Genomic DNA, 54,537 nt, shown 5'->3' with positions numbered 1-54,537 from the left:
ACCCCGAACACCGCGCCAGCGACCCCCACCCACGCGACCACCAGGCCCACGGCCCTCGCGAGCCAGTCGAGGACGCCCGGAGCACCAGGGCTCACGGCGGCGGGCGGCGGGGACACGGCTGTCAGCGGGGAGTCGTGACGGCGAGGAGTATTCATGGAGTCTCACGGGCTGCGGGCGGGAGCCCCGCATCCTAGAGGCCGCCCCCGCGGCGGTGTCCCGGGAAAATCCGCCCCGCCGCGCCCGGCCACACTCCGGGCACGGCGAGGTTGTCACTCAGGGAAGGTCAGCCCTTCAGCCCTGAGGCTCCTGCGGGCACGTCGAGCACATGGGCGGGCAGTCCTGGGGGCACCACGTCGGCTCACCCGTGGAGCAGATGAAGTCACCGCACGGAGGCGTGTTGGGGCAGTCGATGGGGCAGGACCACCCATGCTCACCGTTGTTGCAGAGGCCGTCACCGCACGAGTTGCTGGGGCAGTCGCCGGGACACGTCGACGTCGTCTCCCCCCCGTTACAGATCCCATCCCCGCACGAGGTGCCAGGGCAGTCCGACGGGCACGACCAGGTCGTCTCCCCGTTGTTGCAGAGGCCGTCACCGCAAGTGGGCACCGAAGCGCAGTCCTCGGGACAGGTGGAGCTGCTCTCCCCGTGTGCGGTGTCACAGAAGTTGTCGCCGCAGATGTAGGCGCAGGGCTCGCACCACGGCCAACTGCCCCCGCATGGGCACTGCTCGAGCCCGGCCTCTACCTGTCCCGGCTCCATCACTCGGGAGTCGGGAGAAGACTCGCCACACGCGGAGAAGAGCCCCAGCGTCAGGCTTGCCACGACGACCAACAGACGAGACTTCATGGGCGACTCCTTGGAAAAGGGGGTGTCCAGGGTAACCCAGAATATCATCTCAATAACAAACACAGACGATGCGTGATTGCGCGGGACGTCATGGACGCGACTTCCCCCAGGGAGTCCGCGCCTGGCACCCGGACACATCGACAGGGTCTCCCCTCACCCGGCAGCGTCATTCGACGTTTCTTCTCTCGGACGGAGTGACAGGTCCACGTGCCGTGTGTTACCCCGAAAGACCACCTCGTTGGTGTTCAAACAGTACGTCTGGTTACTGACACCAACCCATCCAGGGCCGTTTCCGTGGAGCCATCGCGGAGGGTCCTGCCATGCCCAAAAGTGAGGAACCGCGTGAGCGCTACATCCAACGCGGTGCGGCCCCTGTCCCTGGGACAGCGATACCGTGCCTATACCCACAGGAACCTGGACGAGCTGACGGCGAGGGCACGCCTGTCGTCGGACGAGCGGCTCGCCGTGCAGGCGGTGGCCCAGGTGCTCCCCTTTCGCGTCAACACGTACGTGGTGGACGAGCTCATCGACTGGTCCGCCGCGCCGGACGACCCCATCTACCGGCTCGTGTTTCCGCGGGCGGACATGCTGCCCGCATCCGACGTCTCGCGCATCGTCGACCTGATGCGCTCGGGGGCGCCCGCGCTGGAGCTGGCGGGGGTGGTGCGAGACATCCGCGCGAGCCTCAATCCGCATCCCGCCGGGCAGATGCAGCTCAACGTGCCCAAGCTCGCCAACGAGGAGCCGCTGCCGGGGCTCCAGCACAAGTATCAGGAGACGGTGCTCTTCTTCCCGAAGCAGGGGCAGACGTGTCACGCCTACTGCACGTATTGCTTCCGCTGGGCGCAGTTCGTGGGGGACGCGGATTTGAAGTTCGCCTCGCGAGACATCGCCCCCATGGTCGACTACGTGCGCGAGCACCCGGAGGTCACCAACGTGTTGTTCACCGGGGGCGACCCCATGGTGATGAGCGAGGCGGTGCTGGCGCGCTACATCGAGCCGCTGCTGGACATCGAGCACCTGGAAGCCATCCGCATCGGCACCAAGGCGCTGGCGTACTGGCCGCAGCGCTTCGTCACGGACCCGGACGCGGACGACACGCTGCGCCTGTTCGAGAAGGTGGTCGCCTCCGGCAAGAGCCTGGCGTTCATGGCGCACTTCTCCCATCCCAACGAGATGGTGCCGGACATCGTGCAGGAGGCCGTGCGTCGCATCCGCTCCACGGGCGCGGTCATCCGCACCCAGGCGCCGCTGATTCGCACCATCAACGATGACGCGGCGACGTGGGAGCGCATGTGGCGCACGCACCTGCGCCACGGCATGGTGCCGTATTACATGTTCATCGAGCGGGACACGGGACCGCAGGACTACTTCGCCGTCCCGCTCGCCTCCGCCTACGACATCTTCCGGAGCGCCTACCGACAGGTGTCCGGCCTTGCGCGCACGGTGCGTGGCCCGTCGATGTCCGCCACGCCCGGCAAGGTGTGCGTGGATGGCGTGACGGAAATCGGGGGCGAGAAGGTCTTCATGCTGCACTTCATCCAGGCCCGGGAGGCGGAGTGGGTCGGCAAGCCCTTCTTCGCGAAGTACGACGAGAAGGCGACGTGGCTGTTTGATTTGAAGCCCGCCCTGGGTGCCACGCACTTCCCCTGGGAGCAACCCGCTATCCCCCCAGGATGAGGATGGCCATGCCGAGGATGAGCACGGCAATCATCCCGGACTTCAAGAGGACGTTGGCCTCGCGGAAGAAGAGGGCAGACAGGATGAAGCCCACGATGAGGCTCGTCCTGCGCAGCACGGACAGGTGCGTCACCATCGCCTGCGGCTCGGTGATGGCGACGAAGTAGATGAGCTCGGCCGCCACCCAGGAACACCCCACGAGCGGAATGCCCCAGCTCCAGGTGAGGCCCAGGCCCAGTCCGCCGTTGCGCAGCATGTACGGCACGAAGACGAGCGCGGAAAGGAGGCAGCGCTGGAACGCGGAGCTGGCTTGCAGCTCCAGCACGGGCAGGCCGAGCCGCGAGACGAGGAACTTGTCATACACGGTGGTCGCCGCCGACAGCGCGGTGGCGGACAACATCCACCACACGGAGCGGTTCTTCGCCAGCACCAGCCCCTCCTTCCGGCCGACGATGGAGAGCACGTAGTACGAGCAGACGGTGAGCATCAGCCCGAGGAACTGCACAGGCGTCAGCAGCTCGCGGAACATCAGGAAGCCGCCCGCCAGCGTCCACAGCGGGCCGGAGGCGCGCACCGCTCCGGCGATGGAGATGGGCAGCTCGCGGACCGCGTAGTACGCGAGAATCCACGACGCCGTCATCGCCACGCCCTTGGGCAACAGCCACGCCTGCTCCCGCCACGTCAATCCAAACGGCTCGACGTGGATGGGCAGCGCGCCCGGAATCAACACCGGCACCCAGCACAGCGCGCCAAAGAGAGAGGACCACATGACGACGGGGATGACGCTGTTGCCCGTCATCGCCTTCTTCGTCCAGACATCATAGAGGCCGAGCATCACGCCCGCGCCCAGGCCATACGCAATCCACATGGTTGAGGGTCTTCGAGGCAAAGAGGTGCCCGCTCGGGCCCACGGCTTCGCGAGGCCCGAGTCGGGAGCACGGCGGAGCGACACGCCCCGCCGGCGAGAAAGTCTTCCCGTCAGCCTTCGAGCGAGCGGAAGGCGTCCAACGTCTGACGCAGGTGCTCCGGAGACTTCGTGCCCGTCAGCACGTAGCCGGAGAAGCGCTGCCCGAGGATGTGAGTCAATGACTCGCGCATGGACAGCCGCGCGTCCCTCCCCTCCTCCTGGAGCAACTGGCCCATGGCGAAGGGGCGGTTGACCAGGACCTGGAGCCCGTGTCGGGCCGCCAGCTCGAACGCCGGCTCCAGCGTCCGGTGGAGCAGGTTGTAGGGGAACTGAAGGAAGGAATAGACGCCCGCGGCACAGGCGGCCTCGGCGCCGGCCCAATCACTCACACTGGCGCCCACGCGGGAGACCCCGAGCGTCCCCGCGTACTCGAGCACGCGCAACACCTCGGGCGAGCCCACGTTGCCGGCCGTCGCTTTGTGAACCTGGAGCAGGTCGATGTGCCCGAGCAGCCGCACGCTCTCGTCCAGGCTCCGGCGAAGCGCGTCCGGCGAGTGGTCCGTGAAGGACGTGTTCCGCACCGCGTCCCAATGCTCACCCAGCTTGGTGGCCACGAAGACGGAGCTCCGCGCGGAGCCGAGCCCCGACAGGAACGCGCCGAAGCGCTTCTCGCTCGAGCCATACGCGGGCGCGGTGTCGAAGCAGCGGACCCCCAGTTCGAGGGCGGTGTCGAGCAGCCGTCTGCCGTCGGCTTCCGACGGAGGCGGCTCGGCGCGGTAGCCCCACCTGCGCCCGAGCGAGAGCAATCCGAGCCCCAGCTCCACGGGCCGTGTCCCGCTCATGACTTCACCTTGGGGTGATAGAACGCCTGCGGCTTCACGTCCTCGGCGCGGAAGCCACCATTGCCCAGGATGACCTGTCCCACGCCCAGCACCAGGCCCCGCGCCGTGCCCGAGCCCTTCAACACGGCCGCGCGCACGTCCGGGTCCGGGTCGCTGAAGGCCGCGCCCGCCGCGAGCTGACAGCTGTCCACGGTGATGGCCCCGAGCACCTGCGTCCCGGAGCCGAGCACGCTCTCTCCGAACACGGACACACCGCCCAGATACCGTCCCCCGTCGCCCACGGTGATACGCGCACCGGAGCGATTGGCCTTCGCGGTGAAGCCGCCCTCGCCAAACTGGTTGCCGTCACCGACGAGGATGCTGCCCGTCTCGGCGGCCAGCAGTGTGCCCGTGTGGAGGATGTTCCGGCTGCCCAACTGGAACTCCGCCGAGGCCGCGCAGGTCAGCGTGACACACGGATGAATGACATTGCCCTCGCCGATGCGCAGGTGCCGCGAGATGAGCACGGAGAACGGGTCATAGATGACGTTCCCCGTGTCCGCGAGCGCGAGGACCTCCTCCACGGTGAGCAGGCCCGCCGAGCGCCGGGGCGCATCCAGGGCCGCGAGCAGGTCAAGCCGCATGGGTGGCCTCCCGCACGACGGACGCGAGGCTCGCGTGCAGCACGTCACACGGGCGCTTCGCGATGAGCCCATCCTCCAGTCGCTCGTAGAGCCGCGCCGTCAGCACGTCCGTGAGGAACGGCGCCTCCGTCATCTTCCCCGGCAGGATGCAGATGTGGCCGGGCACCGGCTCGTGGATGGCGATGTTGAGCGAGCGCGCGGAGCCCGCGTCGGGCGCGAAGTCCACCTTGGTGCAGGCCACGTCGCTGTGCGGCCCCGCGTTGCGCCAGCCCGGCACCAGCCGCTCCAGCGCGCGGTGGAGGTTGTCCGCCCGCTCGGGCACCACGTGGTAGTCGGGATTGGCGCACAGGAGCGCGTCTTCGTTGAGTCCCACGACGCTGTAGTCGCCGTGGTGCATCATCGCCGCCTCGTGCGGGTCCACGTAGAACAGCCCGTGCCCGCCCAGACGCGGCACCACCACCAGGTGGCTCTTCCAGTAGCGGATGGGCAGCTCCAGCCCGAAGAACTGGCGGAACAAATCTCGCGCCCCGAAGCCCGTCGAGTAGACGAACAGTCGCGACTCGATGTGCAGCGTCTCCCCCTCGGCGGTGATGACGGTGGCCTCCGAGCCGCTCACGCGCTCCAGCCGCGAGCCGGTGAGGACCTCCGCGCCGCCCTGCTGCGCGGAGGTGTACAGCTTGCGATACAGCATCCGCGTGTTGATGCTGACGTCAGCGACCTCGAACACCGCGGACGCGCGAGACAGGTCCGCCGACGAGAAGCGCGCCTGGGCCTGCGCATGCGTCAGCGGACGATGGCTGACGCCCGCCTCCTCCCAGCGCGAGACGAGCTCCTGGAGCCGGTCCGCGTCCCGCACCAGCACGAGCGGCGGCCGGTCCGCATCCTCCACGGCCTCCGGCGCGAAGGCTCGAATCTGCTCGTGCCCGTAGATGCACCGCCGCGCCACCTGGATGGCCGCCTGCCGGTCCTTCACCGAGCCGGCGTGATAGCTGCCCCGGTGCAACCAGCCCTCGTTCCGGGTGGACGGCCCACTGGCCAGCGTCGGTTGCTTCTCCAATAACAACAACCGCAGTCCGAGCCGCGCCAGCTTGTGGCTCGCCATCAGCCCCGTCACGCCTCCGCCCACCAGCACCACGTCATACCGACGGATGTTTCGCATCACGTAGCTCTCCCTATGTCCTGTCACACCGTCACGCGCCCTCCGTGACGAAGAATTTTCACAATCGTGACTTTCACGATTAGCTCGATTTGCTACTATTGACGCTTTGCGTCTGACTTAGGAAGGACGCGGCGGGTGTGGCGCCTGGGAGGCGTGAAGCACCATCCCGGGTGGGCTCGCGCGGAAGTCCCCGAGCGAAGGGCACCGAAGCAAACTCACGAGGGGCGTTCTCCTGGAAAATCATCAGGAGGCTGCAACCGTGCGACGGATGTTCAGGCTGCTGTGCTGTGTGGGCGTGCTGGCGGCGTGTGGTGGCTCGGAGACGGACGAGGACTTCGAGCAGGAGAGCGACCCGGGCACGCGGCTGGCGAGCGTGAAGCTGGCGGACGGCCAGGCGGTGACGTTCTACGAGGTGCCCGACTACGGCATCGTCACGGTGGTGAAGGGCCCGCGAGGCACGCCGATGCCGGACGCGGCGGCCTTCGACGGCATGCCCATCCCGGACATCTACCGCAAACTGTCGGGGGGCCAGGAGCCGCCCGCCGCACTGGTGGAGGCCGCCCGCCGCGTGCCGTCCGCCCTGGCGCAGACGCCCGTGCGCGAGGCGATGGCGCCCGAGGGCAAGGCGCAGACCTCCCTGGGGCCTTCAGGGGACAGCGTGAGTCAGCTGGCCGTGCCGGACACCGCCTGGTGGTCCGCCAATTTCTGCCAGGGCCTCAACACCGAGTACGACGAGCTCTGGTGCCCGCTGGGTGTCTACAGCTGGGCGCACACCGGCTGGGGGCCCGTGCAGAAGTACTACCAGGCCTGCGCCACGACGGGTGAGGCCACGGGCTCGCTGTGGATGGACAAGTGGGCGAGCGGCGCGTGGCAGCGCCTGCAGACCGCCACGCTGCCCAAGTGGTGGTGGACGTGCGTGTGGGGCGTGGGCGCGGCGCAGTACCGCTCCGGCCTGGATGCGACGGCCAACGCGCTCTTCGTGGCGCGCTACCGCTACGCCATCCCCAACATCATCGGCAGCGCAGGGGACCTCCCGGCCGACCGCAGCTACCCGAACTTCGCCGACAACATCCAGGGCATCACCCACAACTCCACGCACTGGTTCCTGACGCGCAACACCACCAACTTCTGGAAGGACGAGGCCACGAACGGAATCATCGCGAAGCAGGCGATGACGGCCATCAACGACGACCCGCCGGAGCGCTTCCACATGCCGACGCCCTGGTACAACGCGGGCTTCCGGCACTACGGCGACCTGGTGCACGTCAATGGCTACCTCTACATCGCCATGGATGGACCGAGCCAGGGCGGCGCCGTGGGCGTCTTCAACACGAGCATGCAGTACATCGGCTACGCGTCGCTGCCGAACTGGTCTGGTGGCGTGGCGTTCCTCGCGTACAACCCGCGTGACGGGCTGTTCTACGCGGCGACGAACGCCTTCGGGGCGACCTCGCTGCGCGGCTATTCCATTGGCCTGTCTGGCAACACCGTCACCGTCACCCACAAGCGCACGCTGACGCTGTCGAGCAGCATCCCCGTGGGCGCCTGGATTCAGGGCGGCAAGATTTCCGCGCGCGGCAACCTGTACATCAGCGTGGGCGGCGGCGGGCAGACGTCCGGCATCTACATGGTCGACGTGGTGAACGGCTTCGTGCAGACGTATTACTACGTGCCCTACGGCTCCTCGGACGAGTTCGAGGGCCTGGACCTGTGGGATTTGGACGCGGACCAGCGCCTGGGTGCTCGGGGACAAATCCACATGCAGAAGATCAACATCGACCTGCCGGGCTTCGCCGACGACTACTGGCTGTCTCACTACCGCGTCGACGACCCGAGCAAGCTGTAGCAAGGGGAATGGACGACCTCGAGCACGAAGGAGCCCGAGGTTTCAATCCACCCCGCACGGCGAGGGCCCGCGGCTCGACCCCTGAGCCAACGGCCCGCCCATAATGAAACACGGGCCCCGCGCGCCGTCGCCCCCCCTTTACACCTGGAAAAGGCTGGCAGAGGTAGGGACGATGTCCAGCCGCCTTGATCTACCGCGTGACGATGCTCCGCAGCCCCGTTCGTGTCTCGAACTCCTGGGCTAGTTGAGCCATCTCCGCCGAGTCATCGCAGCCCAGAACGAATGAGAAGGTGGGCTGAATGGGGTGGCGGTAGAGCAGCAGCGCGGCGTCTCCTCGCTCATACAGTGCGCAGTGCTCGACAGGAGGGATACGCTCGAAGCCCTTTTCCACGGCCAGTGCGCTCACCACGCCCGAACGGAAGGCGGCGGCGGCATCTGCATCGTCTGGTGATGAGAACTTCCTCCGGAAGGGCAACTGTGGCAGGCGAAGCTCCTTGAATGCCTCGCAATAGAGGAATTCTTCCAGTCCCCAATACATCGGGTGACTACCTCCTTGAGGATAGTTCTCCTCCAACAACCTATTGACAACCAAGCAATCATCGAGCCCGTGAGGGCTCGAGCGGTCAAAGAACCAGTCCCAGCTATTGAACCCCTTGTCTCTGGCGAAATAGACATAGCGGCCATTCTTCAACCAAGGGAGGCTGTAGGCACCGAGCACCCCCTCGATGGAGAAAGAAGCCTCGGCAAGCTCAAGGTCGCCCATGCTTGCCCCCATTATCTCCAGGAAACGACGATAGACGCCCGGAAGGGAGCCCGCGTGCTTCTCCAGAACTTCGATGTCGAACATATCCGCAGGGACAATCTCTTGGGAGAATCCGGGGCGATACTTTTCGACAAAATCAACAAACTCCCTCATGGCCCATCCTTGAATTAGGGGCACTGTTTTTCACAGTACATGGCAGGAAGTCGCTTCTGGCATTCCGCGCATGACGGTACGTTTTCTCCATTACTGAATGTCTGCTCGCGCTCTTCTGGTTCGGAAAGTCTCTTCGTCTCCAAGTCCTCTATCCGAACCGTGAACTTTACCGTAGGTCCTCTATCTGGCTTGAACCCTTCGACGAGCGGGTAGTACAGCCGCTCGATGAGTTGCCGAGGACCATGCCCACCATTCCTCTCCATGATCTGCTTGGCGGCACACATCCATTTCTCCTCCGGCACTCCAGAGTTGACGGGATGACCGGCGCACTCAAATCCCGCTGACTTCACGGCCTTTACGAATCCCGGAGGCGAGTGCCCCGAACAGGCAGCTATCTTCTTGCCCTTGCACTCGCAGACCATGACACCAATCATGTACCCCTTCATGAAGGTTCTTCCGTCTCCGCTAAATCTCAGCACGGCATTCGCCTTGAAGAATTCGTCAAGCGAATTGAGTTGCCCCTCTAGCGCTGAAATCTCTGCCGGCAGCGCAGCGAACTCTTCTCTCTGTCTGGGGTTTAGCCCCTTCCCCTTTCGCCTGTTCTCCTCAGTGTCCTTTGCCGCCAACTGGGCCTGATTCTTTTCTTTTTGATTCTTCTCCTTGGCGACCTTGCTCCGCTGGAGAATTTGCTGTTTCTGGGCATCGAGAGCCTGCTGCACTTCCTCAAACAGGGCGGCAATGGCGGTCTGCGTCTCCTCGCCCGCTTCCAGCGGATGAGTCTTCCCGCAGAGCGAGCACGGAATGTCGTCGCCGTAGATAACGGTCATGGTTCCAGAGGCCTGGATGATGCCCGTCATGGTGGCCGCATTCGCGGGGCTGCCAGAGGGGCCGCAGTTGTTGAGCATGGGGTCGCCCAGCAACTGCACATTCCTTCCTTCGATTTTGACGTTCATCGAGCCGGGGCCGATGAACTTCGTGGGACCGTGGGTATTGCTGGAGATGAGCCCACCTCCTGTCCCCTTGCTGGCCATGTCCCCCTTGCTGCCGAAGCTGGCGCCTGCGATGGCGACGGAGTGCCCATTGATGGTGACTGTCTTCGAGTACCCCTGAGGCGAGGCTCCGCTGTCGCCGATGTTGGGCAACGGGGTGGGCACGAAGGGAGCCGGCGGACCGGGCATCTTGCAGACGTTGGGCAGCGTGGCTGCCGCGACCCCCGAGCTTCCCTTGGTGACGGGCGTTCTCGGGGAGTTGACTGTTACCTTGGTCATGGTTTCGCACCTTCTCCACTTCCGGACAGAGGCCTCTCCAGCAGTGCGGCGGCGCGCAACCCGGCTTCCGAGCTCCCCCAGAGTAGTGCACGGGGGCCGCTCGCGTACCGCCGCTGCCAGGACTGCGCGCAAAGGACGAGGTTCAGCGCTCCAGTGGCAGCCCCCACCTCGCCGCAGTTGCTCACGGGTGTGCGAATAACGGAGGCGTCGCGGAAAACAGCCCCCAGTCGCAGGGCGACGAAACCCCACTCCTCGGAGCGGTAGCGCTCGCCGTTGAGGTCGCCGTGGACGCACGCCACCATCTCACCCGTGCCCTTCAGCGGCGCGAGCGCTTCATTCACGGCTGCGGTCAGCCCATCACCGAGGTTGAGGTCATTGGTGTGGATGAGCCGCGTCTCCCGGGCCGTGGCGACGGCGCGCACCGTGGCATGTGGCACCAGCCCCCACCGTCGTGCATCCGGTGCGGCCATCACCGCGACAAAGGCAGCTGCTTCGCCAGGCGCGAAGCCCGTGCGAGCCCCCGCCTCGAGCCACTGTTTGCGCTCGCGCAGCCAGGTCAGCGTCTGGACTTCATGGTAGCTGTCGATGCCCCCCACAATCACCAACGGGCAGCGCGCAGTGCGGCCCACCCGTGTCACCGCCTCACGCAACACCTCCAGCGCCGAGGCATGGCCCGTCAGCCGGGGCTCCACCCGCGGGCGCAGGTGCCCACCCCCGACAGCCGCGAGCGCGGCGACGACTCGCGAGGCATCCGCCGCCCTCCAGCCCGGGCGCTCCTCGGGGAGGCCCACCAGCACCGGCACTTCGACATTCACCGGCGGAAGCGCAGGCGCCAGCCTGGCGAGGACTTCTTCCAACGCCGCTGCCCCCATTACAGCCATGCGTGCGGCACTGCTCCATTCCTGTGAGTTCAAGAGTCCGTCTCTCGCGATGAACGAAGCGGGCTGGTGCCCCAACTCCGGCACCTGGAGGCGCCGCACGCGGCTGATGCCCGCACGCACAGCCGCCGCGACGCTCTCCGCGGTCGTCCCCACGGGCGCACGCGCTCCCGACGCCACGAGTACAGCCTCTGCCCCCATGTCAGTCCGCCCTCTCGATAATGGCCGTGAAGTCGAGGCGGTCGGTGTCCTGTGGGCCGACCCTCAACCCTGTCTGGAAAACCATGCGCACCTTCTTCAGCTCGGGCTCAACGACGACCAAGCCCAGGGCGGCCTCGTGAAAGCGGCGGAAGGCGCCGAAGTAAGTGGTGAAGCCGAAGTGCAGACGCGGCAGCGTGAAGTGGAGCGAGCCTCGCGGCGTAAGATGCACAAGGGCCACCTTCTCTCCGCCGACGAGGCGGCGCGAAGGCCGCTGGTCGACGGGGGCACAGAGAGCAGAGCGCTCGTCGAAGTCTCGCGGCAGCAGTGGATGTCGCGTCTTCCGCCAGGCTTCGTCGAAGGTGCCTGTCAGCTCAAGGCGCGGCGACCAGTGACTGGCAATGGGGCCGAATCCGGCCGGGCCCATTTCCGCCGGAGTTCCCCGCAAGTACTCGATGCGATGGGCGGGCTGATCCACCCGGTGAGACGCTCTGCTGGCCACCCCGCGGCCCACGGGGTTGCGTAGGTCGCTGACATGCTTGCGCGCGTCCGAGTCGCGTGTGTCGGTGCCTCCCCATGCCCACTCGTAGAGAATGGGCTGGCTGATGAACGGCTTGGGGGACGAGGGTTTCACGCCCGTCAGGCCTCGCGTGTAGAAGCGCTCCCCGTGGACCACCAGCATCTTGTCCACGTCGTGGATGCGGGCGGCCACCTCGACGCTGGGCGAAGGCCGCCCCCCTGGTGCGTGTGCACAAGCATTGATGAGGACGTCGGTGTGAGGCTTGGGCGGGACGAGCTCGGCCTCGTAGCGCAAGCTGGAGCGGCCAGGTTCTCCCCAATAGATGGGCTCCCGCAGAAGAGGCTCCTGTTCTTCCACAAGGAGCAAGCCGCCCGCGTCGTCGACATCAAAAGTCGCCTTGAGTGCGATGACCCAGAGGTGGTGGCCGTCCTTGTCGCGGACCCACGTCCGCTCGGCCGCGTACGGTGTCTTGTTCTGAAGTGCCCACATGGTTGATGACGAGGTGTGGCCAGGGAAGAGAAGCGGCGTGGAATCCGTCGTCAGCGCAGGCCGCTGTCGAAGGATTGCATGCGGATTCGGGAGCTGGCGGCCCTGGCCTTGGCCAGTTCCGCGCGCTGAACGTGCGTGAAGGCCCGTGTGTGCACCATCAACGTGCCCCGACTTCGCAGTGCAAGCTCGCGTGCCAGGACGTGGCGGCGCCGCATGGGACTGGTTTCGAGTGCATCCACGAGGACGGTGCCGCTAAAGGGCTGGCCGTGGAGGTACCGCGTGCCCTTTACGAATCGTCTCTTTTCATCTCTCCACCAGCCCTTGATAGCGGCCACGTCCGGCCAGGGCAGGTCGTCCTCGGGCCTGGGCTCCAGGTCCGCGTCCAGATCATCCTGGAACTCCGCCGGCGGTGCAGCCCCTTCGGGCCTCTCCCCAGCAGGGAGGGCGTAGGGGCCCTCCAGCCGCAAGCCCGTCATGGCCGAGAAGGACTCCCCCGCCAGTCGCGCCATGTCGGGCACTTCCATGTACGAAAGGCATACCTCCATGGCCGACACCCTGCCACTGAATCCCAGAGCCCAGAGGACGTGGGGACGGAGGTCCTCCGCGTCGAGCAGCGCCAGCAGCAAGGGAACATCCGACTCATTGCCTCCCATGGCGAAGAGCACCATGGCTTCGGGGCTGTGTTCGTCGTGAGCGCGCACGGCGGCGCGGCATGCCTCCCATGCCTGCCTCACGCCGATAGTCAGTCCTGCGCCCATCGCTGCCGCACGAATGCCAGGATGGGAGGAGTCCAGCAACATGGGAAGCAGCTTTCGCGCCGCATCTTCCGGTAAGGGCATTGCGGCACGCAGGGCAGCGACCCTCACCCGTTGCTCGTCATGTGCGAAATAATGCGCCAGCACCTCGGGTGGTGCCTCCCGGCGGAACGAAAGCATCTCCAACACCTCGGCCCGCGGGGCGGCGTCTTCCCGCGTCAGCAAGTCAAGCAGGCGCGCACCCAGCCCGGGGGCCTCGCTGAGTTCCAGTGCTCGTCGAATGGCGGTGCGCGCTTCGGGCTCGGCTCCACGCAGTCGCCGCAGGATCTCATCCACCTCGCCAAGGGCAAGCAGAGAGTAGGCCGCCGCGGAGACCCGGAAGGGGTCTTCTGCATCGAGGGCCGGGCGCAGCACGGAATCGGCAGAGGTGGCCGCGCCAATGACAAGCCCATCCAGATGCGCGAGGAGGAGTTCCTCCAACCTCGCAGTCTCAATCAAGGTGAAGTCCGGAGCGCCCAGCGACTTCTCCCATTGCAGCCATCTAAACTCAGCCTCGTCAAGATGCTCCTCCAGCACGTCTACCAACAACATGTGGTGCCCTCCCCTGGATTCCGCGAGCGTAGCCGCAAGGGCTGACCTGGACGTGCGAAGGATTCCATGCTGCTCTTGCGGCCGGCACATGAGAGTCATTCCTTCGAGTGCATTGGCGATTCTGACCACGGATTGGGAAACCCGTGGACGGAATAGCGAGTACGGAACCTCGCATGACCATTCGCCGTCAGCTTGTGAACAATGCCCGGCGGTGGCGTGGGGTGGTTGATGCAGTGTCCTTCAGCAGCATCACCCCTCGGAGAAGGTCTGCTTGGCAATCATTCACCGGCACAGGCTGGCTGCAGAACCTCACTGCGGCCGCCACCCTCGAGGATTTCGACTTCCCCTCGAAGTTTGCTCGCTCGGTCGCCCTTGGGTTCTCCGAGGAGAACCTTCAAATGAGGGGATAGCTCAGCCCCGCACGGCGAGGGCCCGCGGCTCGACCCCTGAGCCAACGGCCCGCCCATAATGAAACACGGGCCCCACGCGCCGTCGCCCCCCGGACACCCTTCGTTCGGGGGGCTGGTGATACAGCGACAGGGGCGACAAGGCTGCCGGCGCCGCATGGAGCGGGTTTGTCGCATCGGAGTGGCTGTCCATGAAGTGCGTCGGATTCAGAGTGTTCGTGAAGGGGCTGGCCCTGGGGTCTCTGCTGTGGATGACGGCATGCAACGTGCCCATCGAAGCGGAAGAAGAGACAGGGGAGTTCGTGTCTCAAGAAGAGTCATCCCTGGAGTCACCGCTGGTTCCCGGCGTTCCGTGTGCCGACGGAACCATGGAGCAGATTTTCTCGGGAGGCATGGCGGGGTGCGCGGGCAAGGTCACCTGGGGCAGCCGCGCCTCGCTCTGCGCGCCTGGCTTCCGCCCCGCGAGCGCGCGGGAATGGGACACGCTGTTCCTTGGACTCGCGCCCGCGCACAACTACTGGACCAATGATGACCTGCGCTACAGCGGCGTGTCGGGGACCTGTAGCGTCTCGTACGTGACGGGCACCGCCTGTCCCGCCGGTCAGCCCATGCGAGTGTGTACGGCCGCCGGCACCGACGCAGAAGGAAATACCTGCAACTGGACCGGGTGCGGCTTGCTGGCGAACACCCCCAACAGGTTCTTCGGAGGCTGCGCGGGCAACACCACGGCGGGCACGCTCTGCGTTCCTCGGGGATGCGCGGATGGTTCCGTCGAGCAGACGTTCTCCAACGGCATGGTGGGGTGTGCCGGGAGTACGAACTGGGCGGGTCGCGCCGCGCTGTGCGCTCCCGGGTACCGGGTGGCCACCGCCGCCGAGTGGGTCGGCCTCCATGGCACGAGCGTGCCCACGCACCACTACTGGACCAACGACGACCTCAAGTACACCGGCTCGGCGGCGGCGTGCTACGTGAGCGCGACGGTGGGGAGCGCGTGCCCCGCCGGACAGCCGATGCGCGTGTGCCGGTCCACGGGCACCGACGCCGAAGGCAACACGTGCAACTGGGTCAACTGCGGGTTCGGCGCGCTCCCTCCGCCCAACCAATACTTTGGCGGCTGCGCGGGCAACCCCACGGCGGGTGCGCTCTGCGTGCCGACGCGGGGCTGCGCGGATGGCTCCGTCGAGCAGGTCCTCACGAGCAACCTCGTGGGCTGTTCGGGCGTGGTGACGTGGCCCAATCGCAATCAACTGTGCGCCCCGGGCTGGACGGCGAGCACCGCGAGCACCTGGACCAGTCAGCATGGCCTCGCGGCCCCTCGGTACAACTACTGGACCAGCGACAACCTGCGCTATCTGGGCACGGGCTCGTCCGCTTGCGCGGTGTCGACCACGTCCGGCACGGCCTGCAACGCGAACCAGCCCATGCGCTTGTGTACGCCGGCTGGGACGGATGCCCTGGGCAACCAGTGCAACTGGACCCACTGCGGCTACCAGACCAACACCCCCGACCACTACTTCGGCGGCTGCAACGGCAACACGACGGCCGGAACGCTGTGCAGGCTGTGACCCACGACCCCGTGTAGCGGTTTGAAACGGACCGGCGCGGCGGCGCCCCTCCCGTCGCCGCCGCTGCGTCAGTCCCCCGGGCGCGAAGTCAACCTCGCGCCCGGGTCCTGAACGTCAGGGCTACTTCACACCGACGGCGGTCCAGCTCTCCTTCACCTTCGCCACCTCGGTGGAGTCCGCGCCGTAGAGGTCCGTGGCCGCCTGGATGGTGGCGGTGCGGGCCTGGGCGAACGTGGTGCTCGGCGTCATGTAGTGGGCCAGGGCGCGGTAGTAAATCTTCAGGCCCTTGTCCATGCCGACGCCGTCCTTCACCTCGAGCTTGGACGTGCGGTTCGTCCCGCCGTTGGCCAGCAGGTAGAAGGCGTTGTTGGCGATACCGCTGGAGCCGTGCACCTCCGTCTGCTTCGGGTAGTCCTTGTAGTTGTCGATGGAGTACCCGTCCTTCGTGGGGTCGTTCATGTAGCGCAGGCCGTCCGTCGCATCGCCGTTCGTCGGCGTCCAGGCCGTCTCGCCAATCGTCCAGTTGAACTTCACGTCGGAGTTCTTCGTGGACGCGTACCACTCCACGCCGGCGCCCATGATGTCGCTCATGGCCTCGTTCAGACCACCGGACTCTCCGCGGTAGACCAGACCGGCGGTGCGCTCGGTGAGGCCGTGGGCGATTTCATGGCCCGCGATATCCAGCGCGGTGAGCGGACCGGAGTCCACGCCGTCGCCGTCGCCGTAGGACATCTTCTCGCCATCCCAGTACGCGTTGACGTAGTTCTCGCTCACGTGCACGTAGTTGACGAGCTTCTCGCCCTTGCCGTCGATGGAGTCGCGGCCGAGCACGTCCTTGAGGAAGTCGTACGTCATCGCCGCGCCGTAGTGCGCGTCCACGGCGGCCTGGTTGCGCTTCGGGTCCGTCGCCTCGCCCCAGACGTTGTTGTCGTCCTTGAAGGGCGTGGTGCCGCTCGCCTCTTCCTGGTTCTTCGCGTCGTACGTGGAGATGCCCTTGCCGCGGGTGTTGTCCTCCAGGGTGAACGTGCCGTCCGCGCCCTGCTTCGTCTTCAGGTCCACCTTGCCGCTGTAGAGCGAGGTGTCATCCGCGGTGCCACCCGGCACGGGCGGCTTCGGGGGCTCGGTGGGAGGCTGGGTGGCCTTGGGCGAAATCGCCAGGCCCCAGCTGTTGAGCTTGCCGCTGTCGCCCTTGGCGTTGTCCTTCACCGTCAGCGTCCACTCGCCCTTGGCCTTCTCGCCCGCGAAGGCGCTCAGGTCGAAGTCGCCCTTCACGTTGTCCGTGCTGCCGCCGGTGCGGTTGTGCACCACCGCGCTCTTGCCGGAGGGACTGGTCAAGGTGACGGACAGGTCGCCCTTGTAGGTGTGGCTGATGTTCAGCGACAGCTTGAGCTTGTCGACAGTGACGTCGTCGGCCACCTTCACCTTGGAGGTGACGGTCGCGTTGTCCTTGATGGCCGCGTTCGGTGAGGTGGAGACCTTCACGTCCGGGGGCGTGGTGGCGGCGGCGCCCTTGGTGCCCTTGGTGGCCGCGGCGTCACCCGTGCCGTGCGTGGCGCAGGGGCAGTTCTTGAAGCCGTCGATGGTGTTGAACTTCTCGTAAATCTTGCCGGTGTTCGCGTCGACCAGGTAGTTCATCCGGCGCGGGTTGTCGGTGCCGTTCACATTGGCGACCTCGACGCGGTACGCGGAGCGGTACTCACCGGTCGGGTCCTTGTAGATGACGCGCTCGGAGTTCGGCTGGCGGTCCGGCTTGCCCGCGAAGTCCTTCAGCGCGATGTCCAGCACCTGCGCGTGGGACAGCTGGGGCTTCTGCGTGCCCAGGCCGGCGGGAATCGTGGACTGGTCACCGGTGACGCTGCTCACCTTGCCGTCCTTGCCGAGGTGAGACACCACCTGCTCGGCGTAGACCTTCACGCCCTCGTGCTGCCGGTCCAGGCGCACGTGCGTCATCCCCAGCTCGTCGCGCTCCACGTTCTTCGGGACGAAGGCCGGGTACTGGATGCCGCCCCGGAGCCCCTGCGTCGCGGGCTTGCTGGTGGCCGGGGTGAGGTGCTCCAGCGAGGTCTGGATGGCGGACTGCGCCTCCTTGCTCTCCAGCGACAGGCGGCCCACGGGCGCCGGCAGTGGCTTCAGCGTCTGCTCGGCGCGCGCCAGGTCGGTGGTCTTCGCAGCGGGACCGAAGCCGTCCTTGATGACGTTCGGAGCCGTCCGGGTCTTCGCGGTGTTCTTCGGCTGAGCCTCAGCGGAAATGGTGGGGAGGACCGTCGGCTTCGAACCATCAGTGCGGCGAATGCTCATGGGTCTCAGAACTCCGTACGAGGTGGCTAAAGAGTTATCGCTAGAATGTATCAGGAAGTTACCTGCTGATTTCCACCCCACCCCCTGAAGCCATGTGTCGGAATGTTTCAGTCCGCGAGCCAGCGCGCCGAGGAGACCTTGTCTCCAAATCCCCAAGAATTGAGATTCACTTCTCGCAGTGAACCGTCTCCGATGAGGTCCTGAGTCTTGCCGCTGTAGTTGGAGTCGGCGTGGAGTCGCACGCGGTGTCCGGGCGGAAGACACCAGCGCACGGCGGAGACCTTGTCGTTGAGCCCGTCGATGTCGTGGAAGCGGGCCCAGTTCTTCGAGCCCCGGTCCGCGAAGTCGAAGATGAACCCCCGGTCGGTGAAGTCGGAGTCGTCGTAGAAATCGACGAAGGCGCGCGAGACGTCGGCGCCGCAGCCGTCGTTCGCCCAGATGCTCCGGAACTCCACCATCTTCACGGCCCCCGAGGGGCCGTCGTCGGCGTGTTCGGTGGCGTAGAGGAGGAGCTTGCGGTCCGCGCCCACGAAGACTCCGCCGGCCGCGTCGAGGTTGCACTGCCGCGCGCCGTCGTTGCTGCAGTACAGGTGTTTCGCCGCGACGTGCTCCAGGCGCAGGTGGCCGTCCAGACTCACACGGTAGAGGTGGGCGTAGTCGTCGCTGACGGGGCCCCAGCGCAGGCCGCCGAGCAGCGTGCCCACCAGGTAGAGCTGACCGTTCTGACAGTCGGTGACGAAGTTGAGGTTCTGGAAGGGGCCCCAGGTGTCGGAGGCCAGCTCCTCGCGGGCCCACTGGTCCACGCGCGTCCACGCGTTCGTCGGCGAGCGGAGGTCCGTGGAGGTGGAGAGGAAGACCTCGAGCACCTTCGCGTCGTACTGGCCGAGCAGCAGCAGGTAGCGCCGGTCGGACAGGCGCGTCAGCGAGGCCGTCCCCGCGTTCGCGGAGGCGCCGGGGATGAAGGCGAAGGGCTCGGGAGACAGGCCCTGGTTGAAGTCATACAGCGCGACGCGGCCGGAGTCGGGGCCCTGCTCCATGGGGAGCGCGAGGATGTTGCCCACCGCCTGCATGCCTCCGCCGTGGGCGTAGCCATTGAGTACGGGGAGCGCCGTCACCGCGCGGTCATCGAGCGGTGGCGCGGTGTCCTCGGGTTGGGAGATGGAGGGGGACAGGCGGTTGGAGCGAAGGCGCAGTCCTTCACCGTTGCGCGAGGGCAGGTGGACGACGTGGCCCACGTTGCCGTTGGTGTTGCCGTCTCGCTTGGACACCACGAGGTAGCGCCCGGAGCCGAGTGACAGGCGTTGAATCCCCTGCCAGTGATTGTCACCGGGATAGGCCACGTTGAAGTTGAACGAGCCGGGGCGGAAGCCGAGCACCTCGCCATGGTCTCGGAGTTCATTGAAGCGCGCGGGCACGTCGGGGACGCAGAGATTGCAGTCCGGGCTTCCCCAGACACAGGAGGTGTCTCCCTGGAGGGGAACGAGCGAAGCGGACGTGGTGGTGACAGTGGACGCGGAGGTGGCGTGCTCCGGGCCGCAGCCGGCGAGGCTCGCGAGTGACAGGGTCGTGGCCAGTGCGCGGGCCCACGTCTGGGAAAAGGTGCGGGGATGAAGGGGCATGGTCTCCTCGTGAAAAATGACGCGGGCGGCTCGGAAGCAACGGAGCGTATGGACCTGGTACGTCCAGGAGCATGGCTTGACCCGAGGGTGTCGTGCCATGCGACGCTTCTTCTTCGCGCTCCCCCCGGCGCGACAGGCCCGTCCCCCACCTGGAGTTCCCCCTCATGGCCTCGAAGGCGTACGCCGCCATCATGAATGTGTCGCAGTTGCTGTTGGACAAGGGCTTCGAGCCCCAGAACGTCTCGGAGGCGCTTGGACAAGTGGGTGTCGCGCTCGACGTCGACCGTGTCTATATCTTCGAGAACAGCAAGGCCGCCGATGGGAAGCTCTTGTGCAGTCAGCGATACGAGTGGACCGCGGCCTCGACCTCCGCGCAGCTCGACAACCCCGAGCTCCAGAACGTGCCGTATGACGAGGTGCTTCCATCCTGGGTGCCGCCGCTGTCCTCGGGACAGGTGGTGAAGGGCCATCCCCGCGACTTCGCGTCCCCCGCGCGTGAGTTGCTGGAGAGCCAGGACATCCGCTCGCTGCTGGTGTGTCCCATCACGCTGGGCGGCGAGTGGTGGGGCTTCGTGGGCTTCGACGACTGCCGGACGGAGCGCGCGTGGCCCACGGCCGAGAGCGCGGTGCTTCAGGCCCTGTCCAATGCGCTGGCCGGCTCGCTGCGACATGCGCGGCTGCGCAGCGCGCTCAGCGGCGTGCAGACACAGCTTCGCGCCATCATCGAGCGCTGCGCGAGCACGACGTCCTGAGGTGGAGACGCCCGGGAAGCCGCGGGCTCACGCGTCTTCCCGGGCGATGGGAAGACGCGCCAGGCGCTGAGCCTCCTTCAGGTCTTCCTTCGACAGGGACATGTCTGGAGGGCCCACCTCGCAGCGGGCCTGCTCGAGTCAGGCCCGCTGAGCGCACTGCCTCTCTACCACTGCGCGGGGTCGGCGTCGGCGAAGGTGGTCCCCACGCCAATCTCGTCGAACCAGATGCTCCGTGTCCCCTGGCTGCCTTGCATGTACCCGTTGTCGTACCAGCCATTGGCATACAGCCCGACCCGGAACTGGAAGTAGCGGTCATCCGCTATCGTCGTGTTCAGGTTGTACTGCTCCAGGACCTTCGTCCCGTCGAACCACAGCTTGTAGAAGCCTGTCCCATCCGTGGCCCACTTCGCCTGAATCACAATCTTGTGCCACTCCCCCGCCGTCACCGTGGCCAGATTGCCGAACGTCACCGTCTTCTGATTGCAGATGGTGCCCTGCTTCACCCGCGTGAAGAGCTGGTTGCCCGAAATCCACACCATGCTCGACGGCATGTAGTCGTCGCAGCCCGTGTCGGAGAAGTCCGCGATGAACTGCGCGATGTTGTACGACTGCGGCTGGAACTGCCAATCCGCCTGCAGCCGGAACGCGAAGCCGTAGAAGCCCGTGTCCCCTCGGCGGTACACGTTGCTTCGCATCACCTCCGAGTGGTACCGGCCGCCGTAGGCCGCATCGTAGATCTGCGTCATCTTGAGGCCCGTCGGCCCCTCGTAGGTGACGTTCGTCACCTCGTTCACCGAACCTCGGTGCTCCCGGCTGATGGAGTTCCAGCCAGACAACGTGCCCGTGTTGCGGAAGAGGGACGCCGCCTCGGCGACCAGCCCAAACGCCAACAACGTGGCACCGGCAACAACACCCAGTCTCTTGGTTTTCATTGTGCTCGGGGGTGAGGGGTTCGGGGCCCGCCCACGGCCTGGCCCCGAAGTCCTCTTAACCAGGAAAACAAGTCAGTGCATGCCGAGGTGAAGGGGACGTTTCCTTTCGAGCGCTCGGGCGCAGGAGCGCGGCGCGGGCCCCACCGGGTGGCGGCATTTATCCAGGCCGACTGGTGGTTTCGTCGAGGGACGTGGGGGCCAGGTGGCGATGTGCCGAGCGAGGGGGCGAGTTGCCGCTCGGTGGTGGGATGCCGCGGGTTCGCGTCTTGGGAGGGGCGGAGCGGCGGGGCCCGCACTATGGTGAGGAGCGATGAGCGAATCGGGCAGTCAGGTGGCGGCGAAGCTGGCCATCGAGGTGAAGGACCTCCATAAGTCCTTCGGTGACAACGCGGCGCTGCGCGGGGCGAATCTCGTCGTGCCCGAGGGCACCACCTGCGTGCTGATGGGCGTGTCCGGCTCCGGCAAGTCCGTGCTGATGAAGCACCTGATGGGGCTGATGAAGCCGGACCGGGGCTCGGTGAAGGTCAACGGCGAGGAAGTGGCCGAGCTGGACGAGAAGGCGCTGAACCAACTGCGCCGCCAGCAGGGCGTCCTCTTCCAGGCCAATGCCCTGTTCGACTCGTTCAACGTCTACGACAACGTGGCCTTTCCGCTGCGTGAGCGCACGGAGATGTCCGAGGACGAGATTCGCCAGACGGTGGACAAGACGCTCGCCATGGTGGGGCTGTCCCACGCCACGACGCGCTTTCCGGGCGAGCTCTCCGGCGGCATGCAGAAGCGCGTGGGCTTCGCGCGCGCCGCCATCCTCCAGCCGAAAATCCTCCTCTACGACGACCCCACGGCCGGTCTGGACCCGCTCACCACGGCCTCCGTCAACGAAATCATCTTCACCGGCAAGCAGCAGCTCGGCGCCACCTCGCTGGTGATTACGCCGGACGTGGCCTCTGCCTTCGGCATGGCGGACCACCTGGCGCTGATGCACGAGGGCCGCGTCGTCGAGTACGGCCCGCCCGACTCCTTCCGCGAATCCCAACACCCCGCCGTGAAGGCGTTCCTCAACAACTACCTCCGACGCCGCTCCCAGCGCGTCCGCGCCGCCGAGGGCTGAAGCCCCCTCGGACGGCGCGCGTCGCGAATCAGGGCGTGCAGTAGCGCACGGCATCCAGCGAGCTGCCTTCCTGCGTGGACGTCATGTAGAGCGCGCCCATGCGACGGGGCCCCAGCTTCTCCATCAGGACCCACTGCGCATAGGCGTGCAGTGGCAACCGCTCGGGACCAGGACTCCTGTCCGCGGGCGCGTGTCCCTCGTCTTGCGTCCACAGCCGCCCCTGGGTTCCGAGCATGGAGCCATCCGAGGGCAACGAGGTGTCCTTGGACACGGCAAGCCAGGCCAGCCGCAATGCACCCTCGTCCACGAAGGCATTGAAATAGGCGATCTCCGGCGCGATAGCGGCCTCCGCGAGGAACTCTGGAACTCCGCCTCCGAACAGATTTCGCACGACCTGAATCTCGTGGCGCCAGTCCGGTGGATTGCGATTTCGCAGGACCAGCACGGGTGACTCCAGGGGGCCACCGCGTGTGGCGCCCAGGTCCACCAACCCGGGCATCGACCCGTTGTTGGTCGTGAAGGTGCGCTCGTCTCCGAGGAGCTCCAGGTTCGAATCGAAGCGCCGCAGTCGCACGGTATCGCCCATGGCCGGCGGCAACTGCTCTGTCGTGACCACCACCACGTCACCATTGCGCAGCCAGAGAATGCTCTCGGCATGTGAATTGGAATCCGCGGGGAGCGTGAAGAGTGCCTTGGGAGCCGTGAGCACCTGTCCGTGCACATCCGTCACTGTTCCCAGCAATTGAGCTGGCAGGTCGGGCCCAGGACTCGAGCGCCAGACCACCATCAGCCGCTCCCCGTCCTGCGACATGGCCATCCGGGCGCTCCCGGAATCGAGCGGCCTGTCCAAGACCAGGGAGTCCACCGCGCCGCCCTCGGGCTGCGATTGCGGCGCGCCCGAGCTGTCGAGCGGCACGAGGTATGCCCGAAGCGGTGGGCCTGAGGTCCTCGACCCCGTGGCGTAATACAGCGCGGGCCCATCCTTCGTGTCTACGAGTCGAAGGTTGTAGGAGGCTCCCGGCGGCTCGCCCGTGCGAGCCCATGGACTCGGGACCGTTGAGGACCCCTGAAGCACCAGCTTCGAATCCAACCGCAGGATACGAACCTCATCGAGCGACTCGGTCACCGCCACGAGGACTCCGCTGTCCGTTCGGAGGCTCGCGACAGTGGCCCCGTTCAGCGGCTGAGTGAGGCGTGTCACGCGAGACCAGCTCGGAGGGTCCGTCACTCCATCACAGTCATTGTCGAGCCCGTCGCAGCGCGTCTCCGCCGCTTCGTAGTCCGCACCGTACGAGCGCGCCGTACACTCCGGTTCGTAGGCCCCATCCACCCACGCCCGAGTCGCCCCCGCGCAGACGCCCTGTTGCTTCTCACAAGCGCTCGGCTCCGCTCCTCCATCCTCCACCGTCCCTGAGTCCGGCACCGGCTCGTCCTTCGCGCCCGAGGACTCGCACCCCGACGCCACCACCACCAGCAGGAGCCCCACTCCCGCCTGAAGCCACTTTGCTGTCATGACTCATACAGTGGCACGGAGCATCCCTCCGCGGCCAACAACAGTTGAGTCCCGACAAGCATCATCGAAAGGAGCGCGACAGACTCCTCACGAGGAACAATCTCACTGACGGTGCGGTGAACCCAGACAGGGTCCGGGCTCGTCCGCTTCACGGCGTGCAGTAGCGCACGGCATCCAGCGAGACACCGTCCGTGGTTGCCGTCATGTACAGGGCCCCCATGCGCCGGGGCTCGAGCTTCTCCATCAGGACCCACTGCGAATAGCCGTGCAGCGGCAGGGGTTCGGACTCCGCGAACCGCTCCACCTGGGCGTGCCCCTCGTCCAGCGTCCCCAGGCGCCCACTCCACCCGAGGTTGATGTTCCCCCCGGGCGACGGCGCACTGAAGTCCTTGAAATACGAGAGCCACGCCAGTCGCAGCACCCCTTCATCCGCGAACGCACCGAACCAGGCGACATGGGGCGTAGGAGTAGCAACCCAGTCCTCCGGGCTTCCTCCGTGGAAGAGGTTCTGGACCACCTGAATCCTGCGAATCCAATCGGGTGCGCCAGCCATGCGCATCACCAGGACGGGCGACTCCAGGGGTCCGCCCCGAGCGGCCCCCAGGTCCACCAGCAAGGGAGTCGCCGGGAAATGCGCAGACGTTTCAAACGACCGCTCCTCACCAATCGGGTCCAGGTTCGCGTCGAAGCGGCGCAGTCGCACGGCCTCCCCCAGATTCCCGTGCCGCACATCCACCATGGCGGCGAGCACCTCTCCATTGCGCAGCCAGATGACACTCCCGAGGCGTGGGCTGATGTTCACCACGTTCTTGAAGAGCACCTTGGGCGCGGTGAGCACCTGCCCTTCGATATCTGTCACCGTCCCCATCACCTCCATCGGCGGGGACTGCGCGGAACCCGAGCGCCAGAGAATCACCAGCCGGTCACCCGAGGGAGAAGTCGCCACACGCGTGGACTCCTGGTCGAGCGGCCTGTCGAGGAGCGGGTACTCCACCAGTCCACCCTCGGGCAGAGGTATCGGCGCACCCAGGTCATCGAGTGGAACGAGATAGGCACGGAGCGGTGCCCCCGCATCGCGCGCCACGGTGGAGTAGTACAGCGCGAGTCCATTCGCGGTGCGCACGAGTTGGGTGCGCTGGAGCGCCTCAGGGGTTCCTCCCGTCCGCACCCACGGCATCGGCACGCGGGTCGTGGCCTGGAGGACCAGCTTCGAATCCAGCCGCAGGATGCGGACATCATCGGGGCTGCCCACGGCCATGAAAACGCCATGCTCTGTCTGGAGGCTCGACGCGTACCCCGCGAACAACCCCGCCTCCAGGCTCGTGACGCGAGACCGGACCTCGGGGTCCGTCACGCCATCACAGTCATTGTCGAGCCCATCGCAGCGCGTCTCGGCGGCTTCGAAGTCGGTGCCGTACGAGCGCCCGGTACACTCCTGCTCATAGGCGCCGTCCACCCACGCGCGCCTGGCTCCCGCGCAGACGCCCTGTTGCTTCTCACAGGCCAGCGGGTCCACGCCTGCGTCCGAGCCAGCATCCTCACCACCCGGCCCCCCGTCCTCCACCGTCCCCGAGTCCGGCACCGGCGCGTCCTTTGCGCCCGAGGACTCACACCCCGACGCCACCACCAGCAGGAGTCCCACTCCCGCCGAAAGCCACTTTGCTGTCATGTCTCATACCGTGGCACGGAATCGCCGTCCACAGCCCCTAACAAATGTTTCTCACCAGAATCCCCGCGAGGAGCGAGCGAACCTGCCTCGCGGGGAATGAACTCACGGCCCCTTCAACAAACCCAGATAGAGCCCGTGAGGTTCACGGCGTGCAGTAGCGCACCGAGTCCAGGTAGCTGCCGTCCAGCGTGGTCGTCATGTACATGGCTCCCACGCGGCGGGGCGCGAGCTTCTCCATCAGGACCCACTGCGCATACCGATGCAGTGGCAGGTATTCGGAGCCCGGAGACCGGTCCACCGCGGCCTGCCCCTCGTCCAAGGTCCATAGCCGCCCATTCCACCCGAGATAGTCAACACCCTCCGGCGGCGGCGCCTGATGGTCCTTGAACGCAGCAATCCATCCCAGGCGGAGCACTCCTTCGTCCGCGAGGGCGCCGTACCAGAGCACCTCTGCCGGGGAATGGGCTTCCGCCCACGTCTCCGGTACCCCTCCACCGAAGAGGTTCTGGACCACCTGAATCACGCGCCCCGGCCCCACTCGCAGGACGAGCACGGGCGACGCCAGGGGCCCACCGCGCGTCGAGCCCAGGTCCACCAGCAAGGGCATCGCCTCATAGGAGGTCTCAAAGGAGCGCTCGTCGCCCACCGGGTCCAGGTTGGCATCGAAGCGACGCAGGCGCACCGTGTCGCCCGCGAGCCCCGACTTCTCATCACTCATGGCGACCAGAATCTCCCCATTGCGCAGCCACAGGACATTCGCCAGCTTCTGCGTGACGTCCCCCACGCTCGTGAAGAGCGCCTTGGGCGCCGTGAGCACCTGCCCCTGCGCATCCGTCACCGTCCCCATCACCTGTATCGGCGGGGACTGCGCGGAACCCGCGCGCCAGATGACCACCACCCGGCCATCCGCGACGGACGTCGCCGCACGAGTGCTCCCACTGTCGAACTCCCTGTCGAGCAGTGGGTACTCTACCAACCCGCCCTCGGGCAGCGGTGTCGGCGCGCCCCGGGCGTCGAGTGGAACAAGGTAAGCCCGGAGCGGTGCCGACCCATTGCGCGCCACGGTGGCGTAGTGCAGCGCCAAGCCCGTCTGCGTGCGCACGAGCTGCGCGTTCTGGAGACTCCCTTCAGGGGCTTCCGTCCGAATCCACGGCATCGACACGCTCGCCGTCCCCTGGATGGCCAGCTCCGAGTTCAACCGCAGGATGAGGACCCTGTTGCTGTCACCAATGCTCACGAACACGCCACTGTCCGTCTTCAGACTGGAGACGCGCCCGAACGCCGTCTCCAGACTCGTGACGCGCGACCAGCTCGGAGGGTCCGTCACACCATCGCAATCGTTGTCGAGTCCATCGCAGCGCGTCTCGGACACATCTTCGTAGTCCGCGCCGTACGAGCGCCCGGTACACACCGCCTCATAGGCGCCGTCCACCCACGCCCGCCTGGCCCCCGCGCAGACGCCGCGCGTCTTCTCACACGCCAGCGGCTCCACGCCGCCATCCGACTCGGGGGTGCCAGCGTCCGGCTCGGGAGTGCCACCATCCCCCCCCGTGCCACCATCCAGTCCACCGTCGGTGAAGGGCTCTCCTCCATCCTCGCGGTGGCCACCATCTCCCCCTCCGTCCTCCACCACGCCCGGCCCAGTGTCCCGCTTCCCCTCATCCTTCGAGCTCGAGGAGCCACACGCCGCCGCCATCACCAGCAGCAGGAGCCCCATCCCCGCATGAACATGCTTTGCTTGCATGCCGCACAGGATGGCACAGCCAACTCCTGGCGTCCCAAGACCCAGACACGCGCCATGCGAAATACTTTACCCACGCAATCTTTTTGCGAGGCGCCGTCAGCCTTCCTTCCCATCCACGTCCTGTGCGCGGCCTTCCGCACAGCGCGTCCGTCCTTGAAGCCCCGCGAGGAGCCCGGCAGCCTCCTCGCGGGGTGTGCCTCACGGGCTGCTAGCGATTGAGGCCGATGCGCGGACCCGAGCCCGGCGGCACGCAGGTGTAGGTCACCTCCTGGCCCGCCGTCTTCGCGTAGTTGCGCAGCGTCGCGTCCGTCACGTTCGCCGCCGTCCCGTCATCCGGAGTGAAGGCATTCGCGGCCGGACTGAAGAGGAAGCCCTTCACGCGCCCTCCCAGCGCCACCTTGGCCACCAGGTCGCACTCCGTCACCGCTCCCCCCAGGACCTTCGAGGTGAACGGCGTGCGCGCGCGCTGCAACAGCAGGTCGATGCGCGGACCCACGCTCGCGGAGTTCGTGTTCGTCAACGTCACCTGCTGACCGACAATCGGCGCCAGGTCCGTGTCGAACGCGAGCAACAACTGCTCCACATCCCGCCGCGTCGCATCCGGGTTGTTCAACGGGAAGCCCACTCCGATGCTCGGGATGAACACGATGGCCGACAGGAACCGCGCCGCGGTGTCCACCGCGCCGTCATGCACGAAGCCAAAGCCTCGCACCTGGTCCCCCGTCCAACCACTGTCCCGCGCCAGGAAGAAGGGCGTCGTCGGATTCCCGAACATGCCGACCTTCTGATACATGTTCCGCAGGTGCGGAATCTTCACAATCTGCGGGATGTTCTCGAAGCTCACCCGACCATCCGTCCCAAAGAACCCCTGGGACGCGTCGATGCGGTGACACCCCTCACACGTGAAGCCCAACCCCTCTCCAAACGGAATGCCGTCCGCGCGACGCGAGCCCGAGTAGAAGTTCAGGCCCCGCTGCTGCGCCGCCGTCAATGAGTTGTCCAGGTTGCGCACCGGGTTCGGCGGCAACTGCACTTGCAACTGGAAGTCGGTGAAGCGCTGCATCTCCGCCACCGTGGGCATGCTCGCCCGGCCCAGCAGCCCCTCGAACGCGACGATGAAGTTCATGAACGAGAGGTTCGGGTCCAGCTGCCCCACGCCGAAGAAGCCGTTGGAGCGGTCCCCTCGCCAGTGCATGGCACCGGAGTTGACCATGCCGCGCAGGGTCTGCGTCGTCATGGGGCCCTTCATCGGGTGGAAGTCCTCCACGTTGCCCGAGCCGTTGATGTGCGGCTTCAAGAGCTCCGCCGCCCCCAGCAGGCGCCCCGGAATCGTGTTCTCCACCACGTCCTCATCCGGGTTGCCCAAATCCCAGGCGAGGTCGTCCATGTCGCCGAAGATGTGGCAGCTCGCACACGAGGCCTCGCCGTTGGCGGAGAGCGTCGTGGCGTCGTAGAGCACCGGCCGCCCCTGCACCACCGCCGCGGGCTCCGGGTTGGCCAGCACCTGCTTGCCCAGCTCCGCGCGCGTGGCCAGGTCGACGACCTTCACCGCGTTGTCGAAGCGGGTCATCACATAGAGCCGGTTGCGCTCCTCATCCAGAATCAGGCCGCTGGGCCCACCACCGCTGACCGGGATGTACGCCGCGCTGTTCAACGTCGGGTTGAAGCTGTCCGCCTCCAGGGCCTGCGTGTCGAACACGCCCACCTTGCTGGAGCTGTATGCGGCCACGTAGAGCTTCCGGCCATCGCGGCTCACCACCATGTCCAACGGCATGGAGAGGCTGTGCGCCTTCGCCGCCGGGTCGAACCCGGGCTCGTTCGCCAGCTTCGAATAGTCCAGGTGCTTGTTCAGGCGCCGGGGCAACACGCTGCCCCCGAGGATGGCGGTGATGCGCGTCTCCGCCAGGTGGCCCTGCACCGTGGTGCCGCCGTAGTTGCCGGGGCCCTCGAAACGGACGTGGTTGAAGGCCTCCGTGTTGGACACGTACACCGTGCCCGTCACCGGGTTGGTCACCATGTTGAACAGCGTGGTGCCCACGTGCGGATAGGCCGCCTTCTGGCCCAGCGTGTTCGCGTCGAGCGCGAAGACGTCCTGGTCCGGCAACCGGAAGCGCACCGCGTTGTTCCAGTTGCGCCCCAGCTCGTCCTGCCACTGGCTGGACTGGTTGTTGTACTTCACGATGAGCGCCACCTCGGGCGCGGGCACGCCCTGGTGGTTGGTGGCCGGGCCCGGGCTGCCGCCAGGGTAGATGGAGCCATTCACCAGACAGGGCAGATAGGGATTGAAGCCCTCACACACCGCCTCCTCCATGATGGAGGTCGTCTGGTTTCCAGACTTGAACACGGCCGCGTACACCGTCTGCCCATCCGGGCTCACCGTCAGCGCGCGAGGCGTGTCACCAAACAGGTTGAGGATGCGCACCGGCGTGCCACCCAACGTCGTGCCCAGGTTCGCCGGGTCGAAGACCCAGACGTCCGCGCGCCCCACGCCCGGCGTGGTGAGCTGTGGATCTCCCGCACCCGGCACACCCGCAATCGAGGCGTGCGTGCGGTGCTGTCCACGGTGCGCCGTGGTGATGAACGCCCGGCCCCCCGTGCCCGCGAAGACGATATCCCGCGGCTCGTCACCCACCAGCAGCGTGCGCACCACGCGCGGTGTCCCCGAGAGAGACACGACGCTGACACTGTCCGACAGGTGGTTGACCACCCAGACCTCGCTGTTGCCTCGCGGCGCCACCGCCACGGGCTCCAGTCCCACGGGAACCTTCGCCTGCAGCGCGAGCCCGGAGGCCCCCACCGTGAAGATGGACAGGCTGTTGTCCGGCGTGTTCACCGCGAACAGCCGCGTGCCATCCGGTGACAGCGCGAGCGGACGCACATGGCCACTCTCGAAGGCGATGAAGGACGGAGCCGCCGCGTGCGCCGGGGTGAAGGCCGGCGACATGACGGCGAGCAGCGACAGCGCCGCCAGCAAGGACTTCTGGATGCTTCTGAGTCTCGGGGGAGTCATGGGGAGGCCAGACCTCTGGGTATGACGAGGGGACGACGCACACGCCGACCAAGGCGCGGCGGGGCATCTGCCGACGGCGGGTGAAGCCAGAATGTGAGCGGGGTGGAAAAGCGTGGAGCCTTTGAACCGCTACGCTTGAGGCGGTCTACAGACAGACATAATGCGACGCGTCACGAGGAGGGCACACGATGCGAGGGCAAGCATCCTCACCTCCGACATGGCAGGATTCCCAGGAAGACAAGGTACTGGGGGAGGCGCCTTGGGTGCTTGCTCCGTTCCGCCAATTCCTTTGACCAAAGGCGACAACATGAGCTCTCCGGCGACCATGTTGACGAGCTGGGCGCTGGCGCTCCACCGCACGCTGGAGCTGCGTGGCGTGGACTCGCATGCGCTGTTCGTGCAGGCGGGACTGAACCCGGGGCTGCTGGGAGACGCCAACGCGCGCTATCCGCAGGCAGGGATGACTCGACTGTGGCGGCTGGCGGTGGAGCGCTCGGGAGAGCCGGCCATTGGACTGGCGATGGCGCGGCAGGTGAGCCCCACCACGTTCCATGCGGTGGGCTACCGGCTCAATGCCTCCAGCACGCTGCGCGAGGCCTTCGAGCGACTGGTGCACGCGGTGGCGCTGGTCTCCGACGCGCTCCGGCCAGCCTTCACCCGGGACGGGGACTGCTATCAGGTGATCCTCTACGACGGGGGCGAGGGGCCGCATCTGTGCGAGGAGGAGACCGACGCGGTGGCGTACCTGCTCGTGCGCTTCTGCCGGGTGGTGTACGGCAAGGAGCTGTCACCGCGCGAGGTGCTGCTGCGCCGTCCGGAGCCCTCGGACCTGACGCCCTACGCGAAGCTGTTCCGCTGCAAGGTGACGTTTGGAGCGAACGCGGACGTGCTGGTGTACGAGCGGCCACCGTTCGAGGTGACGTTGCCGGGAGCGAACCCGGAGCTGGCGCGCATCAATGATGAGCTCATCACCCGGCACCTGGCCCGGCAGGCGGGGCAGGACGTGGTGGCTCGGGTGCGCGCGGTGCTGCTGGAGTTGTTGCCCCAGGGAGAGCCGTCGCAAGAGAAGGTGGCGGAGCGGCTGCATATGAGCGCGCGCAGTCTTCAGCGGCGACTGGTGGACTCGGGCTCGGGGTTTCGCGAGCTGCTCGCGGAGACTCGCCGGACGCTGGCCCTGTCGTATCTCTCCGAGCCGGGGCGTTCGGTGAGTGAGATTGCGTATCTGTTGGGCTTCTCGGATGTGAGTACGTTCACCCGCGCGTTCCGGCGGTGGACGGGACAACCTCCGAGCCGGTTCGGGATGCCTGCTCGGGCGCGCTCGGGTTCGTGAGAAGGACTCATTCGACGAAGGCGCCCTCCGTCGCGCGCAGCGCGGCGAAGAGGTCCCGCTGAACCTCGCGAAGCTCCTTCGGGATGCCACGGGCCATCGGCGCGAGGAGCCAGAGCGGTGGCCCCGCGTCGAGCTCCCTCTCGAACTGGAGCCGGGCGTCTCCGTGCGCGAGGAAGGCCGGGAGCGCGGCCCGTCCCAGGCCAGCGGAGCACGCATCGCGCATGGCCAGCAGTGAGCTGCACGTCACGGCACCCGGTACGTCCTTGGGGACCTCGCGCCACCAGCTCATCGAGGCCCTGGCGCGCAGCTCAACGCTCGGCTGCAGCCAATCCGGCGCTCCGCCGCGAGCGCGATAGACTCCGACCTTCAACCGTCCAAGCCGTCGTCCGCGCAGCGCCCCGCTCGGGTTTTGACCGGGACGCAGCGCGAGGTCCACCTGACCTGGCAGCAGCTCCAGTTCGTCGTCACTCACGAGCACCTCGACCGCCTGCACGGGCCTGGCCTTCGCGAGCGCGAGGAACAAGAGCGGGGCCAGCACGTCGCTCGTCGTGATGACCACGGTTCGTTCCCGGCCCCGTCTCTCCGCCCCTACGAAGTCCTCGATGTCCCTCGCGGCCACGCGCATCGTCGCGGCCCGCTCCGCGATTCGCAGCGTCAGCGCGCTCGGCACCAGGCGCGCGCCCCTCGCGAACAGAGCCGTGCCGAGGCGTGCCTCCAGCGCCGCGACCCGCCTCGACACCGAAGAATGTCGGAGCGACAACTCGCGTCCGGCGGCCTCGACGCTGCCAGTGCGAACCAGCGCCTCGATGGTCTGAAGCTCGTCCCAGGAGATGTGCATTCTCGCACATCTTCTGTGCGTCCATCCGGAGGTGTCAAACGAGCCGGGCCGGGCTAACTCCTTCACCGCGCATCCCAGCGCGGGAGGAGACGAACATGGGCAGACACCGGGACCGCCCCTTTCAAGGCGAGGACGTCGATGCGCTCCTCCCGCTCAACGCCGACGCCTCGCTTCTCGCCGACGCTGACGAGGCCGCCGTCGTGAAGCTCTCACGTCGCACGTTCGTCGCCGGAAGTGCCGTGGCCCTCTCCGGTTGTCACACCGATAGGAACCTGCCCATGCCGCGCCTCGAACACCGCACGCTCGCATCGCTGCCTCGCACCACGCTTTCGTGGCTCTCGCTCCGGGACCACTTCGTCGCGACGGTGGGACCCCACTCCGGCCAGGGTCGACCGCTGGGGCCGCTGCTCGTCCTCGCGGATGCGACATTCGCGCCGAAATCGCGGTTCCCGCTTCACCCTCACGAGGAGATGGAGATCCTCAGCATCGTCGTGGACGGGACGCTCTCGCATCACGGAGACCAGGCGCACGGCGCGACGATGGGACCGAGGACCGCGCAGTTGATCTCCGCGCGGAGCGGGATGATGCACGCCGAAGGAAACGACACAGACCGGCCGACGCGGATGCTCCAGTTGTGGTTCCGGCCGCACACCTACGGCGGCCCCCCTGCCTACTACTCGCGCCAGCTCTCGGATGACGGGCGGCAGCTCATCGCTGGCGACGAAGGGATGCCTCTGCGCGCCGACGTGCGGGTCTGGTGGCTCCCGCTCGTCGCGGGCCGGCCCGAGCGGCTGACGCTCGACCGCGCCCGTAACGGATACCTGCTCGCGACGACGGGACCGCTCCGGGTGGAGGCGCTCCAAGGAGGCTCGGGTGTGGACCTGGCGCTCGGCGAAGGCGCTGTGCTCGGCGAGGGCGCGGCCACTGTGACAGCGGACACCGCGAGTTCGGCGCTCTGGATTGACCTTCCTTGATGCGATGGCTCCGATGTCTCGTGGTGGCCCTCCGTCAACGAGACCTGAGCATGAGCGCACGGCCCGCGGCGGAAGTGGGTGGACTCGGGCTCAGCGGGTTGGCAGCTCGCGGAACGTGAGGCCGTCGAGTTCCAGGCGGAGCACGGCGTCTTTGAACCGCTCCGTGCCGATGACCATGGTGGCGAAGTTGCCCAGTCGGAACAGGTCCAGGTCCGTGGGCAGGGTGGCCGCGTCCAGGATGGGCTCGTCGGGCCATCGGAGACTGAACCGGTCACAGGTCGGGCACGGCGGTGGATGTCCTGGCGGCATGCAGTCGGGATGAAGCCGTCCTCGAGGAGCCACCTGGAGTTCCAGCAGCTCGGGCGGGGCCTTCTGGCGAAACCGCAGCTCCGTGCGGCAACCGAGCAAGCCTCGCAGTCCTTCCGCCTGAAGGAGCTCCAGTGCTTCACGGCGCATCAGCAGGCGAATGCCTCCCAGCCAGTCAATGGACCCGAAGCTCCCAGAGGCACGCCCCACCAGAGGTCCGAAGGTTGTCCCAGGAGGAAGGGACACGTCTGGAGGCACCAGGGGACGCACCAGCTCGCGCAGGCGCACGAACTCAGCGAAGGGCTCGGGCCTGGGCCTTTTAAACTCGTCGTGCTCTGGGAGCCCGGAGAGATCGACGGACGGGTAGTCGTGCCCCACGGAGCTCCAGGTCGCGCCACAGGAGTGGCATCGCAAGCCAGGCAGCCCCCACTTGTGGCTCCCATCCAGCTCGTTGCCGTGCTTCGCCATTGCGGCTTTGTCTTCGTCCAACAAGAAGAAACGGCTCATGCGCACCTACGCTCCTGGGCGGGAGTAGTACGGACGGATAGGACCACCCATCAGCTCAAAGCGGTGGATAAGCTCGCCCGCGTGCCTGAAAACCTCTTCGGGAGAGGCACCAGTGTTCGCCTTCCGGAATGCTCGCCACGCATCGTTCCAGGCACCTCCACGCCCCGTGCCATCATGGATGCGCCGGTGGACGGAGAGTGGAATGGGCATCGTGTAGTGATGAATCTTGACACCCTGACGCTCGAACCACGCGGCCAGGTCATTCGCCTGCGGAAAGATGTGGTGCTTCTCCCAACGCCCCGCCGTGAGCTGGCGTGACGGAGGGATGACTCGGTCCGGAGCACCGTTCCAGTTGGGGAACGTCATGATGGAACCCGGAGGGAGCTTCTGCGCTCCGCCCCAGTTTCTCCGAGGACCACTGCCCGGTGCCGCCGCTGCAGCGGGTGGTCTCGACGGAGGAAAGCGCGCCAGCTCCACGGCTACAGGCGTGTCCTCGCAGCGATAGAAGCCGCAGGTGTCACCCAGGCACAGCAGGGTTACACACTGGTCTTCCTCTGGTGCCTGACACTCCAGCTCGGCCTCGTCCCAGGCCTGCTTCACGGGGGGCTTTTCAACCGTGGAACAGCCGAGCCAGGACACCGCGACCAACGCAAGCCATTGGACGTAAGGGATTCGCATGGGCCAAGCCCATCACGTCCGCGCCATCACCGGGAAGCGATTGGCTCCCGCGGGCAGCGAGAGGTTGCGCACGAAGAGGTCCGCCTCCATGTCCTCGCCAATCACTTCCGCCCCAGGCCACCACCGCTCGGGCGTGAAGCCGAACTGGACCGCCTTCACGGGCTCGTCCACCAATCGTGACAAATGCGGACGCAAATCGAAGCCCTCTCGCGCGAACACATCCTCGATGTAGAGCGTGCCGTCCTCGACGCCCGCGAAGACCCACGCGTCCTCGCTCAGCTTGCGCAAGGGACGCGCGAAGTTCGCCGCCGCGTACCAGGTCGCGATGTGTCCGTGCCGGCGCGCACCGAAGCGCTCCGTCACCGGGACGCCCTCCTCCGCCAGCGCGACGAGCCTCGCCCGCACCGACGCCTCGGACACATCCAACACTGGCGCGGGCTCTCCCCTCGGCGTCACCTCCAACGTGACTCCGAACAACGTCTGCTCCCGGGGCTCAAAGCCAAAGCGCGGATAGAAGTCGAGCACCTTCTTGTTCGCGAACAGCACCACCGGCGCATCACCACACGCCTCCATCGCCGCCTCCATCGCCACCCGCGCCAGGCCCTGCCCCCGACGCTCGGGCACACACCCCACCGCGCCCAATTGATAGCCGACCACCTCGCGCCCCTCCACGCGCAGGCACATCCGCATCACGGAGGCATTCGCCACCACCCGGCCCTCGTCCACCACGCTGAACGCGCGGTAGTCGTCCGTCCACTCGCCCCAGGCGCACCAGCGGCGGAAGTCCACCGTTCGGAAGACCTGGGGCACGTACTCACAGAAGGCCGCTTGCAGCGCGGAATCACGGTGGTCGATGGCCACCACCCGAGGAACTTTCGACATGGGCGACATGAACATCACAAACGCCCGCCTGGTGGGAAATTCCCCGGAGGCGCCGCGTTTTTCGGGGACGCACGTGCCTTCCGCGAGAACGCACGCCGTGGCCGCTCGCGTGCGATAGGCAACACGCCCGGGGGCACGAGACCCGCGTGCGATTTCAACCGCTGGGAATCGCTGACAGGACGGCGGATGGCGCGGCGGCTGCACAGGGCCGCCCTCGCCAACCCCACACAAGGAGCCGTCACATGTGCACCGACTTCCTCGTCGTCGCCTCGGACAAGAGCGTCGTCAATGGCCGCAGCATGGAGTTCGGCGTCGACCTCGACTCGAAGCTCCTGGTCCGAGCCCCCGGTGAGAAGTTCGTCTCCCCTTCCCCCAAGGGACTCAACGGCCTGACGTGGACGACCACCTACGGCTACGTCGGACTCACCGCCAAGGGCAGCCTCCCCATCATGGTCGACGGGCTCAACACCGCCGGCCTGTCCACCGGCAGCCTGTGGCTGCCCGAGTCCCGCTACCCCAAGGTCACCGACAACGCCAAGGCCCTCACCCTGGCGCAGTTCCCCGGCTGGGTGCTCGGCAACTTCGCCACCGTGGCGGAGGTGAAGTCCGCCCTCCAGGAAGGCGAGGCCCAGGTCTGGGAGAGCGACTGGCTGGCCCAATACCTGCCCCTGCACTTCCCCATCCACGACGCACAGGGCAACAGCTTGGTCGTCGAGTTCCTCGACGGCGAGATGCACCTGCACGACAACCCCGTCGCCGTGCTCACCAACGCGCCGCCCTTCCCCGTCCAACTCCAGAACCTGCGCGACTACGTGGGCCTGTCCCCCTGGGACGCGAAGCGGGTGGAGCTGGGCTCGGAGACCTTCGCCCAGCCCGGCCACGGCAGCGGCCTGCGCGGCCTGCCCGGGGACCCGATGCCACCTTCCCGCTTCGTGCGGGCCGCGTACCTCAAGCAGTTCGCCCGGCCCGTCGCCAACGCCACCGAGGCCACCAGCCTCGCCTTCCACCTGCTCAACACCGTCGACATCCCGCGCGGCACGGTCCGCTCGCTCGATGAGAAATCCCTCAAGGAAGAGGACGACTACACCCAGTGGACCGTGGTCAAGGACCTCACCCACACCGTCCTCAACGTGCGCTTCTACGAGGACCTGCTCATCTACTCGGTGAACCTCAAGACGCTCGACTTCAAGGGCGCCAACGGCAAGACGTTCGCCGTGCCGACGAGCCCCGCGTCCATCGACATCACCTCCAAGCTGACGACCTGAGCCGCGGACACCGCACGAGTCCCAGGCTTCGAGAAACACCCCGCGACAGGCCCGTCCCCGTGATTTCCGGGGGCGGGCTGTTTCGTGTCAGGATTGAATGTGCAACCGGTGCACGCGTCGATGCGCCACTCCGCCGGGCTTCCCCAGCGCGGACCCATTCCCATCCTAGGAGCAAACCTCATGAAGCGGCTCATCCAGGGACTGTCCCTGACGTCTCTGTGTCTCTCGCTGGTGGCCTGTGGCGCGAGCAAGTTCTACACGCTGCCCGTCGCGGCGAACGATGCCTCGGCGACCAAGACGTCCATCGGAGTCTGTGCCCTGGAGAGTGGCCTCGAGTCGCAGTCCGTGGACACCACGGCCATCGCCGTCACCTACGATGCGACCTCCACGATGTACTACCGTTACAATGGTAACGACGCGTACACCTTCCAGGTCTCCGTGGACGACAAGCAGGTTCCTCCGGCGGAGCTGGAGACGAAGCTCACCACGGTGCGCAAGAAGGGCGAGGAGCTGTACCTCTGCGCGCAGGACCGCATCAACCCGCGCTTCGTCGCCGCCCCCGCCCATGAGCCCTCCCAGACGAACGTCACCATCAACCTGAACGCCCCTGGCGCGAACTCGGCGGACACGGTGTCGGCCGGCGCGTCGGTGTCGACGAACACGAACACGGCCTCGACCACGACGACGTCCTCCTCCGCGTCGGTGAACCTGAGCGAGGGCACCTGCGCCCGCGCCGTGGACTGCTATGCGCGGCTGGCCAAGACGGTCTGCGAGGGCGCGCAGGACTGCAGCTTCAAGGTGGAGATCTCCGGCAACGACGAGACGGGCTGCCGTGACGCGCTGCTCCGCGTCCCGGACCTGCTCCAGCCGTTCAAGATGATTCGCCCCAACCTCTCCGCTCCGGCCGTCTGCCGCGCCGAGTAGTCCCCAAAGACAACCCGCCTCCGGCGCCGTGCCGGAGCGCGGGCGACAGCGGCCTCCGGTTTCCCGGCCCGTGAGGCACGCGGAGTGGACTACCCTGGGCCCCTTCGCCGTGAGCCGAGGCGGGACGGGGTGGTGCCATGAGAGCGACACGCGGACATGTGCTGCTGGGGCTTCTGGTGCTGGTGGGGCTGACGGCCGCGGGCATCGCCGGAGTGACGCTGCGCTATCGGGCCCCTCCGGCTCCCGCCCTGGCGTGGCTCGTGGGAGGGCTGCTGCTCGCGACGTGGAGCGCTCGGGCCTTCTGGAAGCGCGACGCCGACGGCGCGGCCAGGCTGCTCTTGTTCTGTTTCGGGATGCCCGCGGCCGTGCTGGGCATCTGGATGGTGGCCTCCTCCGACTTCAGCGGACTTCCTCCTTGGCTCGCGTTGGGCTGCGCGGCGGTGACCACGTTCATCGGGGTCCGGATGTGGAAGGACTGGCGGCGGGCGGAGGTATTGCCCAACGTGCTGCTCGAATGGGCGCCGGCCGAGGACATCCTCGAAGTGGACGGCGTGCACTTCGCCGTAAGACTGGCCGTGACGGAAGAGGGGTCCGCGCCGCTGGAGCTGCACCTGATGGCGCAGGGGTGCGTGGACGCGGAGCGGGCGCTGACGCTGAAGCTGTCCGGGCCTCCCGAGTCGCGGCTGCGCTATCCGCGAGAGACGACGGTCCACCTGGAGGCGGGAGAGGTGGGCCTGCTCATCGTGCCGCTCTTCCCGGTCCCCGGGGCCCCGGCGCCCGGCAAGCTCTCCCTGCAGCCCAGTGCCCGAGGTCCCTCGGCGCCACGCCTGCGTCACTGGCGCGCGCGGCGCTACGAGGGGCCCCTCCATCCCGCGATGCGAGTCCTGGGCCTGTTCGCGGGCATCCTCACCTGGGGTGGCGGGATGCACGTCGAGGTGGCGGGGGTATCGGAGGGGAAGCCTCCTCCACCCCAGCTCCCCGAGGCGCGGTGGAAGGTGCTGTGGCGGCCGGGCGCGGAGGAGATTCAGCAGGCCCGCGCCGCGGCCTGAGCGTCAGGCTTTAGTGGATGCGCAGGGCCAGCTTGCCCAGGTGGTGCTTGCCCACGGCCTCGTGCGCGCGAGTGACTTCATCCAGGCGGTAGACCTTCGAGACCTCGACGTGGAAGGGGCCGGACTCGATGAGGCTGTTGAGGCGGCCGAGCACCTTGGGGTTCGCCTCGCCGTTGTAGGCGGTCGCCTTGACGCCCTCGGGGCCCTTGGGCGCGGGCTCGACGCCGTTGGGGTACGCGATGTGGCCGCCCTTCTTCACGACGGCCTTGAGCAGCTCGTTCACCTTGTCTCCGCCCGCGAGCACCAGCGCCGCGTCGAGGCCGTCCGGAGCGAAGTCCCGCACCGCCTTCGCGACGTCGTCGGAGCGGCCATCCACGGCCTTGTCCGCGCCCAGCTTCTTCATCAACTCCACGCCGTCCGCGCCGGAGGCCACCGCGAGCACCTTGGCCCCGAGCCGCTTCGCCAGTTGCACCGCGAGGTGCCCCACGCCGCCGCTCGCGCCGTACACCAGCAGCGTGGTGCCCTGGCCGACCTTGAGGGTGTCCTCCACGCCTTGGAGGGCCGTGATTCCGTCCGCCGCGAGCACGCCCGCCTGCTCCGCGCTCAGTCCCTTGGGTACGGGCGCGGTGTCCGCGGCCCTCACCGCGGTGTATTCCGCGTAGAAGCCTCCCTTCTCGTTCAGGAAGCCGAAGGCGTAGACCTTGTCGCCGACCTTGAGGTTCTTGACGCCTTCGCCCAGGGCCACGACGGTGCCCGCGCCATCCGTGCCAAGCACGTATGGGAAGGAGGCCTTGCTGCCCGGCTTGTAGCCTTCCATCTCGCCCGCGCGCTCGGCGGGGTCCCACTGGCCGATGCCGGCGGTCTCCACCTGGATGAGCACCTCGCCGGGGCCTACCTGGGGAACGGGGACGGTCTTGGTGCCGAGAACTTCCGGTCCGCCGAAGCGGTCGATGGCGGCGGCCTTCATCTGAGAGGGAACGGAGGTCTTCATGGAAATGACTCCTCGCGGGCGGAGGTCCCGCGCCGGACAGGGTTCCTCCGCAGGCTGGTCATGGGTGAGAGGAATTGCAGAGGAAGCGACGAAGCCCCAAGCCAGGGCCCGCCCTCACGCCCGCCACCCTGGCGCGGGAGGACACCAGGCTGGCGTACAGTCGCGCGGCGGATTTTCCCCGAAGATTCCGGAGGTGGAGATGTCGTCGCGAACGAAGCTGCGCTCGCTGCTCGTCGGTGGTGTCCTGCTGCTGTCCTCCACCGCTGGCAGCGCGAGCGCTCCGAGCGTGTCGCTGGGAGGTGTCGAGCTGCGCGTCTTCGACCGGCAGAAGGGTTCCATCGTCACGGTGGAGGAGGCCTCGGACCCGTATGGGATGAACGTGGACGCGCTGCTGCTGGTGAAGGTGCAGGGCAAGTACGAGGGGGACAAGCCGCTGAAGCTGAAGCTCGTGGTGAGCGCGCCGAAGGAGGAGTCGGAGGCGGGTGAGCGGCGCGCGTGGAAGGTGACGCAGACGCGCGAACTGCACGTGCTCGCGGAGGGCGGCGTCACCGTGGTGCCATTCCTGATGCCCTACGAGTGCTCCTCCACCGTGAAGGTGGTCGCCACGCTGTCGGGCCCGGGCGTCAACGGGAGCAAGAAGCTGGACACCGCGTTTCCGTGCGCGGAGTGAGTTGCCTCCACGCGCCGCCCACCCGGAGGCATGCGCCCTTCAGGGTCGGTTTTGCGAGGGGTATCCAAGACAACCCCTCGGATTGCGGCGTGTCAGACCGAACCGGTAGCTTGCATGCATGCCGGACATCCGACTGCCCGCCGAAGCGAAGTTCAAGACTGAGCTGGAAGCCCTCGCCGCCCATGACGACAAGCCCCGCCCTCCTGGATGGGCACTGTCGCCTCGTGCCGTGGAGACGTACATCCTCGGCGGGTCCAAGCCCGTCGGCGGCGTGACGATTACGCCCAAGTACGTCGGCGACAAGGGACTCATCCAGGTCTGCATCGCCACCCTCGCCTCGGACCGCGCGCTGATGCTCGTGGGCGAGCCCGGCACCGCGAAGAGCTGGCTGTCCGAACACCTTTCCGCCGCCGTCAGCGGCACCTCCGCCCTCATCGTCCAGGGCACCGCCGGCACCAGCGAGGACCACCTCAAGTACTCGTGGAACTACGCGCTGCTGCTCGCGCAGGGCCCCACGCCCGAGGCCCTGGTCCCCTCCCCCGTCCTGCGCGCCATGCGCTCCGGCAAGTTCGCCCGCTTCGAGGAAGTCACCCGCACGTCCCCGGAGATTCAGGACGCCCTCATCTCCATCCTCTCGGAGAAGCAGGTCTCCATCCCGGAGCTGGGCGAGGTGGTCAGCGCCCAGCGCGGCTTCAACCTCATCGCCACCGCGAACACGCGGGACAGGGGCGTCAACGAGATGAGCGCCGCCCTCAAGCGCCGCTTCAACTTCGTCACCGTCCCCGTGGTCGAGGACCTGGAACAGGAGATACAGATTGTGACGAAGCGCGAGGCGGAGCTGCGCAATGACTACCAGGTCGGAGTGCCGCCTCCGGAGGAGCTGTCGCGAATCCTGCTGACGCTCTTCCAGGAGCTGCGCAAGGGCGTGACGAAGGACGGCAAGACGAAGGTCCGCACCCCGGGCGCCGTGCTGTCCACCGCGGAGGCCATCAGCGTGCTGTTCAACAGCTCCATCCTCGCGGAGCAGTTCGGCGGCGGGAAGGTCACCCCCCACGAGCTGGCCGCCTCGCTGGTGGGCGCCGTGGTGAAGGAGCAGGAGGACGACGTGAAGGCCCTGCGCGAATACATGGAGACCGTCGCCAAGGGCCGCACCGGCGCGTGGAAGGACCTGTACTCCGCCAGCAAGAAGCTCCTGAGGGGCTGATGGACCTGGACCTGCTCTCCCGGGTGCATCTGTTCCCGGTGCGCCACCACTCGCCGCGCACCACGGCGGTGCTCGGACGCTGGCTGGAGCGCGTGAAGCCGGAGGTCGTTCTCATCGAGGGGCCTTGTGATGCCTCCGACCTGATTGACGTGCTGTGTGACGCGGAGACGAAGCCGCCCATCGCGCTGCTCGGCTACCGCACGGATGACACGCCGGGCTCCGCGCTGTGGCCCTTCGCGGACTACTCCCCCGAGTACGCCGCCCTGCGTTGGGCGAAGGTGAATCGCGCCCGCGCGCTGTTCATCGACATCCCCGTCGGCGTCAGCCTCGGCATGGACCGCCATGACGAGACGGCCGGTGTCGAGAGCGAGGAGGTCCCGGAGGGCGAGCGTCACGAGCACCTCCATGACGAAGAGCCGCTCACGGAGCGGTTCGCCCGTGAGCAGGGCTACCGCTCCTTCGAGGAGCTGTGGGAGGCGCTGTTCGAGGCGCCCGACTGGACGCCCGAGGGTTTCCGCCCCGTGCTGCTCGCCTGGGCGGACGTGCTCAACGCGGGGCCTCGCCAGGACTACCACCGCTGGCGCGATGCGTTCATGGCGCGCAAGGTGCTGGAGGTGGTGGCGAGCGGCGTCGCGCCGGAGAAGGTCGCCGTGGTGGCGGGCGCCGCGCACATCGCGGCCTTCCTGGCCCGGGACGTGGAGCCCGCGCTGGAGGCGAAGCTCCCCAAGGCGGTGCCCTGCGCGGTGACGGTGATTCCGTACAGCTTCCCCCGGCTGTCCGAGCAGCTCGGCTACGGCGCGGGCAATCGGGCGCCGCACTTCTACCAGAAGGCCCACGAGGCCCAGTGTGACTTCCGGCGCGCGACGCTGGAGGTGCTCATCGACTTCGCCGCGCACCTGCGCATGCGCGGCTTCACCGCGTCGCTGTCGGACGTGCTGGAGGCCTACCGGCTGGCGATGACGCTGGCGGACCTGCGCGAGAAGAGCGCTCCGGGACTGGACGAACTTCGCGAGGCCACCGTGGCCACGCTGTGCCGGGGAGACGCGACGCATGTCGACGCGTTCCTGTGGAAGAGCGTCGTCGGTCATCAAGTGGGACGGGTGGCCAGTCGCATCGGCAAGAACTCGCTCCAAGCGGAGTTCTGGCGGGAGCTGGACACGCGCCGGCTGCCGAGCACCGACAGCGCGGAGACCTTCACGCTGCGCCTCAACAACACGGTGGAGGTCGGCTCCTCGGTGTTCCTCCACCGCCTGCGCGTGGCGGGGATTCCCTATGCGACGCTCGCGGCCACGGGACAGCAGCGCGCCTCGCCGCAAGAGGCTGGTGGACAAGCCGCGCTGACGCGGGTTCGAGAGTCGTGGCAGGCGCAGTGGACGCCGTCCACGGACGTGGCGCTGGTGGAGAAAATCGTCCTCGGCGACTCGCTGGAAGCCGTGACGACCCGCGTCCTCCAGGAGCAACTGGACGCGGCGAAGACCACGGGCGCCGCCGCGGACGTCCTGTTGGAGTCGGTGATTACCGGCTGCCCGCAGACGATGGCCGCGGCCCTGCGCGCCTGTGACACGCACGCGGCCACGGACGTGGACCTGCCCTCGCTCGCCTCGGCGGCGCGCGCGCTGTCCGGACTGGTGGCCTATGGCACCTCGCGCGCGCACACGGACGTGGGCGACGAGGCGGTGGCGGTGCTCTGCCAGAAGACGTACTCCCGCGCGCTGCTGCGCGTGCGCGAGTCCTGCGCCTGCGCACCGGACGCCCTGCCTTCCGTGGTGGAGGCGCTGCGCACCCTGCACGAGGTGGCGCTGGCCCAGCCGCTCGCGGACAAGGCCGGCTGGCTCGCGGAGGCCCGCGAGCTGATGGACAGCAGCACCGTGCACCCGGCGACGTCGGGCCTGGCCACGGGCCTGCTGTATCTGGCGCATGAGCTGAACGAGGCGGAGGTGGCGCTCATCGTCGGACTGCGGCTGTCGCTGGCGGTGGCTCCCGATGAAGGCGCGTCCTGGCTGGAGGGCTTCCTGGGCGTCAACGCGCTGGTGCTGGTGAAGAACCGCGAAGTGGTGAAGGCCCTGGACGACTTCCTGACCAGCATCGACCCCGAGCGCTTCCGTCAGACCCTGCCGGTATTGAGAAGGGCACTGGGCGTGCTGGGTACCACCGAGCGCCGCTACCTCATGGAGAACGTGGTGGCGGTGCGGCAGCTCGGAGAAAAGGGCCGGGCCGTGAAGACGGTGCTCGAAGAGAAGGACACAGCGAAGCTCAAGGACATGAGCGCCGAGCTGGGCAAGGTGCTCGACGACCTGGACGACCTGCTATGAGCGTGGACCCCAAGGAACTGGCGGAGAAGGACCGGGATGCCCTGCTGCGCTGGCGGCTCGCGCTCGGCCCGACGGCGGAGAAGACGGGAGTCTGTCCCTCGCTGCGGGCCCTGAGCACCCAGGCGGGCTCGGTGGGCGTGGGCGGCGGAGACCTGGAGGCGTTGGATGACGCGCTCTCCTTCGTCTACGGGGACAAGCGCGCGAGCTCGTCCGGCTCGCGCCCCTACATCCCCGAGTGGCTGGGCGCGCTGCGGACTTTCTTCCGCGACGACGTGATTGCGCTCGTCCAGAAGGATGCCATCGAGAAGAAGGGGCTCACCCAGCTCCTCTTCGAGCCGGAGACGCTGCCCTTCCTCGACAAGAACGTGGAGCTGGTGACGACGCTGGTCAGCGCGCGCGGGCTCATCCCCGACGAGGCGAAGGCGATTGCCCGGCAGATTGTCCGCGAGGTGGTGGAGGAGCTGCGCAAGAAGCTGGAGTCCTCCATCCGCACGGCCGTGTTCGGCGCCCTGCGCAGGGACAGGACGAGCCCGCTGCCGATTGCGCGCAACATCGACTGGAAGCGGACCATCCGGCAGAACCTGAAGGGCTGGGACGCGGAGCACAAGCGACTGGTGCCCGAGCGCTTCTACTTCTGGCCCAACCAGCGCAAGCATCATGAGTGGGATGTGACGCTGGTGGTGGACCAGTCTGGTTCCATGGCGCAGAGCGTGGTGTACAGCTCCGTCATGGCGGCCATCTTCGCGTCACTGGATGTGCTGCGCACGCGCCTCATCCTGTTCGACACGGAGGTGGTGGACATGACGCCCCTGCTCACGGACCCGGTGGAGGTGCTGTTCACCGCGCAGCTCGGCGGCGGAACGGACATCAACCGCGCGGTGGCCTATGCGCAGGCGAACCATGTGCAACGGCCGGAGAAGACCCTCTTCCTGCTGATTACCGACCTCTATGAAGGCGGTGACGCGGAGGAACTGGTGGCGCGGCTGCGCCAGCTGGTGGACTCGCGGGCGAAGGTGCTGTGCCTGTTGTCGCTGTCGGACGGAGGCAAGCCCACGTACGACCACGCCATGGCGGAGAGGCTCACCGCGCTGGGCATTCCCTGCTTCGGGTGTACGCCCAAACGACTGGTGGACGTGGTGGAGCGGGTGATGCGCAACCAGGACCTGACGCCGCTGCTGGCCGCCCACAAGGAGACGCACCATGGCTGAGCCTCGCAAGGTCGCTGCCAGCAGCGGAGGGTTGACGGAAATCATCGGGGACCCCTCGGAGGTGGCGAAGGGCACTCGCATCTTCGACGACAAGCAAATCACCCACCTGTCCCGCTTCGAGAACCGGCTGTTCGCGGATGCGCTGGGCTCGGGGGCGTCGCCCTACAAAGTGTCGCTGGTGTTCGGTGACGGGCGTGAGGTGAAGGGGAAGTGCTCCTGCGTGGCCGCGCGCTCGCGGCCCTTCTGCAAACACGCTGCGGCGCTGCTGGTGGCGTGGGCTCGCGCGCCGGAAGCCTTCGTCACCACCGATACGGCCCCGGCGGGCGCGGGAGGCCCGGCGAAGAAGAGCGTGAAGAAGGGCAAGACGGAGACGGGCGAGCTGATGAAGGCGGGCGTGGCGCAGGTGTCCACGCTGGTGCGGGAGCTGGGCCTGTCGGGCGTGACGTCCCTGTCCGAGGACCGCGCCGAGCAGGTGCGCGCCCTGGGTGAGTCGCTGCGCGCCAATGGCCTGCGCCGGCTGGCGGCGCGCACGGTGGAGGTGGCGGCCCTGCTGGAGCAGGCGGCGGCGCGCACGGGCACGTTCGAGCCCCCCGTCTTCACCGACCTGGTGGCGGACATGCTGCTCACCGCGCGCAAGGTGGAGAAGCACCTGGGCGGTGAGTCCCTGGAGGACCGCTACGTCGAGGAGCTGATTGGCAAGACGTGGACGAAGAAGGACCGGGCTCCCATCGAGGGGCTGACGCTGGTGGAGTACTCCTTCACCACGCGCACCACGCCCGACAACTTCCTCGTCCGGGAGAGTCGCTTCCTGGAGCTGGGCTCCGGAGCCCACTACACGGAGAAGCAGATCCTCCCCGCCTTCCTCAAGACGGTGGAGCCCAAGAAGAGCCACGCGGGCGTGGTGTTGGAGGAAGCCAAGGGTGGGCAGTACCCGGGCTTCCCGCCTCGGCGGCTGGACCTGGAGGACGCGAAGTCGACGCATCCGCAGGACGACTCGGCGCTGCGGCTGCTGGTGAAGATGGCGCTGCCGGACGTGGGGGCGGCGCTGGCGGCCTTCCAGGAGCACCGCAAGGACGTCTTCGCGCCGGAGCTGCTCCCCGTGGCGCTGCGGGTGCAGACGCTCCTGGCGAGCGGGCAGCGCTCACAGTTGGTGGACTCGGGAGACCGGGGGCTGTTCCTCCCGGCGGACTCGCGGCTGGAGGAGCCCTTCGCCGCGGCGCTGGAAGGGGCCACGTTGAAGGTGGTGCTGGGGGACGTGGGGCTGGAGGCGGCGCTCCCCACGCTGTTCCCGCTCGCGGTGGTGGTGGAGACACCAGAGGGACTGGAGCTGCGCGGACTGGGGCTGCGGGAGGCAACGGAGGAGCCCACGCGGCGTCGGCGGCGTCGGGCGAAGCCGGAGGCGCCGGTGGCGGTGCCTCGCAGCGGGTGGGCGGACGCGGCGCGCGAAGCGGGGGCGTCTCGCGCGGCCATCGCCCTGGCCGAGGTGCGGGATGAGCTGGCGGAGAAGTTCTCCAACGGGCTGTCCTCGCTGTCTCCGCGCGCGGTGGAGCCGCTGGTGGCCCGGCTGAGGGAGCTGGGGCTGGAGAAGCCCGGAGCGCTGCTGGAGGCGCTGGCGCAGCGTCCCGACGCGGCGGAGCGGTTGGATGACTTCGTCAAGGTGTACCAGGTGCTCGGCATCGCCCTGGTGCGGCTGGCGGGGGCGGCGCAGGTCCAGGGGGACACGTTGGAGCCGGTGCCCACGCACCCGAGCATCCACATCCGGAAGCCCGAGGCGCCGCTGCCTCCGGGTGAGGCGCTGTTGAAGCGGGCTCGAGGAGAGCTGTCTCGTTACGAGGCCGCGGCCCATGCGGCGCACTACTACGCGAGCCTGGACGCGGACTCGCTGTTGGAGTCCCTGTATCCCGCGTGGAGCGACGGCGCGGCGAGCACCTTCGTGGCCCGGGCGGTGGCGGCACGTCCGAAGGAGCGCGTGCTGGAGGTGGTGAAGCAGGCCCTGTCCGAGCACCACAGCCGGATGGTGCGCCGCACCGCCATCCAGGTGCTGGGGCAGTTGGAGGTCCATGCGGCGCGAGTGCTGCTGGACGGCATGACACGCAAGGGCCACGACGCGGGCCTGCGGCTCCATGCACGCGAGGTGTTGAACGACGTGCAGGCCCGGGAGACGGGGCCCGCGTCCATCGCGGCGCTCGCGAAGGTGCGACAGGGGAGGATTCGGCCGCTCGCGCAGCGGGCGCTGTCGGAGCCGACTCGGGAAGCGCGACTGGCGGCGGTGGACCAGCTCGAGGGGTTGGGGCTCACGCAGGCGTGGCCGGTGCTGCGGCAGGTGTTCTACGGAGACCCGTCGAACGAGGTGCGGCGACGCGCGGCCATGGCCCTGGCGTGGCTGGGGGACTCGGAGGTGCTGGACAAGTACGTGCACAGCGTGGAGGCGCGCGACACGGACGACGAGGAGGCCAAGACGGCGGTGTACGCGCTGGGGGTGCTGGGTGACGTGCGCGGCGCGGAGACACTCCTGGCGGCGTTCGTCGACGGGTGGAAGCCGGGCGTCGTGTCCGACTCGCTGAAGACCTTCGGGCTGGCGATGCTGGAGCCGGCCGTCCGATTGGCGGAGACGCGGCCGGAGGCGATGGAGCGACAAGCGCTGCGCAACCTGTTCGAGCGATTCCCAGCGGACGCGCTCTCGAAGGTGCTGCTGGCCCACGTGGAGGCGGCGCGCGCGCACCCCGAGCGGCTCACGCGCTTCGGGACGTACCTGAAACTCGCGAACGAGAACATCCACGGCGCGGGCAAGGTGGTGGCGGCGGCACTGCTCGACATCCCCGATGCGGCCGGGGACAAGACGCTCTCACGCGCGGCGAAGAAGTCGCTCGGGGTGAAGACCTAGCCGCGACGCCGTGCAGGCCAACACCGCGCCGGGGCGCGCACTCAGTCCCCGGCGCGAACACCGCACTGCCCCAACTCACCCCACGCGTGACGACACGTGCGGTCTCACCAGCGACTCCAGGAAGGAGCCAAGCGCGGCGTTGACGAGCGCGGGCTCCTCCACCGTGGAGGAGTGCCCCCCGCGCGGAAGCCGCGTCAGCCGCGAGCCCGGAATCAACTGGTGGAGCCGTTCGGCCTTCGCCGGAACAGTGGCCACATCCTCTTCCCCCACGACGATGAGCGTGGGCACGCGGATGTTCGGCACCTCGTGTGACACCGCGTTGCGACGGATGACACCGTTCACCGCGCGCCAGATATCCCGACGGTTCTCCAACAAGCGCGCCCGCCACAGCGCCCGCTCCTCCGCGCGGTTCGGGTCCGTCAGGAACGTCCGGCCAAACATGATGCGCATCACCGGGTCCACCACCGGCCGCAACCCCGCCATCCGGGCGATGAGGTTGAGCAGCGTGTAGCGCGGCACGTTGGCCAGCGGCTCGGCGTCCGCCGACGTATCCAGCAGGCTGAGCGAGCGCAACAACTCCGGCCGGCGCGCCGCGATGCGCATCCCGATGAAGCCTCCCATGGACAGGCCGACGAAGTGACACGGCCCCAGGTCCAGCTTCTCCATCAGCCCCACGGCGTCCAGGTACAGCGTCTCCATGTCGATGGTGCTCGCCTCGGGCACCGCGCTGCGCCCCTGCCCCCGGTGGTCATACGCGATGCAGCGATAGCGACTCCGCAGCGCATCCACCTGCGGGTCGAACAGCCGCGAACTCCACAACAACCCATGGCTGAACAGGATGGGCTCACCCGAGCCACCCGTATCCTCGTAGTGCAACTCGGTCCCATTCACGGTCAACATCGGCATGGCGGTTCCCTCCCCACGTCGCGCAGGATAGGCCAGCTCGTGACGCGACACGGCACCCGTCGTGCCGCGGTGCGCCGGCTGTCGACTCGCGGACGCCCGTGGGAGAACGGACGTGCCCGGGTTACCAGAGCCCCTGGGCCTGGAGCAGGGCCCCCATCTGTCCGGGCGCGGCGGCGCTGGCGGTGAAGAGCCGCTCGGCGGCCTCCGGCGACGGGTCTTCCCAGGTCAGCAGGCCCGTGTCCTCCTCACGACGACACACCACCAGGCTCGCGCGCACGTGCTCCGCGGACTCGAAGGCGAGCAGGTCCATCAGCACGGGACTCTGGCTGGTGAAGAAGCTCTGCCGCCCCTTGAGCGGCTCCACGCTGGCCCGCACGAGCTGGGGGTGGAGGGAGTGGGCCACCTCATCCACGACGACCACCGCGCGCGCCCGCGCCAGGTAGTGCTGGAGGGCGAGCAGGCGCTTCTGGCCATGGCCCAGCTGACGCGCGGAGACCCGTGTGTCGCCAGGGCCCAGGAAGTCCAGCTCCAGGCCCCCGAGCGTGAGGGATTCGTACTTGCCCTCGGGCGACGCCTCCAGGGGAACGAGGCTGGCCTCCGCGGAGGTGAAGCCGAGCAGCCGCGACGCGTCGCGCAGGAAGGGGACGGCGTCCGACGGGACGACATACCGCGCGGAGCCCCACTGCGCCGCCGCCAGCCGCCGCAGCCCGTCCAACAGCGCCTCCGACGCGAGCCCCGTGCCCGTGGCGAGCACCCCCTCCGCCCGCCGGGAGAGGCGCAGCTCCACCTGGTAGAGCTGCTCGAAGTAGGCGAGCCCCTCGTCGAAGCGGCTCAGCCCCGCCAGGGCGGACACCTCGCGGGCCATGGCCAGCAGCGGCTCCACCGTGGACGTGCCCTCGCCCGTCTTCTCCACCCAGGCGATGCCTCCGGACATGAGGACCAGCCACAGCCGGCCTGCGACTTCGGGAGCCAGTCGCTCCTGGACGACGAGCGAGGTGTCACCCTCGCGCGAGACGGTGACCTGGAGCCCCTCGCGACGGATGACCAGCGGCCACGCCATGTCGCGCGGCGACACGACAATGTCCATGGACAGCCCGGAGCCCGCGGGCCCGTCCTGGGGCATCACGGGCACGTTGCGGACCCGCACCGTGATTCGGCCGGTGTCCGCGCTCAGCGCGTACTCCAGCTCGAAGGGCTCCAGGGCCATGGCCGTGAAGTCCGAGCTGGCGACGGCCGCGAGGAGGTCCAGGAGCAAGGTCTTCCCCGTGCCGTTGCGGCCCAGCAGCACGTTGAAGGACGGGCTGAACGACAACCTCGTGCCGGGGTTCACGGAGCGGAACTGGTGGACCTGGAGCCACTGGAGCTTGAGCATCGTCCGCCAGCCTCTCCCCCGGACACGCCAGGGTCAACCCCGCCTGTGACACAAAACGCTACTCCCGGAGAAGTCAATCAACACCCATTGTGAACAATTCTTGAGACAGTCAGGCTGCTGGTGCAACGCATTGACGGAGGTCACTCATGTCCCCGCAGCCGCGCCTGATTCGTTTCACTTCGAGGATTTCATTGCTCGCGCTCCTGGCCGCCCTGGGTGCCGTCACCTGGAGCACGCCAGCCCAGGCGCGGACACCAGGGGGCGTCATCGGCGTCGGGTATTACGACCATCAAGGCCCGCCGCCCTGGGTCGATACGGCTTGCAAGTACACGGCGGTCTACAAACCTTGTCATTGCCCGCCCCCTACCGTCGCCAACTTCGACTCCGCCATGGGCTGTTCCAACGAGAGCCAGGCGTGGGCTGACAGGGACGCGCTGAACTCCTGTACCAACCTCTGTGCGAGGGCGGCCAAGGACTCGCCGGGGGGCGGCAACGGCAACAACAACGGCGGTGTCGCGGGGCGACCAGGGGGCTCGACGACGGGCGGCATCTCACTCGGCGGCGCCGGCACCCTGGCGGCCCGGGAATCGGGGGGCTATGTGGCGTTCGTCCCCTTCAGCCTGGAGCCCATCGGACACGCCGAGCAGAAGGAGCAGCTGGCCGAGGCGCTCGTGGAGGCCACCTCCGTCCCCTGGGTCTTCCTCGAAGGGATGGGCGAGTCCATCCAGTGGGAGGATCCGAAGGGCTCGGCGGCCTTCGTCCAGGCCTACTGGAGCGACCGCGGCGCGCCCAACCCCATTGGCCACTGCAAGCACTCCCTTCAGGTCTCCTGTCCGCTCCAGGACGTGAAGCTCGGTGACAGCCTTCAGGTCTGCTCAGGGGAGAGCGACGAGGACGCCCAGAAAATCGCCGAGACGAGCTGCGCGCCGCTGCGCTACGACGCGCTGAGCCGCTCCTGGAACACCTGGGGCGTCTTCGGCTACCACCACGAGGGCCCGTACCGCGCGCCGACCGCGACGGTCCTCGCCGTGGGTCCCCAGCAGTTCCTCGGCTTCGTGCCCTCCAGCATGGAGGCCATGGGCCCCTACGAGGACTGGAGCAAGCTGGCGGACGAGCTGCTGGAGCGCACGGAGGGCACCAGCGTGTGGCTCGCCGGACCGCCGAAGTTCTACTCCGCCAAGGAGTAGCGACACACCGGCCGCGCCCGCCCCACGGCTCGCACGCGGGGCGGGGTGACGGCCCGCCCAACCCGGGAGGACGGCCCAGTCCCGCCATCCCCGGGAGCCCGGCTTGTCACGACAGGGCGCGACAGGCAGGCTCAGGGCACTTCCGACATGCGCCCTGCTCGTCCCGCCCTGCTCGCCCTCGTCCTCCTCGCATTGCTTGGCACGGCCGCGGGAGTCACCTACGCGCTGCGCCCGCCGGCCTCCACACCGGCCACCGCGAGCGCCGCCCCTCCCACCGCGCCCAAGCCCGTGGCCCAGGCCACGCCACCGCCCGCCGAGGTGAAGGACGGGCACCCGCCGCGCGGCGTCTACGCCGGCGCCGAGGCGTGCGGCGAGTGCCACGAGGACGAGCACGCCGAATGGAGCAAGGGCTGGCACTCGCGCGCGCTGTCCCCGGCGACGTCGAAGTTCGTGGTGGGCGACTACCGCAAGAACACGCACTTCAAGGGAGACTCCAGCGAGGCGTGGATGCGTCGCGACGGTGAGCACCACTTCATGCGCACGAAGGGCGCGGACGGTCAGCTCGCGGAGTTCCCGGTGCAGTGGGTGGTGGGCGGCAAGCGCATGCAGGACCCCGTCACGGTGCTCGCAGACGGTCGCTGGCAGGTGCTGCCCGTCTACTACCACGTCACCGGCAAGGGCGAGTGGGTGGACTACTCGGAGACGAAGCAGGGCGCGCTCACGCCGGACCACCCGTTCTTCTGGGCCAACTTCCGTCGCAGCGCGCAGCACGCGTGTCTGGACTGTCACGTCACCGGACTCGACGCGCGCCATGACCGCGCCACCCACACGTGGACCACGCGCTTCACCGACGCGGGCGTCGCGTGCGAGAGCTGCCACGGGCCCGGCGCCAGGCACGCCGACACGCAGGACCCCAAGGACATCGTCCAGCCGTCGAAGCTGTCCCCGGAGCTGGGCTTCGCGGTGTGCGCGCAGTGCCATGGCCCGCGCCGCCCCCTCTTCCCCATCCTCGACCTGGCGCACCGCTTCCAGCCGGGCCAGAAGTACGAGGACTTCTACCAACCCATCGTCCTCTTCGTGGGCAACGAGCGCTCCGGCGACTACTTCACCGACGGCCGCCCCAGCACCTCCAGCTTCGAGTACCAGGCCCTCATCCAGTCGCAGTGCCACCTGCAGGGCAATGCGACCTGCCTCACCTGCCACACCGCGCCGCACGAGCCACACGCGCCCAACGAGCTGAACCTGCCGGAGAAGACGGCCGCGAAAATCTCCGTGGGCTCGGCCACCTGTCAGCAATGCCACGCGGACCTGTTCGCCGCGGGCGCGAAACACTCCAAGCACACCGGGCGCGCCGCGCAGGACTGCGTGGCCTGTCACATGCCGCCCGTCGTCTCCGGCGTGCTCGACAAGTTCGCGGACCATGCGCTCGACGTGCCCGCGCCAAAGAACACCACGCGCCACGGCATCCCCAACGCCTGCAACACGTGTCACACGAAGGAGACGCCGGAGGCCATGGACCAGGCCCTGGCGAAAATGTGGCCGGACTCCGCGAAGCGGCAGGAGCGGCGCGTGCGCCTGGCGGACGCCTTCGACGACAAGACGGCGGACACCAGCCGGCCCGCGCTGGAGGCCGTGCTCGCGGACACGAAGGAAGCGGCGTCGCTGCGCGGCGTGGCGGCGAAGGTACTCGGGCGTCGATACAAGCGAGAGGCCGTGCCCGCCCTGCGCGCCGCGCTGAAGGGGACACAGGACAGCCTGCTGCGCGCGGACGTCATCGAGGCGCTGGGCGCCGTGGGTGGCAAGGAGGCCATCGAGGACCTGGCGGCGCTGCTCCAGGATGGCTCCACGTGGGTGCGCCAGTCCGCGGCGCTGACGCTGGCGAGCTTCGGCGACGCGCGCGGCACCGCGGCCGTGGAGGCGCTGGCGTCGCGGCCGGAGACCTCCGGGCTGGTCCAACCGCACATCATGCTCGGGCAGCTCGCCGTGCGGCGGAAGGACCTGACCACCGCCATCCGCGAGTTCGAGCGGGCGTTGGATTTGCAGCCCTACAACGCCGACGCGCTCGTCCGTCTGGCCGACCTCTATGTCGTCCAGGGACAGGTGGAGAAGGGCAAGGAGCGGCTCGAGGACGCGCTGCGCTTCGACCCGCAGAGCCGCGCGGCGAAGCAGCGTCTGTCCATGCTCAAACAGGGCCGCTGAGCGGAGGACGCAAGCCCCCGGGCGCTCCATCCACTGCTGAGCAGGCTCTCGTCCCTTTTGTCAGACAGGCGGGGACCGGCCCCGGGGTACGTGGCCGGTATCGGGTGCCTCCCCTACCTCAGGGCACCCGATATGAACGCCCTGCTGCTCGCCCTCCTCCTCTCGCACCCTGGCTCCGAGCCAGGGGTGCCGCTCGCCCAGGCCCGGCCGCCGTCCGCCGTGCGACAGCGGCCCCAGGGACACGGCGCGCCCAAGGTGCTGCCCATCCAGAATCCCAGGCCGCAGTCGGCCCAGGGACAGGGCATTCCCGTGACGCCCCCGGGAGCGCCGTCACAAGCGCCCGGCGCGCCACGGCGGGGCACCCCTCCCCAGGGGCAATGGGACACGTCCGCCCCAGGGCCCGGTGAGGACACCGGGACGAGCGACGACCCGCCGGAGCCACCGCAGCCCGAAGTATCGGACCCGCTGCTGACGCCCATGCCGCCCGCGCCCATCCAGGTGAAGTCCTGGGAGGAGGCGCTGGACATGGTGCGGCAGAGCTCCACCGACTTGAGGACCGCGCTGGCCCAGGTGGAGTCCGCGGCGGGACAGGCGCGCATCGCGCTGGCGGGCCTGCTGCCCGTCATCACCGGCACGGTGGGCGTGCAGTACAACGTGCTGGACCCCGACTCGACGACCTTCATCGGCGGCGGCACGGGGGGTGGCGTGGGCGGTGG

41 protein-coding genes and 1 pseudogene are annotated in these 54,537 nt (G+C 67.8%); 18 read left to right on the top strand and 24 right to left on the bottom strand.

The window, feature by feature from the left end:
* Positions 1–291: 291 nt before the first annotated feature.
* The gene (locus FJV41_RS14525) at positions 292–846 is read right to left on the bottom strand and encodes a tenascin-X (protein ID WP_141643066.1); all 555 of its coding nucleotides are present in this window, start codon (positions 844–846) and stop codon (positions 292–294) included.
* 342 nt (positions 847–1,188) lie between these two features.
* On the opposite strand from FJV41_RS14525, the gene FJV41_RS14520 reads away from it, so the two are divergent.
* Positions 1,189–2,526, top strand: coding sequence for a KamA family radical SAM protein (locus FJV41_RS14520; protein WP_174458217.1), 1,338 nt, complete (start codon positions 1,189–1,191; stop codon positions 2,524–2,526).
* Here the strand turns inward: FJV41_RS14520 and FJV41_RS14515 are convergent.
* The 4 genes from FJV41_RS14515 to FJV41_RS14500 form a co-directional block, all read right to left on the bottom strand.
* A complete protein-coding gene (locus FJV41_RS14515) occupies positions 2,510–3,394 on the bottom strand; it encodes a DMT family transporter (protein WP_141643065.1) in 885 nt (294 codons plus the stop codon). The genes FJV41_RS14520 and FJV41_RS14515 overlap by 17 nt on opposite strands.
* Before the next feature lie 110 nt (positions 3,395–3,504).
* Positions 3,505–4,275, bottom strand: coding sequence for an aldo/keto reductase (locus tag FJV41_RS14510; RefSeq protein ID WP_141643064.1), 771 nt, complete (start codon positions 4,273–4,275; stop codon positions 3,505–3,507).
* Positions 4,272–4,898 carry an LbetaH domain-containing protein gene (locus FJV41_RS14505; protein WP_141643063.1) on the bottom strand — a complete coding sequence of 209 codons (627 nt, stop codon included), beginning with the start codon at positions 4,896–4,898 and terminating at the stop codon, positions 4,272–4,274. Before FJV41_RS14505 ends, FJV41_RS14510 begins: the two co-directional genes overlap by 4 nt.
* On the bottom strand, positions 4,888–6,057 hold the full coding sequence (locus FJV41_RS14500) for an NAD(P)/FAD-dependent oxidoreductase (protein ID WP_217439487.1): 1,170 nt from the start codon (positions 6,055–6,057) through the stop codon (positions 4,888–4,890). The genes FJV41_RS14505 and FJV41_RS14500 overlap by 11 nt, the downstream gene beginning before the upstream one ends.
* Positions 6,058–6,316: 259 nt before the next feature.
* Between FJV41_RS14500 and FJV41_RS14495 the strand changes: the two genes are divergently transcribed.
* Positions 6,317–7,903, top strand: coding sequence for a hypothetical protein (locus tag FJV41_RS14495; RefSeq protein ID WP_141643061.1), 1,587 nt, complete (start codon positions 6,317–6,319; stop codon positions 7,901–7,903).
* A gap of 190 nt (positions 7,904–8,093) precedes the next feature.
* On the opposite strand, the gene FJV41_RS53660 is transcribed toward FJV41_RS14495, so the two are convergent.
* The 5 genes from FJV41_RS53660 to FJV41_RS14470 are packed head-to-tail and all read right to left on the bottom strand — an operon-like array spanning position 8,094 to position 13,503.
* On the bottom strand, positions 8,094–8,819 hold the full coding sequence (locus FJV41_RS53660; RefSeq protein ID WP_246137209.1) for a hypothetical protein: 726 nt from the start codon (positions 8,817–8,819) through the stop codon (positions 8,094–8,096).
* 14 nt (positions 8,820–8,833) lie between these two features.
* Positions 8,834–10,087 carry a PAAR-like domain-containing protein gene (locus FJV41_RS14485; RefSeq protein ID WP_141643060.1) on the bottom strand — a complete coding sequence of 418 codons (1,254 nt, stop codon included), beginning with the start codon at positions 10,085–10,087 and terminating at the stop codon, positions 8,834–8,836.
* Complete coding sequence (locus FJV41_RS14480; protein ID WP_246137208.1) at positions 10,084–11,121, bottom strand: hypothetical protein; 1,038 nt, start codon at positions 11,119–11,121, stop codon at positions 10,084–10,086. The genes FJV41_RS14485 and FJV41_RS14480 overlap by 4 nt, the downstream gene beginning before the upstream one ends.
* A gap of 46 nt (positions 11,122–11,167) precedes the next feature.
* Complete coding sequence (locus FJV41_RS14475) at positions 11,168–12,172, bottom strand: DUF2169 family type VI secretion system accessory protein (RefSeq protein WP_141643058.1); 1,005 nt, start codon at positions 12,170–12,172, stop codon at positions 11,168–11,170.
* A gap of 50 nt (positions 12,173–12,222) precedes the next feature.
* A complete protein-coding gene (locus tag FJV41_RS14470; protein WP_246137207.1) occupies positions 12,223–13,503 on the bottom strand; it encodes a TIGR02270 family protein in 1,281 nt (426 codons plus the stop codon).
* A gap of 613 nt (positions 13,504–14,116) precedes the next feature.
* On the opposite strand from FJV41_RS14470, the gene FJV41_RS14465 reads away from it, so the two are divergent.
* Positions 14,117–15,490: a hypothetical protein gene (locus FJV41_RS14465; protein WP_141643057.1), complete on the top strand. Its 1,374-nt coding sequence runs from the start codon at positions 14,117–14,119 to the stop codon at positions 15,488–15,490.
* A gap of 120 nt (positions 15,491–15,610) precedes the next feature.
* On the opposite strand, the gene FJV41_RS14460 is transcribed toward FJV41_RS14465, so the two are convergent.
* Together FJV41_RS14460 and FJV41_RS14455 are read right to left on the bottom strand one after the other, a co-directional pair.
* Entirely contained in the window at positions 15,611–17,788 is a 2,178-nt protein-coding gene (locus tag FJV41_RS14460) for a M4 family metallopeptidase (RefSeq protein WP_141643056.1), read from the bottom strand.
* 107 nt (positions 17,789–17,895) lie between these two features.
* Entirely contained in the window at positions 17,896–19,407 is a 1,512-nt protein-coding gene (locus FJV41_RS14455; RefSeq protein ID WP_141643055.1) for a hypothetical protein, read from the bottom strand.
* 164 nt (positions 19,408–19,571) lie between these two features.
* Between FJV41_RS14455 and FJV41_RS14450 the strand changes: the two genes are divergently transcribed.
* Positions 19,572–20,159: a GAF domain-containing protein gene (locus FJV41_RS14450; protein ID WP_141643054.1), complete on the top strand. Its 588-nt coding sequence runs from the start codon at positions 19,572–19,574 to the stop codon at positions 20,157–20,159.
* A 164-nt stretch (positions 20,160–20,323) separates the two neighbouring features.
* On the opposite strand, the gene FJV41_RS14445 is transcribed toward FJV41_RS14450, so the two are convergent.
* Positions 20,324–21,091 (bottom strand): polysaccharide lyase family 20 protein, encoded by a 768-nt coding sequence (locus FJV41_RS14445; protein WP_141643053.1) that lies wholly within the window; start codon positions 21,089–21,091, stop codon positions 20,324–20,326.
* A 310-nt stretch (positions 21,092–21,401) separates the two neighbouring features.
* Here FJV41_RS14445 and FJV41_RS14440 point away from each other — a divergent pair, with 310 nt between their 5' ends.
* Complete coding sequence (locus FJV41_RS14440; protein WP_141643052.1) at positions 21,402–22,199, top strand: ABC transporter ATP-binding protein; 798 nt, start codon at positions 21,402–21,404, stop codon at positions 22,197–22,199.
* 28 nt (positions 22,200–22,227) lie between these two features.
* Here the strand turns inward: FJV41_RS14440 and FJV41_RS14435 are convergent, their stop codons facing one another.
* The 4 genes from FJV41_RS14435 to FJV41_RS14420 form a co-directional block, all read right to left on the bottom strand.
* Positions 22,228–23,712: a putative metal-binding motif-containing protein gene (locus FJV41_RS14435; RefSeq protein ID WP_141643051.1), complete on the bottom strand. Its 1,485-nt coding sequence runs from the start codon at positions 23,710–23,712 to the stop codon at positions 22,228–22,230.
* Positions 23,713–23,860: 148 nt separating this feature from the next.
* Positions 23,861–25,381: a putative metal-binding motif-containing protein gene (locus tag FJV41_RS14430; protein ID WP_141643050.1), complete on the bottom strand. Its 1,521-nt coding sequence runs from the start codon at positions 25,379–25,381 to the stop codon at positions 23,861–23,863.
* 142 nt (positions 25,382–25,523) lie between these two features.
* Positions 25,524–27,125, bottom strand: coding sequence for a putative metal-binding motif-containing protein (locus tag FJV41_RS53655; RefSeq protein ID WP_246137206.1), 1,602 nt, complete (start codon positions 27,123–27,125; stop codon positions 25,524–25,526).
* A gap of 208 nt (positions 27,126–27,333) precedes the next feature.
* Positions 27,334–30,135: a hypothetical protein gene (locus FJV41_RS14420; RefSeq protein WP_141643049.1), complete on the bottom strand. Its 2,802-nt coding sequence runs from the start codon at positions 30,133–30,135 to the stop codon at positions 27,334–27,336.
* A gap of 307 nt (positions 30,136–30,442) precedes the next feature.
* Between FJV41_RS14420 and FJV41_RS14415 the strand changes: the two genes are divergently transcribed.
* The gene (locus FJV41_RS14415; RefSeq protein ID WP_141643048.1) at positions 30,443–31,465 is read left to right on the top strand and encodes an AraC family transcriptional regulator; all 1,023 of its coding nucleotides are present in this window, start codon (positions 30,443–30,445) and stop codon (positions 31,463–31,465) included.
* Between the two features lie 7 nt (positions 31,466–31,472).
* Here the strand turns inward: FJV41_RS14415 and FJV41_RS14410 are convergent, their stop codons facing one another.
* Positions 31,473–32,303 (bottom strand): LysR family transcriptional regulator, encoded by an 831-nt coding sequence (locus tag FJV41_RS14410; protein WP_141643047.1) that lies wholly within the window; start codon positions 32,301–32,303, stop codon positions 31,473–31,475.
* Between the two features lie 95 nt (positions 32,304–32,398).
* On the opposite strand from FJV41_RS14410, the gene FJV41_RS14405 reads away from it, so the two are divergent.
* On the top strand, positions 32,399–33,277 hold the full coding sequence (locus tag FJV41_RS14405; RefSeq protein WP_246137205.1) for a pirin family protein: 879 nt from the start codon (positions 32,399–32,401) through the stop codon (positions 33,275–33,277).
* A 90-nt stretch (positions 33,278–33,367) separates the two neighbouring features.
* Here the strand turns inward: FJV41_RS14405 and sitI6 are convergent, their stop codons facing one another.
* The 3 genes from sitI6 to FJV41_RS14390 are packed head-to-tail and all read right to left on the bottom strand — an operon-like array spanning position 33,368 to position 35,650.
* Entirely contained in the window at positions 33,368–34,090 is a 723-nt protein-coding gene (sitI6, locus tag FJV41_RS14400) for a SitI6 family double-CXXCG motif immunity protein (protein WP_141643046.1), read from the bottom strand.
* A 6-nt stretch (positions 34,091–34,096) separates the two neighbouring features.
* A complete protein-coding gene (gene sitA6, locus FJV41_RS14395; RefSeq protein WP_141643045.1) occupies positions 34,097–34,768 on the bottom strand; it encodes a SitA6 family polymorphic toxin lipoprotein in 672 nt (223 codons plus the stop codon).
* A 12-nt stretch (positions 34,769–34,780) separates the two neighbouring features.
* Positions 34,781–35,650 carry a GNAT family N-acetyltransferase gene (locus tag FJV41_RS14390; RefSeq protein WP_141643044.1) on the bottom strand — a complete coding sequence of 290 codons (870 nt, stop codon included), beginning with the start codon at positions 35,648–35,650 and terminating at the stop codon, positions 34,781–34,783.
* Positions 35,651–35,892: 242 nt separating this feature from the next.
* Between FJV41_RS14390 and FJV41_RS14385 the strand changes: the two genes are divergently transcribed.
* The 3 genes from FJV41_RS14385 (at position 35,893) to FJV41_RS14375 (ending at position 38,888) form a co-directional block, all read left to right on the top strand.
* Positions 35,893–36,915, top strand: coding sequence for a linear amide C-N hydrolase (locus FJV41_RS14385; protein WP_141643043.1), 1,023 nt, complete (start codon positions 35,893–35,895; stop codon positions 36,913–36,915).
* Between the two features lie 180 nt (positions 36,916–37,095).
* Positions 37,096–37,839 (top strand): hypothetical protein, encoded by a 744-nt coding sequence (locus FJV41_RS14380; protein ID WP_246137204.1) that lies wholly within the window; start codon positions 37,096–37,098, stop codon positions 37,837–37,839.
* A 137-nt stretch (positions 37,840–37,976) separates the two neighbouring features.
* Entirely contained in the window at positions 37,977–38,888 is a 912-nt protein-coding gene (locus tag FJV41_RS14375) for a hypothetical protein (RefSeq protein ID WP_141643042.1), read from the top strand.
* Positions 38,889–38,898: 10 nt separating this feature from the next.
* Here FJV41_RS14375 and FJV41_RS14370 read toward each other — a convergent pair whose 3' ends face one another.
* Positions 38,899–39,879 (bottom strand): NADP-dependent oxidoreductase, encoded by a 981-nt coding sequence (locus FJV41_RS14370; RefSeq protein WP_181790636.1) that lies wholly within the window; start codon positions 39,877–39,879, stop codon positions 38,899–38,901.
* Positions 39,880–40,078: 199 nt separating this feature from the next.
* On the opposite strand from FJV41_RS14370, the gene FJV41_RS14365 reads away from it, so the two are divergent.
* The 5 genes from FJV41_RS14365 (at position 40,079) to FJV41_RS14345 (ending at position 48,157) form a co-directional block, all read left to right on the top strand.
* A complete protein-coding gene (locus FJV41_RS14365) occupies positions 40,079–40,549 on the top strand; it encodes a hypothetical protein (RefSeq protein WP_141643041.1) in 471 nt (156 codons plus the stop codon).
* 118 nt (positions 40,550–40,667) lie between these two features.
* A complete protein-coding gene (locus tag FJV41_RS14360) occupies positions 40,668–41,753 on the top strand; it encodes an ATP-binding protein (RefSeq protein ID WP_141643040.1) in 1,086 nt (361 codons plus the stop codon).
* Positions 41,753–44,065, top strand: a complete 2,313-nt coding sequence (locus FJV41_RS14355) for a DUF5682 family protein (RefSeq protein WP_141643039.1) — start codon at positions 41,753–41,755, stop codon at positions 44,063–44,065. The genes FJV41_RS14360 and FJV41_RS14355 overlap by 1 nt, the downstream gene beginning before the upstream one ends.
* Complete coding sequence (locus FJV41_RS14350; RefSeq protein WP_141643038.1) at positions 44,062–45,273, top strand: VWA domain-containing protein; 1,212 nt, start codon at positions 44,062–44,064, stop codon at positions 45,271–45,273. The genes FJV41_RS14355 and FJV41_RS14350 overlap by 4 nt, the downstream gene beginning before the upstream one ends.
* The gene (locus FJV41_RS14345; RefSeq protein WP_141643037.1) at positions 45,266–48,157 is read left to right on the top strand and encodes a HEAT repeat domain-containing protein; all 2,892 of its coding nucleotides are present in this window, start codon (positions 45,266–45,268) and stop codon (positions 48,155–48,157) included. Before FJV41_RS14350 ends, FJV41_RS14345 begins: the two co-directional genes overlap by 8 nt.
* A gap of 75 nt (positions 48,158–48,232) precedes the next feature.
* On the opposite strand, the gene FJV41_RS14340 is transcribed toward FJV41_RS14345, so the two are convergent.
* Both FJV41_RS14340 and FJV41_RS14335 read right to left on the bottom strand, forming a co-directional pair.
* On the bottom strand, positions 48,233–49,063 hold the full coding sequence (locus FJV41_RS14340; RefSeq protein ID WP_141643036.1) for an alpha/beta fold hydrolase: 831 nt from the start codon (positions 49,061–49,063) through the stop codon (positions 48,233–48,235).
* A 121-nt stretch (positions 49,064–49,184) separates the two neighbouring features.
* Positions 49,185–50,435: an AAA family ATPase gene (locus FJV41_RS14335; protein ID WP_141643035.1), complete on the bottom strand. Its 1,251-nt coding sequence runs from the start codon at positions 50,433–50,435 to the stop codon at positions 49,185–49,187.
* A 146-nt stretch (positions 50,436–50,581) separates the two neighbouring features.
* Here FJV41_RS14335 and FJV41_RS14330 point away from each other — a divergent pair, with 146 nt between their 5' ends.
* From FJV41_RS14330 to FJV41_RS14320, 3 genes and pseudogenes are all read left to right on the top strand, one after another.
* Complete coding sequence (locus tag FJV41_RS14330) at positions 50,582–51,622, top strand: hypothetical protein (RefSeq protein ID WP_141643034.1); 1,041 nt, start codon at positions 50,582–50,584, stop codon at positions 51,620–51,622.
* A gap of 147 nt (positions 51,623–51,769) precedes the next feature.
* A complete protein-coding gene (locus FJV41_RS14325; protein WP_141643033.1) occupies positions 51,770–53,821 on the top strand; it encodes a HEAT repeat domain-containing protein in 2,052 nt (683 codons plus the stop codon).
* 132 nt (positions 53,822–53,953) lie between these two features.
* Positions 53,954–54,537, top strand: a pseudogene (locus FJV41_RS14320) (TolC family protein); the annotation flags it as partial.

It is taken from the genome of Myxococcus llanfairpwllgwyngyllgogerychwyrndrobwllllantysiliogogogochensis (genome assembly GCF_006636215.1).
Taxonomy (GTDB): domain Bacteria; phylum Myxococcota; class Myxococcia; order Myxococcales; family Myxococcaceae; genus Myxococcus; species Myxococcus llanfairpwllgwyngyllgogerychwyrndrobwllllantysiliogogogochensis.
Note: the sequence above shows the minus strand (reverse complement) of the source record. Positions and strands in the feature narration are given on the sequence as shown.

Excerpts from the sequence above, each read along its gene's own strand:
- FJV41_RS14525 (WP_141643066.1), bottom strand. The coding sequence starts at position 846 with ATGAAGTCTCGTCTGTTGGTCGTCGTGGCAAGCCTGACGCTGGGGCTC.
- FJV41_RS14515 (WP_141643065.1), bottom strand. The coding sequence starts at position 3,394 with ATGTGGATTGCGTATGGCCTGGGCGCGGGCGTGATGCTCGGCCTCTAT.
- FJV41_RS14510 (WP_141643064.1), bottom strand. The coding sequence starts at position 4,275 with ATGAGCGGGACACGGCCCGTGGAGCTGGGGCTCGGATTGCTCTCGCTC.
- FJV41_RS14505 (WP_141643063.1), bottom strand. The coding sequence starts at position 4,898 with ATGCGGCTTGACCTGCTCGCGGCCCTGGATGCGCCCCGGCGCTCGGCG.
- FJV41_RS14500 (WP_217439487.1), bottom strand. The coding sequence starts at position 6,057 with ATGCGAAACATCCGTCGGTATGACGTGGTGCTGGTGGGCGGAGGCGTG.
- FJV41_RS53660 (WP_246137209.1), bottom strand. The coding sequence starts at position 8,819 with ATGAGGGAGTTTGTTGATTTTGTCGAAAAGTATCGCCCCGGATTCTCC.
- FJV41_RS14485 (WP_141643060.1), bottom strand. The coding sequence starts at position 10,087 with ATGACCAAGGTAACAGTCAACTCCCCGAGAACGCCCGTCACCAAGGGA.
- FJV41_RS14475 (WP_141643058.1), bottom strand. The coding sequence starts at position 12,172 with ATGTGGGCACTTCAGAACAAGACACCGTACGCGGCCGAGCGGACGTGG.
- FJV41_RS14465 (WP_141643057.1), top strand. The coding sequence starts at position 14,117 with ATGAAGTGCGTCGGATTCAGAGTGTTCGTGAAGGGGCTGGCCCTGGGG.
- FJV41_RS14460 (WP_141643056.1), bottom strand. The coding sequence starts at position 17,788 with ATGAGCATTCGCCGCACTGATGGTTCGAAGCCGACGGTCCTCCCCACC.
- FJV41_RS14455 (WP_141643055.1), bottom strand. The coding sequence starts at position 19,407 with ATGCCCCTTCATCCCCGCACCTTTTCCCAGACGTGGGCCCGCGCACTG.
- FJV41_RS14450 (WP_141643054.1), top strand. The coding sequence starts at position 19,572 with ATGGCCTCGAAGGCGTACGCCGCCATCATGAATGTGTCGCAGTTGCTG.
- FJV41_RS14445 (WP_141643053.1), bottom strand. The coding sequence starts at position 21,091 with ATGAAAACCAAGAGACTGGGTGTTGTTGCCGGTGCCACGTTGTTGGCG.
- FJV41_RS14440 (WP_141643052.1), top strand. The coding sequence starts at position 21,402 with ATGAGCGAATCGGGCAGTCAGGTGGCGGCGAAGCTGGCCATCGAGGTG.
- FJV41_RS14435 (WP_141643051.1), bottom strand. The coding sequence starts at position 23,712 with ATGACAGCAAAGTGGCTTCAGGCGGGAGTGGGGCTCCTGCTGGTGGTG.
- FJV41_RS14430 (WP_141643050.1), bottom strand. The coding sequence starts at position 25,381 with ATGACAGCAAAGTGGCTTTCGGCGGGAGTGGGACTCCTGCTGGTGGTG.
- FJV41_RS53655 (WP_246137206.1), bottom strand. The coding sequence starts at position 27,125 with ATGCAAGCAAAGCATGTTCATGCGGGGATGGGGCTCCTGCTGCTGGTG.
- FJV41_RS14420 (WP_141643049.1), bottom strand. The coding sequence starts at position 30,135 with ATGACTCCCCCGAGACTCAGAAGCATCCAGAAGTCCTTGCTGGCGGCG.
- FJV41_RS14415 (WP_141643048.1), top strand. The coding sequence starts at position 30,443 with ATGAGCTCTCCGGCGACCATGTTGACGAGCTGGGCGCTGGCGCTCCAC.
- FJV41_RS14410 (WP_141643047.1), bottom strand. The coding sequence starts at position 32,303 with ATGCACATCTCCTGGGACGAGCTTCAGACCATCGAGGCGCTGGTTCGC.
- FJV41_RS14405 (WP_246137205.1), top strand. The coding sequence starts at position 32,399 with ATGGGCAGACACCGGGACCGCCCCTTTCAAGGCGAGGACGTCGATGCG.
- sitI6 (WP_141643046.1), bottom strand. The coding sequence starts at position 34,090 with ATGAGCCGTTTCTTCTTGTTGGACGAAGACAAAGCCGCAATGGCGAAG.
- sitA6 (WP_141643045.1), bottom strand. The coding sequence starts at position 34,768 with ATGCGAATCCCTTACGTCCAATGGCTTGCGTTGGTCGCGGTGTCCTGG.
- FJV41_RS14390 (WP_141643044.1), bottom strand. The coding sequence starts at position 35,650 with ATGTCGAAAGTTCCTCGGGTGGTGGCCATCGACCACCGTGATTCCGCG.
- FJV41_RS14385 (WP_141643043.1), top strand. The coding sequence starts at position 35,893 with ATGTGCACCGACTTCCTCGTCGTCGCCTCGGACAAGAGCGTCGTCAAT.
- FJV41_RS14380 (WP_246137204.1), top strand. The coding sequence starts at position 37,096 with ATGAAGCGGCTCATCCAGGGACTGTCCCTGACGTCTCTGTGTCTCTCG.
- FJV41_RS14375 (WP_141643042.1), top strand. The coding sequence starts at position 37,977 with ATGAGAGCGACACGCGGACATGTGCTGCTGGGGCTTCTGGTGCTGGTG.
- FJV41_RS14370 (WP_181790636.1), bottom strand. The coding sequence starts at position 39,879 with ATGAAGACCTCCGTTCCCTCTCAGATGAAGGCCGCCGCCATCGACCGC.
- FJV41_RS14365 (WP_141643041.1), top strand. The coding sequence starts at position 40,079 with ATGTCGTCGCGAACGAAGCTGCGCTCGCTGCTCGTCGGTGGTGTCCTG.
- FJV41_RS14360 (WP_141643040.1), top strand. The coding sequence starts at position 40,668 with ATGCCGGACATCCGACTGCCCGCCGAAGCGAAGTTCAAGACTGAGCTG.
- FJV41_RS14355 (WP_141643039.1), top strand. The coding sequence starts at position 41,753 with ATGGACCTGGACCTGCTCTCCCGGGTGCATCTGTTCCCGGTGCGCCAC.
- FJV41_RS14350 (WP_141643038.1), top strand. The coding sequence starts at position 44,062 with ATGAGCGTGGACCCCAAGGAACTGGCGGAGAAGGACCGGGATGCCCTG.
- FJV41_RS14345 (WP_141643037.1), top strand. The coding sequence starts at position 45,266 with ATGGCTGAGCCTCGCAAGGTCGCTGCCAGCAGCGGAGGGTTGACGGAA.
- FJV41_RS14340 (WP_141643036.1), bottom strand. The coding sequence starts at position 49,063 with ATGCCGATGTTGACCGTGAATGGGACCGAGTTGCACTACGAGGATACG.
- FJV41_RS14335 (WP_141643035.1), bottom strand. The coding sequence starts at position 50,435 with ATGCTCAAGCTCCAGTGGCTCCAGGTCCACCAGTTCCGCTCCGTGAAC.
- FJV41_RS14330 (WP_141643034.1), top strand. The coding sequence starts at position 50,582 with ATGTCCCCGCAGCCGCGCCTGATTCGTTTCACTTCGAGGATTTCATTG.
- FJV41_RS14325 (WP_141643033.1), top strand. The coding sequence starts at position 51,770 with ATGCGCCCTGCTCGTCCCGCCCTGCTCGCCCTCGTCCTCCTCGCATTG.